At 72.1% G+C, this 57,671-nt stretch carries 48 protein-coding genes (1 of these 48 running past the window's edge); 32 read left to right on the top strand and 16 right to left on the bottom strand.

All coding sequences use genetic code 11. The features are described from left to right. Positions 1-116 precede the first annotated feature (116 nt). Positions 117-731 (bottom strand): HNH endonuclease family protein, encoded by a 615-nt coding sequence (locus SM573_RS27055; RefSeq protein ID WP_474617392.1) that lies wholly within the window; start codon positions 729-731, stop codon positions 117-119. Between the two features lie 221 nt (positions 732-952). Then, positions 953-1,105 carry a hypothetical protein gene (locus SM573_RS27060; protein WP_474614165.1) on the bottom strand — a complete coding sequence of 51 codons (153 nt, stop codon included), beginning with the start codon at positions 1,103-1,105 and terminating at the stop codon, positions 953-955. 245 nt (positions 1,106-1,350) lie between these two features. On the opposite strand from SM573_RS27060, the gene msrB reads away from it, so the two are divergent. The 3 genes from msrB to SM573_RS27075 all read left to right on the top strand — a co-directional run bounded on the left by msrB (position 1,351) and on the right by SM573_RS27075 (position 2,939). Next, positions 1,351-1,818: a peptide-methionine (R)-S-oxide reductase MsrB gene (gene msrB / locus SM573_RS27065; protein ID WP_474617337.1), complete on the top strand. Its 468-nt coding sequence runs from the start codon at positions 1,351-1,353 to the stop codon at positions 1,816-1,818. Beyond that, positions 1,815-2,333 (top strand): peptide-methionine (S)-S-oxide reductase MsrA, encoded by a 519-nt coding sequence (gene msrA, locus SM573_RS27070; protein ID WP_474617338.1) that lies wholly within the window; start codon positions 1,815-1,817, stop codon positions 2,331-2,333. The genes msrB and msrA overlap by 4 nt, the downstream gene beginning before the upstream one ends. Before the next feature lie 153 nt (positions 2,334-2,486). Further along, on the top strand, positions 2,487-2,939 hold the full coding sequence (locus SM573_RS27075) for an iron chaperone (RefSeq protein WP_474617339.1): 453 nt from the start codon (positions 2,487-2,489) through the stop codon (positions 2,937-2,939). A 28-nt stretch (positions 2,940-2,967) separates the two neighbouring features. On the opposite strand, the gene SM573_RS27080 is transcribed toward SM573_RS27075, so the two are convergent. After that, the gene (locus SM573_RS27080) at positions 2,968-3,519 is read right to left on the bottom strand and encodes a DUF5872 domain-containing protein (RefSeq protein ID WP_474614161.1); all 552 of its coding nucleotides are present in this window, start codon (positions 3,517-3,519) and stop codon (positions 2,968-2,970) included. Between the two features lie 215 nt (positions 3,520-3,734). On the opposite strand from SM573_RS27080, the gene SM573_RS27085 reads away from it, so the two are divergent. From SM573_RS27085 to SM573_RS27095, 3 genes are all read left to right on the top strand, one after another. Next, positions 3,735-5,387 (top strand): right-handed parallel beta-helix repeat-containing protein, encoded by a 1,653-nt coding sequence (locus SM573_RS27085; RefSeq protein WP_474617340.1) that lies wholly within the window; start codon positions 3,735-3,737, stop codon positions 5,385-5,387. Positions 5,388-5,492: 105 nt separating this feature from the next. Beyond that, on the top strand, positions 5,493-6,722 hold the full coding sequence (locus SM573_RS27090) for an aminotransferase class V-fold PLP-dependent enzyme (protein WP_474614159.1): 1,230 nt from the start codon (positions 5,493-5,495) through the stop codon (positions 6,720-6,722). A 70-nt stretch (positions 6,723-6,792) separates the two neighbouring features. Beyond that, positions 6,793-7,932: a carboxylate-amine ligase gene (locus SM573_RS27095; RefSeq protein WP_474617341.1), complete on the top strand. Its 1,140-nt coding sequence runs from the start codon at positions 6,793-6,795 to the stop codon at positions 7,930-7,932. An 82-nt stretch (positions 7,933-8,014) separates the two neighbouring features. Here the strand turns inward: SM573_RS27095 and SM573_RS27100 are convergent, their stop codons facing one another. The 3 genes from SM573_RS27100 to SM573_RS27110 all read right to left on the bottom strand — a co-directional run bounded on the left by SM573_RS27100 (position 8,015) and on the right by SM573_RS27110 (position 14,246). Beyond that, positions 8,015-8,605 carry a hypothetical protein gene (locus tag SM573_RS27100; RefSeq protein ID WP_474614157.1) on the bottom strand — a complete coding sequence of 197 codons (591 nt, stop codon included), beginning with the start codon at positions 8,603-8,605 and terminating at the stop codon, positions 8,015-8,017. A 259-nt stretch (positions 8,606-8,864) separates the two neighbouring features. Continuing rightward, positions 8,865-11,471: a M14 family zinc carboxypeptidase gene (locus SM573_RS27105; RefSeq protein WP_474617342.1), complete on the bottom strand. Its 2,607-nt coding sequence runs from the start codon at positions 11,469-11,471 to the stop codon at positions 8,865-8,867. An 87-nt stretch (positions 11,472-11,558) separates the two neighbouring features. Beyond that, a complete protein-coding gene (locus SM573_RS27110; RefSeq protein ID WP_474617343.1) occupies positions 11,559-14,246 on the bottom strand; it encodes a M14 family zinc carboxypeptidase in 2,688 nt (895 codons plus the stop codon). Positions 14,247-14,442: 196 nt separating this feature from the next. Here SM573_RS27110 and SM573_RS27115 point away from each other — a divergent pair, with 196 nt between their 5' ends. The 4 genes from SM573_RS27115 to SM573_RS27130 all read left to right on the top strand — a co-directional run bounded on the left by SM573_RS27115 (position 14,443) and on the right by SM573_RS27130 (position 21,399). Continuing rightward, positions 14,443-15,864: an aminotransferase class I/II-fold pyridoxal phosphate-dependent enzyme gene (locus tag SM573_RS27115; protein WP_474614154.1), complete on the top strand. Its 1,422-nt coding sequence runs from the start codon at positions 14,443-14,445 to the stop codon at positions 15,862-15,864. An 87-nt stretch (positions 15,865-15,951) separates the two neighbouring features. Then, positions 15,952-17,805 carry an AfsR/SARP family transcriptional regulator gene (locus tag SM573_RS27120; protein ID WP_474614153.1) on the top strand — a complete coding sequence of 618 codons (1,854 nt, stop codon included), beginning with the start codon at positions 15,952-15,954 and terminating at the stop codon, positions 17,803-17,805. A 149-nt stretch (positions 17,806-17,954) separates the two neighbouring features. Continuing rightward, positions 17,955-18,476: a sigma-70 family RNA polymerase sigma factor gene (locus SM573_RS27125; RefSeq protein ID WP_474614152.1), complete on the top strand. Its 522-nt coding sequence runs from the start codon at positions 17,955-17,957 to the stop codon at positions 18,474-18,476. A gap of 121 nt (positions 18,477-18,597) precedes the next feature. Then, positions 18,598-21,399, top strand: coding sequence for an AfsR/SARP family transcriptional regulator (locus tag SM573_RS27130; RefSeq protein WP_474617344.1), 2,802 nt, complete (start codon positions 18,598-18,600; stop codon positions 21,397-21,399). 42 nt (positions 21,400-21,441) lie between these two features. On the opposite strand, the gene SM573_RS27135 is transcribed toward SM573_RS27130, so the two are convergent. Then, positions 21,442-24,780 (bottom strand): S8 family serine peptidase, encoded by a 3,339-nt coding sequence (locus tag SM573_RS27135; protein WP_474617345.1) that lies wholly within the window; start codon positions 24,778-24,780, stop codon positions 21,442-21,444. 199 nt (positions 24,781-24,979) lie between these two features. On the opposite strand from SM573_RS27135, the gene SM573_RS27140 reads away from it, so the two are divergent. From SM573_RS27140 to SM573_RS27155, 4 genes are all read left to right on the top strand, one after another. Further along, complete coding sequence (locus tag SM573_RS27140) at positions 24,980-25,585, top strand: D-alanyl-D-alanine carboxypeptidase family protein (RefSeq protein ID WP_474617346.1); 606 nt, start codon at positions 24,980-24,982, stop codon at positions 25,583-25,585. Further along, on the top strand, positions 25,582-27,561 hold the full coding sequence (locus SM573_RS27145; RefSeq protein WP_474617393.1) for a sensor histidine kinase: 1,980 nt from the start codon (positions 25,582-25,584) through the stop codon (positions 27,559-27,561). The genes SM573_RS27140 and SM573_RS27145 overlap by 4 nt, the downstream gene beginning before the upstream one ends. 374 nt (positions 27,562-27,935) lie before the next feature. Next, positions 27,936-29,123, top strand: a complete 1,188-nt coding sequence (gene tuf, locus SM573_RS27150) for an elongation factor Tu (RefSeq protein WP_474617347.1) — start codon at positions 27,936-27,938, stop codon at positions 29,121-29,123. Between the two features lie 127 nt (positions 29,124-29,250). After that, entirely contained in the window at positions 29,251-29,490 is a 240-nt protein-coding gene (locus SM573_RS27155) for a hypothetical protein (RefSeq protein ID WP_474617348.1), read from the top strand. On the opposite strand, the gene SM573_RS27160 is transcribed toward SM573_RS27155, so the two are convergent. Continuing rightward, positions 29,427-30,323, bottom strand: a complete 897-nt coding sequence (locus SM573_RS27160; protein ID WP_474614146.1) for an RNA polymerase sigma-70 factor — start codon at positions 30,321-30,323, stop codon at positions 29,427-29,429. The genes SM573_RS27155 and SM573_RS27160 overlap by 64 nt on opposite strands. A 67-nt stretch (positions 30,324-30,390) precedes the next feature. Continuing rightward, positions 30,391-31,590 (bottom strand): NAD(P)/FAD-dependent oxidoreductase, encoded by a 1,200-nt coding sequence (locus tag SM573_RS27165; RefSeq protein WP_474617349.1) that lies wholly within the window; start codon positions 31,588-31,590, stop codon positions 30,391-30,393. A 379-nt stretch (positions 31,591-31,969) separates the two neighbouring features. Between SM573_RS27165 and helR the strand changes: the two genes are divergently transcribed. Then, a complete protein-coding gene (gene helR / locus SM573_RS27170) occupies positions 31,970-34,123 on the top strand; it encodes an RNA polymerase recycling motor ATPase HelR (protein ID WP_474617350.1) in 2,154 nt (717 codons plus the stop codon). Positions 34,124-34,268: 145 nt separating this feature from the next. On the opposite strand, the gene rox is transcribed toward helR, so the two are convergent. Further along, a complete protein-coding gene (rox, locus tag SM573_RS27175; RefSeq protein WP_474617351.1) occupies positions 34,269-35,696 on the bottom strand; it encodes a rifampin monooxygenase in 1,428 nt (475 codons plus the stop codon). Positions 35,697-35,927: 231 nt separating this feature from the next. On the opposite strand from rox, the gene SM573_RS27180 reads away from it, so the two are divergent. Continuing rightward, positions 35,928-36,314 (top strand): hypothetical protein, encoded by a 387-nt coding sequence (locus SM573_RS27180; RefSeq protein ID WP_474617352.1) that lies wholly within the window; start codon positions 35,928-35,930, stop codon positions 36,312-36,314. 109 nt (positions 36,315-36,423) lie between these two features. On the opposite strand, the gene SM573_RS27185 is transcribed toward SM573_RS27180, so the two are convergent. Further along, positions 36,424-37,188, bottom strand: a complete 765-nt coding sequence (locus tag SM573_RS27185; RefSeq protein WP_474617353.1) for an inositol monophosphatase family protein — start codon at positions 37,186-37,188, stop codon at positions 36,424-36,426. A gap of 114 nt (positions 37,189-37,302) precedes the next feature. Here SM573_RS27185 and SM573_RS27190 point away from each other — a divergent pair, with 114 nt between their 5' ends. Continuing rightward, complete coding sequence (locus SM573_RS27190) at positions 37,303-37,854, top strand: YciI family protein (RefSeq protein WP_474614214.1); 552 nt, start codon at positions 37,303-37,305, stop codon at positions 37,852-37,854. Between the two features lie 32 nt (positions 37,855-37,886). On the opposite strand, the gene SM573_RS27195 is transcribed toward SM573_RS27190, so the two are convergent. Beyond that, on the bottom strand, positions 37,887-38,147 hold the full coding sequence (locus tag SM573_RS27195; protein ID WP_474617354.1) for a hypothetical protein: 261 nt from the start codon (positions 38,145-38,147) through the stop codon (positions 37,887-37,889). Then, positions 38,132-39,409: an MFS transporter gene (locus SM573_RS27200; protein WP_474617355.1), complete on the bottom strand. Its 1,278-nt coding sequence runs from the start codon at positions 39,407-39,409 to the stop codon at positions 38,132-38,134. The genes SM573_RS27195 and SM573_RS27200 overlap by 16 nt, the downstream gene beginning before the upstream one ends. A 129-nt stretch (positions 39,410-39,538) precedes the next feature. Between SM573_RS27200 and SM573_RS27205 the strand changes: the two genes are divergently transcribed. Next, complete coding sequence (locus SM573_RS27205) at positions 39,539-40,489, top strand: LysR family transcriptional regulator (protein ID WP_474617356.1); 951 nt, start codon at positions 39,539-39,541, stop codon at positions 40,487-40,489. 46 nt (positions 40,490-40,535) lie between these two features. Here SM573_RS27205 and SM573_RS27210 read toward each other — a convergent pair whose 3' ends face one another. Then, entirely contained in the window at positions 40,536-41,216 is a 681-nt protein-coding gene (locus tag SM573_RS27210) for an SDR family oxidoreductase (RefSeq protein ID WP_474614137.1), read from the bottom strand. A 56-nt stretch (positions 41,217-41,272) separates the two neighbouring features. On the opposite strand from SM573_RS27210, the gene SM573_RS27215 reads away from it, so the two are divergent. From SM573_RS27215 to SM573_RS27235, 5 genes are all read left to right on the top strand, one after another. Next, on the top strand, positions 41,273-41,644 hold the full coding sequence (locus SM573_RS27215) for a winged helix-turn-helix transcriptional regulator (protein WP_474614136.1): 372 nt from the start codon (positions 41,273-41,275) through the stop codon (positions 41,642-41,644). Between the two features lie 86 nt (positions 41,645-41,730). Continuing rightward, complete coding sequence (locus SM573_RS27220) at positions 41,731-42,165, top strand: nucleoside deaminase (RefSeq protein WP_474614135.1); 435 nt, start codon at positions 41,731-41,733, stop codon at positions 42,163-42,165. 803 nt (positions 42,166-42,968) lie between these two features. After that, positions 42,969-43,418, top strand: coding sequence for a hypothetical protein (locus tag SM573_RS27225; protein WP_474614134.1), 450 nt, complete (start codon positions 42,969-42,971; stop codon positions 43,416-43,418). Positions 43,419-43,976: 558 nt separating this feature from the next. After that, entirely contained in the window at positions 43,977-44,714 is a 738-nt protein-coding gene (locus SM573_RS27230; RefSeq protein WP_474617357.1) for a phosphotransferase family protein, read from the top strand. Positions 44,715-44,724: 10 nt separating this feature from the next. Further along, entirely contained in the window at positions 44,725-45,306 is a 582-nt protein-coding gene (locus tag SM573_RS27235) for a GNAT family N-acetyltransferase (RefSeq protein WP_474617358.1), read from the top strand. Positions 45,307-45,767: 461 nt separating this feature from the next. Here SM573_RS27235 and SM573_RS27240 read toward each other — a convergent pair whose 3' ends face one another. After that, positions 45,768-46,454, bottom strand: coding sequence for a TetR/AcrR family transcriptional regulator (locus tag SM573_RS27240; protein WP_474614131.1), 687 nt, complete (start codon positions 46,452-46,454; stop codon positions 45,768-45,770). A 50-nt stretch (positions 46,455-46,504) separates the two neighbouring features. Here SM573_RS27240 and SM573_RS27245 point away from each other — a divergent pair, with 50 nt between their 5' ends. The 4 genes from SM573_RS27245 to SM573_RS27260 all read left to right on the top strand — a co-directional run bounded on the left by SM573_RS27245 (position 46,505) and on the right by SM573_RS27260 (position 50,658). After that, complete coding sequence (locus SM573_RS27245; RefSeq protein WP_474617359.1) at positions 46,505-47,434, top strand: NADP-dependent oxidoreductase; 930 nt, start codon at positions 46,505-46,507, stop codon at positions 47,432-47,434. A gap of 239 nt (positions 47,435-47,673) precedes the next feature. After that, positions 47,674-47,880, top strand: a complete 207-nt coding sequence (locus SM573_RS27250; RefSeq protein WP_474617394.1) for a LysR family transcriptional regulator — start codon at positions 47,674-47,676, stop codon at positions 47,878-47,880. A 1-nt stretch (position 47,881) separates the two neighbouring features. Next, a complete protein-coding gene (locus SM573_RS27255; RefSeq protein WP_474617360.1) occupies positions 47,882-49,063 on the top strand; it encodes an epoxide hydrolase family protein in 1,182 nt (393 codons plus the stop codon). A gap of 41 nt (positions 49,064-49,104) precedes the next feature. Next, positions 49,105-50,658, top strand: a complete 1,554-nt coding sequence (locus SM573_RS27260) for an MFS transporter (RefSeq protein ID WP_474617361.1) — start codon at positions 49,105-49,107, stop codon at positions 50,656-50,658. 265 nt (positions 50,659-50,923) lie between these two features. On the opposite strand, the gene SM573_RS27265 is transcribed toward SM573_RS27260, so the two are convergent. Then, positions 50,924-51,412, bottom strand: coding sequence for a DUF4231 domain-containing protein (locus SM573_RS27265; protein WP_474617362.1), 489 nt, complete (start codon positions 51,410-51,412; stop codon positions 50,924-50,926). 315 nt (positions 51,413-51,727) lie between these two features. Between SM573_RS27265 and SM573_RS27270 the strand changes: the two genes are divergently transcribed. From SM573_RS27270 to SM573_RS27290, 5 genes are all read left to right on the top strand, one after another. After that, the gene (locus SM573_RS27270; protein ID WP_474617363.1) at positions 51,728-53,710 is read left to right on the top strand and encodes a CocE/NonD family hydrolase; all 1,983 of its coding nucleotides are present in this window, start codon (positions 51,728-51,730) and stop codon (positions 53,708-53,710) included. A gap of 174 nt (positions 53,711-53,884) precedes the next feature. After that, positions 53,885-54,604 carry a GntR family transcriptional regulator gene (locus SM573_RS27275; RefSeq protein ID WP_474617364.1) on the top strand — a complete coding sequence of 240 codons (720 nt, stop codon included), beginning with the start codon at positions 53,885-53,887 and terminating at the stop codon, positions 54,602-54,604. Between the two features lie 17 nt (positions 54,605-54,621). Next, the gene (locus SM573_RS27280; protein WP_474614123.1) at positions 54,622-55,620 is read left to right on the top strand and encodes an ADP-ribosylglycohydrolase family protein; all 999 of its coding nucleotides are present in this window, start codon (positions 54,622-54,624) and stop codon (positions 55,618-55,620) included. A 32-nt stretch (positions 55,621-55,652) separates the two neighbouring features. Further along, positions 55,653-57,167, top strand: a complete 1,515-nt coding sequence (locus SM573_RS27285) for a purine-cytosine permease family protein (RefSeq protein WP_474617365.1) — start codon at positions 55,653-55,655, stop codon at positions 57,165-57,167. Next, positions 57,164-57,671, top strand: partial view of a PfkB family carbohydrate kinase gene (locus tag SM573_RS27290; protein ID WP_474617366.1) — the 5' portion only. 431 nt of this gene lie beyond the right edge of the window; only the first 508 of its 939 coding nucleotides appear in the window; the start codon lies at positions 57,164-57,166; its stop codon lies off the right edge, out of view. The genes SM573_RS27285 and SM573_RS27290 overlap by 4 nt, the downstream gene beginning before the upstream one ends.

Genomic DNA, 57,671 nt, shown 5'->3' on the forward strand with positions numbered 1-57,671 from the left:
AGCGCGCGCCAGGGGGTGAGCCTGGCCGGGGGCGTGCGGCCGGGGACAGCGGGCCGGCAGCGGCGCCCGCCCGGGGGCGGGGCGCGGTGCGGGCCCGCACCGCTCACCGCCCCGGCTCAGGACGAGCAGGTGTTGAGCATGCTCTGCAGCGCCGACTTCTCGGCGCTCTGCAGCTTCAGGCTCCAGGTGTACTTGGTGCGGATCCACATCTTGGCGTACGTGCAGTGGTAGGCGGTGCGGGACGGCTTCCAGCTCGATGGGTCCTGGTCGCCCTTGGCCTGGTTGACGTTGTCGGTCACCGCGATCAGCTGCGGGCCGCTCAGGTCGTTGGCGAACGACTGCCGACGGGCCGTCGTCCAGGCGTTGGCCCCCGAGCGCCAGGCCTCGGCCAGCGGCACGACGTGGTCGATGTCGACGTCGGCGGGGTTGGTCCAGGTCGCCCCGTCGTACGGGCTGTACCAGCTGCCCGAGGTCGGGTAGCAGGAGCCGTCGACGACGACGCCGCTGCCGTCGCGACGCAGCACGGTCTCCCGGGTGTTGCAGCTGCCCGAGACGGTGGTCCAGTGCGGGAACAGGTCGCGGCTGTAGCCGCTCGTGCTGCCCTCGGCGGCGACCGTGAGGCTGTACAGGTTGCTCTGCGCGGTGGCCTTGCTGGGAACGCCGGGCGGGGCGGCCGCGGCCGGTCCGGCGAGGACGGTGGTCGTGGCCACCACGGCGGTGGCGGCGGCGATGGATGCGGCGAGGAGCCGGGTACGGCGTCGCACGGTGCCTCCCGAGGCATTGGGGTACGGGAGATCCACAGTCGACGATCGACGTGATGGCGCCGCGACGGTCACATGGCCGGGGGTCTACGTGTGGTCGACGGTTTCCGGTTGCCAGCGCAGCCAGCGGCGGTCGTGCTGGAAGCCCACCCGCTGGTAGAAGGGCACCGCCCGCTCGGTGGAGTGGACGGTCACGTGCTCCAGGTCCAGCGTGCGGGCCTCAGGTCCAGGAAGGCGGCACGGTCCGTCCCGCGGTAGCCGCGTTCCTCGGTCAGTCGCCGCCAGCGCAGGTCGCCCAGCGCCCCGGCGTCGCCGTGCCTCGCGGCCCGTACCGTCACCCGCATCCCGGCCTCCCCGTGTCGTGCCCGGCCGTCGGCCGGCGAGAAACCTCATGATCATGGCCGTCGCGCTCGGGAGGTGTCCAGCGGGGTACGGCAGGGAGCACCGGGAAAGAAACCGGACAAGCCGCGGCTCACCGCTCGTATCCCCCTGGATGAGCCGGTCGCGGGGCGGGCGCGTAGGCGACCGGCGGTGGGGTACGCGCCGGGGAGCACCGACGCACCGACGGCCCCTGCGGAAGGAGACAACGGTGGCGGAGCAGTATCGGAAGGACCCCGAGGCGATCTCCCGGCTGTCGCCGGAGCAGCGCCGGGTCACCCAGGACGCGGGGACGGAGACGCCCTTCGACAACGCGTACTGGGACAACAAGGAACCGGGCCTCTACGTCGACGTCGTGTCCGGCGAGCCGCTGTTCGCCTCGGTCGACAAGTACGACAGCGGCACCGGTTGGCCGACGTTCACGAAGCCGGTCGAGCCCGGCAACGTGGTCGAGATCCCCGACTCCACGCTCGGCATGGTCCGCACCGAGGTCCGGTCGGCGCACGGGGACAGTCACCTCGGCCACGTCTTCGACGACGGGCCGGTCGAGACGGGCGGACTGCGGTACTGCATGAACTCGGCCTCGCTCCGCTTCATCCCCCGCGGGGACCTCGAACGCGAGGGCTACGGCGAGTACGAGAGGGTGTTCGCCCGTTCGGACGGGGAGCGACGGCGATGACCGGCACGACCGAGAAGGCGATCCTGGCGGGCGGCTGCTTCTGGGGCATGCAGGACCTCATCCGCAAGCGCCCCGGGGTGGTCGCCACCCGGGTCGGCTACACCGGCGGCGACGTGCCGAACGCGACGTACACCAACCACGGCACCCACGCCGAGGCGATCGAGATCATCTTCGACCCGGCCGTGCTGTCGTACCGCGATCTTCTCGAGTTCTTCTTCCAGGTGCACGACCCGACGACGAAGAACCGTCAGGGCAACGACGTGGGGACCAGCTACCGGTCGGCGATCTTCTACCTCGACGACCAGCAGCGGCGGGTGGCCGAGGACACGATCGCCGACGTGGACGCCTCCGGCCTCTGGCCGGGCAAGGTGGTCACCGAGGTCAGCCCCGCCGGCCCCTTCTGGGAGGCCGAGCCGGAGCACCAGGACTACCTGGAGCGGTACCCCGAGGGCTACACGTGCCACTACGTCCGGCCGGACTGGAAGCTCCCCCGCCGCGGGGAGAAATCCGGCTAACCCCTTCGCGGACGCCCGTCCGTGCTCGCGATTCCGTGGTGGTCTCCGTGGTCGGCACGGAGGCGGCCCGCACCCCGGTCGGGAGAGGCTGTGACCACAGCGGTCGCCCGGGACGATCGGGCCGCGGACGACCCACGACCACAGGGAGCGAGCATGACCGGCACCACGAGCACCGTCCACGAGGGGTTCACGGCCGAGGAGCGGGCCGCGATGAAGGAGCACGCCAAGGAGCTGCGGGCGGCGGCGCGGCGCGGCTCCCGGGCGGAGAAGGCGGCGGAGGCGGAGCGTGCCGTGCTCGCGAAGATCGCCGAGATGCGGCCGTCGGACCGGGTCATGGCCGAGCGGGTCCACGCCGTCGTCACGGCGAACGCGCCCGTCCTCGCACCGAAGCTCTGGTACGGGATGCCCGCCTACGCCCTGGACGGCAAGATCGTTTGCTTCTTCCAGAGCGCCGAGAAGTTCAAGGCCCGCTACGCGACGCTCGGGTTCAGCGACCAGGCGAACCTGGACGAGGGCACGATGTGGGCGGCCGGTTTCGCCCTGACCGAGGTGACCGCCGAGGTGGAGGCGCGCATCGCCGCGCTCGTGAAGCGGGCGGTGAGCTGAGGCCGGCAGCGGCTCGGCGGTGGGCCGCTCAGCGGCGGTCCAGTTCCGCCTGCATCCGCTGCAGGAGCGTCTTGCGGGCCTTGCCGCCGCGCTCGCGTCGCAGCGCGGCCCTGAGCTGGTTCGTGTCGAGGCCGCGGACGAGTTTCGCGGCCTCGGCGACGGGCAGCTCGGAGAGCTGCTCCGCCGCCGTCGCGTCCCGGCGGGCCCGCTTGGCCGGGCCGGTGTTGCCCACGTACTGCCGGCCGGTGCGCGACGCCTCCCGCTTCTTGCGGTCGGTCGCGCGCCGCTCCTTCTCCGACAGCTCCTCCCACGCCTGTTTGGGCAGGTAGCGGCTCGTCTCACCGTCGCGGCGCGCCCGGGTCGCACCGGTGCGGGTCTGCCATTCCTCGGCTCCCCACCGCTGCAGGGACTTCTGCCGTGGGTCCTTGGGGCCCTGGTAGCCCCCACCGCGCCGCTGGTACTCCTTGGTGAGCAGCTGCGACTTGCGTGCCGACCACTGCCCCGGCCGGCCGCCCCGGTCGGAGGCCTTGATCTCCTCCTTGATCTGCTCCCGGAGTTCGGGCCTCGTGTACCGCGCCATGACCTGCCGTTACCCGGCAGAGCCCGGAGTGAACACGGCCGCCCCGGCGCGCCGGGTGCCGTGCCCTCGGCGAACTCCCTCGGCCGGCCCCGCCGCCGTCGTACCGTCAGGGCAGGTCCGCCGTCAACCCCGGCGGGCCCGGCGGACGGGCGGCGGAGGGCCGCGAGGGCGACCGGGCCGCCCCACCGGGAAGGGGATGGCAGGTGCCGGGTCCGGTGACGCCGACCGCGTCGGGCGTGCGCCCGTACGCCGTGGCCGGGGCGCCGCTGCTCTGCGACGCCCGCGACCACGGTCTGACCGGGGACGGCACGACCAATGACCAGCCGGCGCTCGCCGCGCTTGTCGATCTGCTCGGCAACGCGTTCGCCGCGGACGGCCGGGCGCGGGTGATCTACTGCCCACCCGGGGTGTACGCCATCCGGGACGCCGGGACGGTGTGGCGCAGCGGGGTCTCGCTGATGGGGGCGGGACCGGGCGCCACCCGCTTCGTCCTCAGCAACGAGGGCAACCGGGCCCAGCCGGTGCCGCTGGCCTTCTACACCGCCCAGTTGCACGGGGCGAGCCCGGACCGGCACCTCGCCTACTGCACGTTCGCCGACTTCGAGATCGACGGGTCGGGGGTGGCGTCGACGGCGTACAGCCCGCTGGCGAAGGGGCTCGGGTTGCAGTACGTGACCGGCGCGGTGTTCCGGAACCTGTTCATCCACCACACCGCGGGCACCGGCTTCGGCTGCGACTTCCTGCAGGACACCCTGGTCGAGGGGGTCCGGGTGCTGGAGTGCGGCCGGCTCGACAACGGCCTGGAGATGGGCGGGGCGGGCATCGGCATCGGCATCGGGGGCTGGGGGCCGATAGAGCGGTTGACCATCGCCAACTGCGTGGCGGTCGGCAACGCGACCAACGGCATCTTCCTGGAGATGCAGCACGCCGACCGCCCCCAGCCGCGGGGCATCCGGATCATCGGCTGTCACGCGGAGAGCAACCGGTTCGGCATCTCCGACTGGGGCGCCGACGGGCTGATCGTCACCGGGTGCACGATGGCCGGGAACCTGGAGGCCGGCTTCCAGGTCTCGGCGAAGGGCACCACCGGCATCCCCGGCAAGGGCGGCCTGCTCACCGACTGCCTCATCGACGGCAACCTGCGCGACGGGGTCAGCATCGGCAACACCCCCGGCCCCTACACCGTCCGGGGCAACCGGATCAGCGGCAACGGCCGCTACGGCTACCACCACCAGGACCTCGGCGGCGGCGATCAGGTCGCCGCCGAGGAGATCGTCATCGAGAGCAACGACATCTGGGGCAACAGCCTCGACGGGATCCGCTTCGACCGGCCGCTGCGCGACGCCGTCATCATCAACAACCGGATCCGCAACAACGGCCGCCAGTGCGCCCCCGCCGCCAGCGGGCACGGCGAGTCGGTGCGCTACACCGAGAACGGGCTGGTCGAGCACGACGCGGCCTGGCCGGCCGACGGGCACCGGGGCAAGGTGCTGCGGGTCGGCCGCCGGTACGCCGTCGTGGCCGCCAACGACGCCAACACGCTCACCCTGGCCCCCATCCGTCCCGGGGTCATCAGCGGCTGGAGCGCCGGGACGCCGCTGCCCGGCACGGCGTACGAGCTGCCGGACGCCCCGGCCGACCGGGCGGGCATCACCATCAACGCCAGCTCCGATTCGGTCACCATCCGCGGCAACCTCATCCGCGACAGCGGCTCACGGACCCAGACCGCCGGGATCTGGATCACCGAGCGGGGCAGCTGCTTCAACTGCCGGGTGGTGGAGAACGACCTGGACGGCAACCGGACGACGATCCGCGCCGACACACCGGCGGTGGGGGGTCACTGGGCGGGCAACCACGGCGACCAGTGACAGCAGGGCCGCCGGGTGGATCACGCCCTGCGCGGCCGGCCAGGAGCGGCCCGGGTCGGGCGGAAAACGGCATCGGGAGGGCGGTGCGCCTCGTACCGTCGAGACATGGCGCAGGGGAGCCCCGACTCGACGACCGGCCCGGACTCCTTCGACCCGTCCGACTGGGACAGCGTCCGGCGGCTGTTCATCCTCGACGACACCCACCACGACCTGTCCACGTTCCTGTACAGCAGCCATCCCGCGCCGGTGCGGGCCGCCATCGCCCGGCACCGCGACGGTCTGGACCGGGACCCCACCGGCTACCTCGGCACGAACGAGGAACTGCTGGAGGGTGCGACGCGTCGGCTCGCCGCCGCGTACCTCGGCGGCGCCCCGGAGCAGATCGCCCTGACCGACTCCACCACCATGGGCCTGGGACTGCTCTACGCCGGCCTGCGGCTCGCCCCCGGCGACGAGGTGCTGACCAGCACGCACGACCATTACGCCACGCACGAGTCGCTGCGCCTGCGCGCGGAACGCGACGGCGTCGAGTTCCGCAAGGTCCGCCTCTACCGTGACCCGGCCATCACCTCCGTCGACGAGGTCGTCACCAACTTCGCGGAGGCGCTGACCGACCGGACCCGGGTCATCGCGATCACCTGGGTGCACTCCGGCACCGGGGTCAAGCTCCCCGTGCGGCAGCTCGCGGAGGTCGTCCGCGACCGCGCCCCGCAGGCCCTGCTCTGCCTCGACGGCGTGCACGGCTTCGCCGCCGAGAAAGCCGCCCCCGACGAGCTGGGCTGCGACTTCCTCGTGTCCAGCTGCCACAAGTGGCTGCTCGGCCCCCGCGGCACCGGGGTCGTCTGGGGCACCGGGCGGGCGTGGCAGCGCGTCACGCCCACCATTCCCACCTTCGACTGGCGCAGCATCGAACACTGGCGCTCCGGCATCGACAGCGCCCCGCCCACCCCACCGGGCTACGCGAACTCCCCCGGCGGCTACCACAGCTTCGAGCACCGGTGGGCCCTGGCCGAGGCGTTCGCGCTGCACCTTCGGATCGGCCCGGACCGGATCCAGTCCCGGACACGGGAGCTGGCCTACCAGCTCAAGGCGGGGCTGGCCGGCATGGCGGGGGTGCAGCTGGTCACCCCCGTCTCGACCGATCTCTCCGCCGGCCTGGTCTGCTGCGAGCTGGCCGGCCTCTCCCCCGGCACGGCGGTGCAGGGCCTCGCCGCCGCCGGAGTGGTGGCCAGCAGCAGCCCCTATAACCCGTCGTACGTGCGCTTCGGCCCCACCATCGCCAACTCCGCCGAGGACGTGGACGCCGCGCTGCGGGCCGTCCGCGGCCTGCTCTGAGCAGCCCTGCCCAGGATCAGTCACGCCCCGCTCCGGCGGGCTCGCCACCGCCCGCAGATCGGATACGACCATGAAGCGCCAGCACGTCACCGCCCCCGCGACACGCACCGGGTCCACCACGCTCACCCTGGGCGTGGAGGAGGAGTTCCTGCTCCTGGACCCGGCGACCGGGGAGAGTCTGCCCGTCGCCGACCGCGTGCGCGAGGCGTTGTCCGGCACCGCCCGCGAGCAGAGCCGGCAGGAGTTCCGGCACAGCATGGTGGAGATGGTCACTCCCGTCTGCACCGACCTCGCGCAGCTCCGCGAGCACCTGGTGGCCCTGCGCCGCGCCGCCGCCGAGGCGGCGGAGGCCGCCGGGGCGCGGCTGGTGGCGGTCGGCGCCACGCCGGTCTGCGAGGCGCACCGTTCGGTGCCGGACGAGCAGCGCTACCACGCCATGTCGCGCCGGTTCGGGCCGGTGGCGCACGACCCGGCGGTGTGCGGCTGCCATGTGCACGTCGGCGTGCCCGACCGGGAGTTGGCCGTGCAGGTGTGCAACCACCTGCGCCCGTGGCTGCCGGTCGTGCAGGCGCTCACCGCGAACTCGCCGCTGCACGACGGCCGCGACACCGGGCACGCGAGCTGGCGCTCGATGCAGCTGGAGCGGTGGCCCAGCATCGGGCCCACCCCGCACTTCGAGTCGGTCGCCGACTACGACGCCACCGTCCGGGAGTTGATCGCCGCCGGGATCATGCTGGACGCCGCGATGGTCTACTGGTACGCCCGGCCGTCCGCCGCCTATCCCACCGTGGAGGTGCGGGTCGGGGACGTCTGCCCCACCGTCGACGACACGCTGCTCGTGGCCGCGCTGGCCCGGGCCCTGGTCGCCACCGTGATCGATGACGTGCACGCCGGGGTGCCCGCACCCCGGATCCGGGGGTGCCTGGTCGCCGCCGCGCACTGGCGGGCCGCTCACGAGGGCGTCGACGGCGAACTCATCGACCTCCGCGGCGGGGGCGCGCGGCCGGCCTGGGACCTCGTCGCGGATCTGCTCGCCACCGTCGCACCCGCCCTGACCCGCCACGGCGACCTGGATCTGGTGCGACGCGAGATCGACCGGGTACACCGCGAGGGCACCGGCGCGACCCGACAGCGCCGGATCATGGCCCGCACCGACGGCGACGTCCGGGCCGTGCTGGATCACCTGACCGCCCAGACCATCGCGATCTGAGCCGGTTCCCGCGGGTCGAGGACGGCCCGGCCGCGACGAGGCGGGCGACCCCGACCGGCGCGGGCGATGGCCTCCGGCCGGGTCAGTCCGGCAGCAGACGCCGGAGGACGCCCTTGCCGGTCGCTCCCATCCGGTACGACTGGACGAGGTACGAGCCGCAGGCGATGTTCGCCCCGGCGAGCACCGGCACCAGGTACTGGGTCAGCCGCTGCCGTCGCTGCCAGACGGCGATCTCGGCCGGCGTCTCCGGCGTCGACAGCGTCGCGTCGCGCACCTCGACCCTGTCACCGCGTCGGTGCGCCTCCTCGGCGAGCCGGCCGATCCTGCTGCCGCAGTAGGCGGCGTACGCGGTGGCCGCGGCGCCGGCCACGGCCAGCCCGGCCTTCACCGCCCCGACGGTCCCGAAGCCCTTCTGCAGCGCCATGCGTCGCCCACCCACTCGGGCCAGCTGCGCGCCGGCGAGCAGGGTGGCGCCGATGCCGAACCACTGGACCGGACCGAATCGGCCCCACGCCGATTCGGCGACGCGGATGCGGTCGATGCCGTCCCGCAGGTCGCTACCCGACTTGTTCACCCCGGCGACGCCCATCACCGTGCCGCCGAACCAGAGGGCGGAGCCGATGTCGTGCACCGCCTGGGCGACGGCGTGGTTGTCCGTGGCGGTCATCTGCATGACGGGCTCCTCGACGGGCGGACGTCGTCCGCGCCTCTCCTCGACGGTTGCTCTGGTCGGATTCAAGCACCGTCACCGCCCGCGCAACGGTGGATTCGCTGACGGTCACCCGCACCGCGGGGGCGTGAGCGCGGATGTCGTCCGCTCGCCGTCCGCGGCCCTGCCACTCGCTCGCGCCCGCCGTCGCCGCGGCCGGCCAGACGGGACCGGGGGCCACGTCCGACGGACGTGGCCCCCGCGTCGGGAACCGCCGGTGCGGCTACCGGTCGCGCAGCGCGTCCGGCTGCACCACGGTCGAGGGTCCGTGGTAGATCGCGTTGAACAGCAGCCGGCTGGGGTCACGGGACCAGGTGCGGAACGTCGGCTCGCTGCCGAACGTCACGATCAGCCCTGCACCGACCCGGTGCTTGACGATGTTGGCCTTGCCGTTGAGGTGCTCGCCGCCGATGAGCCAGCCGCTCTGCAGCTGCTCACCGGACTCTGGGAACGACGACACCACGTCGCCGCCGGTGACCGTGTACGCCTGGTCGTTCTCGCCGAACCAGACCGGGGTGTCCGGGCGCATGCCCCAGGCCACCGGGTCGGCGGTGTCGAAGCGCTGGCTCAGGATGCTGCCGGGCGAGTAGAACTCGTGCTCGTCGGACGGGAGCGCCGGGGTGATGGGCAGGTTCGCGAGCTGCCGCGCCGTCGCCACCGAGTCGCCGATGGCCAGCAGCGTCCCACCGTCCTCGACGAACCGGCGCAGCTCCGCCCAGCCGGACTCGCCGACGCCGTACGCCCACGACCACTGCGCCGGGTAGCGGTCGCGGTTCAGGCCCGAGACGAGGTCGTTGCGGCTGATCCCCGCGGGCAGCACGATGGTGTCGTACTTCGCGTTGAGGTCACCGGTGAAGTCGTCCGCGACCACCTCGGTGAAGCCGAGCCCGTACTGCTCGAACAGCCACTTCATCCAACCGCCCGGGATGTTGTTGACGCCTCGGTAGAGGCCGATCCGGGTGCCGTCCTTGAGCCGCTCGGCCGTGACCCGCGGGGCCTGCCCGACGCCGTGGACCGGCACGCCGGTCTTGCGGGACGCCTCGCGCAGGGCCGCGCGGGCCTCCTCGGTCGGCTCGACGATCAGCGTGCCCGGGGCGTACGTGCGACCGCCCGCGCCGAACTCGGCGCTCGCCCGCAGCGTCCGCGCCCCGGCCTTCTGCAGCGCGGCGATGAACATCGCGGTGCCGTAGGACTCCGGACCGACCAGGTAGGCGCCCCGGACACCGGGCTGGCCCGGGAACGGCGGGGTGGCCGGTCGCACGGTCCGCACCTGGGTGGTCGAGGCGGTGAACGGCTGGGCGACGGTGTCCACCCGCACGCCGAGCAGCATCGGCAGGGTCTGCGCGGTCACGTCGTACGGGCTCTGGGGCGGGCCGCCGGGGTACTCCCGCAGGTCGGGGTAGTGCTGCACCTCCAGCAGCGTCTTGGCGAACCGCCCGTAGGGCTGCGCGTACCGGATGATCCAGGAGCCCGCGTCGTAGCGCTTGCCGTTGGCGGTGAACGCGGCGGTGGCCTGCTCGATCTCGACCTCGCCGGTGCGCAGGACGGTCAGCAGCTCGTAGGTGGCGAACGGGTCGCGCTGGTCGGCCGGGAGGACGTAGCCGTACGGCTTGCCCGCGCCGGGGCTGACCGCGTTGCGCTGCGTGCGGTAGAAGTTGAACAGCCACTCGGCGTGGTACTTGGCCACGTTGCTCAGGCCCGCGAAGACCGTGGTGTCGAGGTAGTCGACGATCTGCGCCAACGACCAGGAGGACTGGTCGTACGGCTCGATGAAGTTGGTGTCCGGCTCCTGCGGCCCGATCGGCCCGCCGTTGCTGCTGGTGTACGTGTAGGCCAGGTCCCGGGCGCTCGCCGCCTCGACGAGGATGCGCGGCGCGCCGTGGTAGGTCATGTACTGCCGCGACGGCGTCCAGTAGTCGTAGGTCGAGCCCCAGGTGACGCCCTTCTTCCCCTCGGCCGTGAGGCTGCGGGACATCTCCATGCCCAGCGCGTTGGTCTGCTGGACGGTGATCGGGTCGATGTTCGGGTCGTTCGGCGACAGGTACGGCGGGATGAAGATCCGGGCGTTGCCGGAGCCCATCTGGTGCAGGTTCTGGACGACCTGCGGCTTCCAGTCGTTCTGCAGGGCGACGCTGAGCTTCGTCTCCGGCTGGGTGAACATGAACCAGTCGCGGTTGTCGTCGTGGCCGATGTACTTCTGGTAGAGGTCGGGGTAGGTACGGGCGTAGCTCGTCCCGGCGGTCTCGTTGAAGTAGTCCCCGACCCACTCGGTGCCGTCGGGGCTCTGCGCGGGGATGACGAGCAGGACGATGTTGTCGAGGATCTCGGTGACCGTGGTCGACTTCTCGTCGGCGAGCCGGTGCAGGATGTTGGGGATGACCTGGGCGGTGCCGACCTCGGTGGAGTGGATCGCGGCCTCCAGCAGGTAGACCGGCTTGCCCTCCGCGGCGAGTTTGCGGGCCTGCGCCTCGGTGAGCCCGCGGGGGTCGGCCAGCCGCCGGTTGATCTGCTTGATCCGGTCGAGCTTGGCCAGGTTGCCCGGCGAACTGACGGTGAGCAGCGGGAAGGGCCTTCCCGTGGCCGTCTTGCCGATCTCCTGGTAGAGCACCTTGTCGGACCGGTCGGCGACGTGCTTGTAGTAGCGGACCAGGTCGGCCCAGCGGGCGAGCCGTCCCTCGGTGCCGAGCGTGAAGCCGAAGAACTGCTCCGGCGTGGTGACGCGTGGTGCGGCGTGGGCGGTGGAGCTGGGGACGAGACCGCTGCTGAGGGGCACGGTCAGGGCAAGGAGGGCGGCCGCGGGTAGCAGACCTCTCCTCATCCAGGTTCGCATGGGGAACCTCCTGGGGTCGGTGTCCGGGGCGCGGGGGTACCCCCGGGTGGTCGCCGCGCGCGGCGACCACCCAAGGGATTCCTCGCGTCAGCGCGGGGCGGGGCGGCCGTCGGGGCCGAACTGCGGTCGCAGCTGCTGGACCGCGGTCGCGTCCACCGGCGCGGCCGGGCCGTGGTAGATCGCGTTGTAGAGCAGGTTGAACTGCGAACGGGGCAGCGTCCGGAAGGTGATCTCGCTGCCGTACGTGACGACCTTCCCCTTGCCGACGGAGAAGGACGCGACGTTGGTGGCGCCGCGGATGTGCTCGGCGCCGCGCAGGTAGCCGCTGGCCAGCACCTCACCCTCGGCGGGGTAGCGCGACACCACCTGCCCGGAGTCGTCGGTGAGCTCCCAGGCCTGGGTGTCGTAGAGCCAGACCGGCCACGACTCGGGCATACCCCACGCGACCGGGTTGTCCGGGTCGAACTCCTGGTGCAGCAGGCTGCCGCCGGTGACGAACTGGTCCTCGTCCTCGGGCAGCGCCGGCTTCATCGGCAGGTCGAGCAGCTGCTGCGCGGTCTGCACGGAGTCGCCGATCGCCAGCAGGGTGCCGCCGTTGCGGACGAACTGCTGGAGCTTGCGCCAGCCCTTCTCCCCCACCCCGTAGGCCCAGGAGTACGCCTCGTCGTACTGCGCCGGGTCGAGGCCCTCCACGATGTCGTCGCGGGACACCCCGGAGGAGACGACGACGGTGTCGTACAGCTCGTTGAGCGACGTGCGCTGGAAGTCCTGGGCGGAGACCACGTCGTAGTTGATGCCGTACTGGTCGAACTGCCACATGTCCCAGCCGCCCGGCATGTTCCCGATGCCGCGCAGCAGACCGACCCGGGTCTTCGGCTTGAGCTGCACGCCGGGGATCCGGGGGCTGCGGTCGACCGCGGTGACCTGGACACCGACCCGGGCCGACGCGCTGGCCAGGACGTGCCGGGCCTGCGGGGTGGCCGGGACGATGTAGGTGCCGGGCGGGTAGTCGGTGCCCTGGGCCCGGAACGCCTCGGCGCCGCGGAACGTCGGGATGTTGGCGTCCTGCAACGCCGAGACGATCTGGATCGTGCCGTACGACTCGGGGCGGACCAGGTAGGCGCCCGTGGCGCGGGGAGCGGGCGGCATCGCCACCTGCGGTGGTTTCACCCCGGTCACCCGCTGCAGCCGCGCCTCGAACGGGTTGCGGATCTCCGCGACGTCGACGCCGAGTTGCAGCGGCAGGCTGGTCGTCGCCTCGGCGTACGGCAGCAGGACGGGGCAGTCGGCGCAGTCGCGGACCTCGGGGTACCGGTCGGTGCCGAGGACCTGGTGCGCCCAGTTGCCGCGTGGCTGGTGCATCCTGATGACGTACGAGCCGGCCGCGTAACGCCGGCCGTCGGCCACGAACGGCGCGGTGGCGCGCTCGATCTCCACCTCCGTCCACTCCAGGCGCTGGAGCATCTCGAAGGTCGCGTACGGGTCACGCTGCTCGGCATCGACGACGAAGGCGAAGGTGCCCGACGGGACGCCCTTGGTCAGGTACTCGTGCGGCACCGCGTACAGGTTGTCGTAGAGCAGCTTCTCGCCGTTGTCCGCGGTGTACTCCATGCCGGCGTAGGTGGCGATCTTCGCGTAGTCGACGATGTCGGCCAGCGTCCAGACGTCGGAGCGGTACGGCTCGATGAGGTTCATCCGGGCCTGCTGCGGGCCGAGCGGTCGGCCGTCGCGGGAGACCTGCGGGTAGGCGTAGTCGGTCACCGACGCGATCTCGGTCAGGTAGATGCCGGAGCCGGTGAAGGGGAAGTACCCTCCGGGCTGCTCCAGGGTCCAGAAGATGTGGTAGTCGAGGCTGCCGACGCCGGTCTTGCCGGCGGCGGCCAGCGCCCGGGCGGCGTGCTGACCGAGCGCCGCGACCGAGGAGCTCATGTTCGCCGGGACGTTCTCGCTGGTGATGCCGCCGTAGGGCGGGACGAAGATGCGGCTGCCGGAGTTGCCCTTCTGGTGCATGATGTGCACGATCGCCGGGCGGTACTTCTTCTCCAGTTCGAGCCGGTAGCGCGCCTCGATCTGGGTGAACATCGTCCAGTCGCGGTTGTCGTCGTGACCGGTGTACTTGTGGTACAGGTCCGGGAAGGTCCGCCGGTAGTCGGTGCCGGCGGTCCGGTTGAAGTGGTCGATGACGAGGTGCTGCCCGTCGGGGTTCTGCGACGGCACCAGGACGATCACCGAGTTGTTCAGGACCTTCTGGGTGAAGTCGGAGTCCTCGGTGGCGAGGCGGTGCACGATGTCGTTGATCGCCTGCCCGTTGCCCACCTCGCTGGAGTGGATGGTCGCCTCGAGGTGGTAGAACGGCACCCCCTCGGCGGCCAGCCGCCGGGCCTCGTCGGGTGTGGTGCGGCGCGGGTCGGCGAGTTTCTGGTTGATTTCGACCAGGCGGTCCAGTCGGCGCAGATTCTTCGGTGAACTGATGATGACGGTCCCGTATTCGTTGCCCATCGTCGTGGGCCCGACGGGCCGGTAGTCGACGCGGTCGGACCGTTCGGCGATCAGTTTCATGTACCGGAGGACGTCGGGATAGGCGGCGAGTTTCCCCTCCGTGCCCATCCGGAAGCCGAAGTGCTGCTCGGGGGTGGGGATCGCGGCGCGGGCGGACGCCGCGGCGTGCGTGAGGCCGGGGCCGGCGACGGCGCCCGGTGCGGTCACGGTGGCTCCGACCAGCGCCAGCAGGGCTGCGCAGGCGCCGTACAGCAACGGTGGACGGGTCTTGAGCATCGGCGAACCTTCCGTCTCGACATCAATCGTCGTAGATGGAGCGTGGCTGAACCGTAACGTCGTACGCCGATCTCCACAGTGGCTGCACTGTTCGCGTTTGTTCGCTTTACCGCCGCCGCCTGAGAAAGCTCAAGAATGCCTCAACTCGGTTGCCGCGGGTTCCGCCCACGGGGTATCAAAAAACATGATCAGCGAGGTGTCGAGGCCGCAAATCGTGCCCACGCCGACGCCGGCCTTGGCCGCGACGACCGACACGCTCGACCCCGCCGCCGACGAGGCCACCGCGCGGCGACCGGAACGCCTGCACGCCAGCGCGCTCGCGCCGATGCTCACCGACCGCTCCGCCCGTGGGATCGCCGACCGCCTCGGCGACCTCATCGGTTCCGGCCGGCTCGCCCAGGGCCTGCCCCTGCCCACCGTGCGCGCGCTGGCCGCCGCCCTGCACGTCGGCCCCACGACGGTCGCCTCCGCCTGGGCGAAGCTGCGCCAGCGCGGGCTGATCCACTGCGACCGGCGGCACGGCAGCTTCGTGCGCGGACCGGGGAGGCTGGCCGGTCGGCGTTTCGCCAGCCTGCCGCCCCCACCACCGGTCCGGCTCGACCTCTCCACGGCCTATCCCGACCCGGCCCTGCTGCCCGACCTGGCCGGCCCGATGGCCGCGGCCGTCGCCGGCACACACTGGCGGACGTACCCGGACGACACCGTGGACGGGCACCTGGCGACGGTGCTGCGCCCGACGTGGCCGTTCGAGGCCGAGGACTTCACCGTCACCAGCGGCGCCCAGGACGCCGTCCACCGGGTCGCGGACGTCGTCCTGCGCCCGCACGACCGGGTGCTGGTCGAGGAGGCCGCCGCCACCTCGCTGCTCGACATCGTCGAGGACCACGGCGCCCAGGCGGTCCCGGTGCGCTGCGACGACGAGGGGCCGCTGCCCGAGGCGCTCGACGCGGCGCTGGCCACCCGGCCCGGAATGCTGCTCCTGCAAACCCGGATGGCCAGCCCGTACGGTCACGCGCTGTCGCGCCGGCGGGCCCGGGCGCTGGCGGCGATGCTCGCCGACCGGGACATCGTCATCCTGGAGCAGGACACCGCCCACGAGCTCGCGCCGACCCCCGACGTGTCGCTCGGCGAACTCCTGCCCGGGCAGACCCTGCTGGTCCGCAGCTGGAACAAGTCGCACGGACCGCACCTGCGGGTCGGGGCGTTGGCCGGGATCGGGCGGGTCGTCTCCCGGGTGCGCGCCCGGCAGAAGGCCACCGGTGGGTGGCCGTCCGTGCTGACCCAGCGCGCGCTCGCGCAGATGCTCACCGACCCGCAGACCCGGGAGACGATCCGCCGGGCACGGGACACCTACCACCAGCGCCGCCACCAGATGGTGCGGGCGCTGCACGCGCACGGTCTGGCCCCCACCGGCGTCGCCGGCCTCTCCGTCTGGGTGCCGGTGCGGCACGCGGCGAGCGCCATCCGGTCGCTGGCCGCCGACGGCATCGGCCTCGCCTCCGGTGCGCCGTTCACGGTGTCCGGCGACGGGCGGTCCCACGTCCGGATCGCCACCACCCTGCGCCACGACGAGCACGCGCGGATCGCCCGCGCCCTCGCCGAGGCCCACCACGGCTGATCCGCCCGGTCCGGGCCGCGTCGACGTCGGTGCCGCCACCCTCGACAGGCTGATCTTCCGCCCGCGGCACGGCGTACCGTTGCCGCTGTGCGGGCGCAGGCGGGCGAGACCATCGGGTTCTCGGTGCTCGGCTCGATCCGGGTCGTCCGCGCCGGCGCCGAGCTGCACCTGGGCGCCCGCCAGCAGCGTCTGGTGCTCGCGTTGCTGCTCGCCCGGGCCGGGTCGCCGGTCTCCCTGGCCGAGCTGGTCGACCTGCTCTGGGACGAGGACGCCCCGCCCAGCGCCGCGAACGTCGTACACCGGCACGTCGGCGCGCTGCGGCGGCTGCTCGAACCCGGCCTGCCCACCCGGTCGGCGGGCCGCCACATCCTCCGCGAGCTGTCCGGCTACCGGCTGCGCGCCGACGAGGAGTCCCTCGACCTGTTGGCGTTCCGGTCGGCGAGCCGGCGGGCGGCCCGGAGCCTGCAGGACGGCGACGCGGAGTCGGCGCTGCGGCACTTTCTCGCCGGGCTGCGGCTGTGGCGCGGCCGGTGCGCCGCAGGCCTGGAACCGGCGTCCCGCGTCCATCCCGCCTTCCTCGCCGTCGAGGCAGAACGCGCCCACGCCGTACGCGACGCCGCCGACGCCGCCGACCGCTGCGGCCGGCTCGGTGCGGTGCTGGCGCCCCTGCGGCAGGCCGCCGAGCAGCACCCGCTGGACGAGTCGTTGCAGAGCCGCCTGCTGCTGGCGCTCGCCGCCGACGGCCGGCAGGCGGAGGCGATCCAGACGTACGCGGCGGTGCGCCACCGGCTCGCCGAGGAGCTGGGTGTCGATCCGGGCGAGGAGCTGCGGGAGGCGTACGACCGGCTGCTGCACCAGCGCACAGTGCGTACCGAACCGGCCGCGCCGCTCCCCCGGCCCGCGCAGCTGCCACCGGATTTGCCCCACTTCAGCGGCCGGGACGACCTCGTCGCCGCGGCCCGGGCGGCGCTCGCGCGCCCGGACGGCCCGGCGGTGCTGGCGATCGACGGTATGCCCGGCATCGGCAAGACCGCCCTCGCCGTCCACCTCGCCCACCGGTTCGCCGCCGCCTACCCGGACGGGCAGCTCTACGTCGACCTGCGCGGATACGGGCGGGAGCCGGCGATGAGCCCGGCCGAGGCGCTGCGTGGCTTCCTCGGCTCGCTCGGCGTGCCGCAGGAGGGCATCCCCGCCGAGCTGCACACCCAGACGGGTCTCTACCGCAGCCGGCTCGCCGGCCGGCGCATGCTGATCGTGCTCGACAACTGCCGCGACGCCGAGCAGATCCGGCACCTGCTGCCGGGCACCCCCGGCTGCCTGGTGATCGCCACCAGCCGCAGCCGGCTGCACACCCTACTGACCACGGCCGGCGCCCACCCGTTGACGCTCTGCCTGCCGAGCGTGGCGCAGGCGCGGGCGGCGCTGCTGCGGATGTTCGACGCCGGTCAGGTCACCGCCGACGCGGCCACGGTCGACGCCATCGTCGCCGGCTGCGGCCGGCTGCCGCTCGCGATGGCGCTGGTGGCCGCCCGGGCCGCGTGCCTGCCGGGGACGACTCCGGCACAGCTCGCGGCCGAGCTGACCCCCGCGCCCGCCAACCTGGACACCTTCGACGGCGACGACCCGCGGACCGGCCTGCGTGCCGCCTTCTCCTGGTCCTACCGGGCGCTCTCAACCCCGGCCGCGCGACTGTTCCGACTGCTGCCGAGCCATCCCGGACCGGACATCACGGCGGCCGGCGCGGCGGAGCTGGCCGGCGTCGCACTGCGGACCGGACGTGCGCTGATCGGCGAGCTGAGCCGCGCGCACCTGGTCAGCGAGGACCTGCCCGGCCGCTACCGCGCCCACGACCTGCTGCTGTCGTACGCCAGGGAACTCGCCGAGGAGCACGACGGTCCCAGCGAGCGGGCCGCTGCCGACCGTCGCCGCCGACGGGCCTGACGGGCGCGCCGGCGGAGGTCACGTCGCGTCCACGGGCGGTGGCGATCGGCGACGGCACTCGATCCGCACTCGCGCGTCAGTCCATTGGCATCGGCCGTCCCTAGGCTCGGACCTCATCCGCCATTGCCTCTGCCTGTGGGGGAAACACCATGCTGCGGGCATCTGACGAAACGACCGGCCGGGCCGAGCGCATGACCGCGCTGCACACCGACCACGCCCGCGCCGTGCTGCGTCTGCTGCTCGTGCTGACCCACGGTCAGCGGCAGACCGCCGAGGACCTGCTCCAGGAGACGATGCTGCGGGCCTGGCGGCACCTCGACTCCGTGCCGACCGAGCCCGACGCCGCCCGCCGGTGGCTCGTCACCGTCGCCCGCCGGCTCGTCATCGACGGCGTGCGGCTGCGGCGGGGCCGCCCGGCCGAGGTCCACCTCGTGGACATGACCTGGATACCCGCCGGTGACGACACCACCGGCAGCGCCCTCGCGTCGCACGCCATCCGGCGCGCGCTCGGTCGGCTCAGCCCGGCGCAGCGCAGCCTGCTCTCCGAGGTGTACCTGGTCGGCCGGTCCGCGGAGGAGGTCGCAGGGCGGCTGGGCGTGCCGATCGGCACGGTCAAGTCCCGGACCCACCACGCGCTGCGCGCCCTGCGCACCGGCCTGCGGGCGGCGTAGCCACGCACCACCCGTCGGGTTGAGTCGCAGCTCACAGTGCCGCCATGCGCGCCCGTCGCGGGGCGCGGGCCCTGCCACGCTCCGGGGCCGTGGCAACTAGCCCCGTACGGATCGGACCACGGTGACCGGCCCGCTCTCGTTCTCCGTCCTCGGGCCGGTGCGGGCGTGGCGCGGCCCGTCGGAGATCGACCTGGGCACCCGGCAGCAGCGGCTGATCGTGGCGTTGCTGCTCGCCCGCGCCGGAGCCGCCACCAGCGTCGCCGAGCTGGTCGACCTGCTCTGGCCCGCCGACCCTCCGCCGAGCGCGGTCAACGTGGTGCACCGGCACATCGGGATGCTCCGGCGGCACTTCGAGCCGGGCCTGCCGACGCGGGCGGCGGGCACGGTGCTGGTCCGTGACGGCGCCGAGTACCGGATGCGCGTCGACGGGGAGTCGCTCGACCTGCTGCGCTTCCGGCGCCTCGTCGCCCGGGCCGCGGCCGCCTCCGGCGAGCCGGCTGTGCAGCTGTACCGGGAGGCGCTTCTGCTGTGGCGCGACCGGTGCGCGTCCGGGCTGCACCCCGACGGTCGACCCCATCCGGAGTTCGTCGCCGTCGACAGCGAGCGGTTCGCGGCCGTGCGCGCCGCGACCGACGCCGCCCTGCGGGCCGGGTGCGTGCCCGTGGTGCTACCGGTGATCCGGCTGGCCGCCCAGCAGGAGCCGCTCGACGAGGCGCTGCAGGCACGGCTGCTGCTCGCGCTCGCCGCGGACGGCCGGCGCGCCGAGGCCCTCGCCGCGTACGCCGACATCGCGCACCGGCTCGCCGACGAACTCGGCATCCGGCCGGGTGCCGAGCTGCGGGCGGCCCGGGACCGGCTGCTCCACGACGACACCCCGACCGGCACCGACCGTTCCGCTGGTGCCGCCCGCGCGGCGCCCGAGGCGCCGCCGGTCCGCGCCGCGCCGCCCGCCCAGTTGCCGGCCGACCACCCCTACTTCACCGGCCGGCGCGACGTGATCGCCGCCGCCGAGCGGCTGCTGGCCGGGGAGCGACCGCCCAGCGCGCTGGTCGTCGACGGCATGCCGGGCGTCGGGAAGACCACCCTCGCGGTGCACCTGGCCCACCAGCTGGCCCCCCGCTACCCCGACGGGCAGTTGCACGCGGACCTGCGCGGCTTCGACTCCGGGGACTCGGTGATGACACCGGCCGAGGTGCTGCGCGGTTTCCTGTGGTCCCTCGGGGTCGCGCCGACCGCCATCCCGGCCGAGCTGCACGCCCAGGCCGGCCTCTACCGCAGCATCCTGGCCGAGCGCCGCATGCTGATCCTGCTGGACAACTGCCGCGACTGGGATCAGATCCGTCACCTGCTGCCCGGCACCGGCGGCAGTCTCGTCATCGCCACCAGCCGCCGCCGGGTCACCGCCGTGGCCGGCACGGCCGGCGCGTTCCCCCTGCACCTCGACCTGCTAACCGACGCCGAGGCGCGCGAGCTGCTCACCCGCCGGCTCGGCGACGCGGCGGCCGCCGAGCCGGCCGCCGTCGACGAGATCATCGCGCGCTGCGGACGGCTCCCGCTGGCCCTGGCGCTGGTCGCCACCCGAAGCGTCGGCCGGCCCGGGCTCAGCCTGCCCGCCGTCGCCGGTGAGCTGGCCGGGGCCGAGGGTCGCCTGGCCGGCTTCGGGGACGCCGACGCCGACCTGGAGGCGATCTTCTCCTGGTCGTACCGGGCGTTGAGCACCGAGGCGGCCCGGCTGTTCCGGCTGTTGCCCCTGCATCCGGCCCGCGAGGTGAGCACGGAGGCGGCGGCGGCCCTGGCCGGTGTGTCCCCGCGGGCCGTCCGCGGCCTGCTCGCCGAACTCGGCGCGCACCTGCTGGTCCAGCCCGGCGAGGGCCGGTGGCGGATGCACGATCTGCTGCACGCCTACGCCGTGGAGCTCGGGGAGGAGCACGACGCCGGAGCCGACCGCGCCGCCGCCGTCCAGCGTGTCCACGACTACTACCAGCTCAGCGCTTACGCGGCGCATCTTCCGTTGCTTCCCCAGGTGCCGTTGCCGCCGCCGCGGCCGTCCCCGCGGGGGGTCACCGGGCGCGCCTTCACCGGCCGGGCCGAGGCGATGGCGTGGTTCGCCGCCGAGCAGCGGGTGCTGACCGACCTCGTCGCGCGGGCGCAGGAGCACGGCCGGCCCGACACGGCCTGGCAGGTCGCGTTGGCCATGCAGAACTACTTCCAGGACACCGCGCAGTTCAAGGCGTGGGCGGTGGCGGTGAGCGCCGGTCTCGCCGCGGCCGGGCACGACCCGGTCGCCCAGGCGCTGTCGCACCGCAGCCTCGCGGGCGCCTGCTACTTCCTGGCCGATCTGGACCGCGGCCTGTCGCACCTGGAGCACGCCCGGGCGCTCTTCGACCGGCTCGGCCGGCGCACCGAGCAGGGCCACGTGGAGAACAACATCGCCGAGATCCGGCTGGACCAGCGGCGCTACCAGGAGGCGATCCGGCACGCCGAGGCGGCGCGGGAACTCTTCCACGCCGAGGGGAACGTGCGGGGGGCGACCAACGCCCTGCTGGTCATCGCCCGCGCGCAGGGCTGGCTCGGGCGGCACGCCGAGGCGCTGGGCATGTTCGTCGAGGCGCGAGGGCAGTTCGAGGCCCTCGGCGACCTGCACGGGTTGGGCACCACCCAGGCCTGGCTGGCGCACACGTACTCGATGATCGACGACCTGCCGCACGCGATGGCGGCCTGGCAGCAGGCGATCGACACCTTCCGCGACGCCCGGGCCCCGCACCACACCGCCGAGGTGTTGGTGTCCATCGGTGACTTCCACTCCGCCAACGGGGACCCGGTGCTGGCCGGGCAGGCGTGGAGCGAGGCCCTGGCCGAACTCGACGGGACGGACTCGCCGATGGCCCGGCGGGTGCGTGACCGGTTGCTCTGGCACCGGTGACCCGGGCGCGGCGCCCGCGGGCGCCGCGCCCGGGGCCCACCGTCAGTAGCGGTAGGCGCGGATGATGGTCTGCTTGACCGTGTTGCCGCTGGTGTCCGTCGCGGCGGACCGCAGTGAGACGAAGCCGGTGCCGGCCGGGTTGTGGACCCAGGCGACGGCCTTCTCACCCGTGCGCAGCACGGGCAGCTTCCGCCAGGTCTTGCCGTCGTCGACGGACGCCTCGACGGTCAACGTCCTGGTCCGGGCCGGAGCCGCCCCGACCTGACGGTCGAGCGAGATCGGGATCGGGAACAGGCGGTTGGCCGGCGCGCGGTTGTCGATGTCGAGCTGCGGGGTGTACCGGATGGCGGTCATCGGCAGCTTCACCAGGTCGCCGTCGCCGACGTGCGCGGACGTGAAGGTCCACTCGGCGTCGACCACCGTCGACAGGGTGAACGCGGGGTCGCTGCGGAACGTCGCGGCCAGCCGGTAGCTGCCCTTCTCCGCGGGCACCTCCCACGTCCAGGGGGCCTGGTTCGCGTCGCCGATCTTGACGCCGTCGCGGTAGAGGTCCACCTGCACGCTGCCGCCGACGACGTGCCGGAAGCCCATGTGCCCGGCGCCGTCGCCGTGCAGCGGTCCCGGCCCGCCGAGGGTGTCACCCCAGTAGCGGGTGGCGAACTGCTGGCCGAAGTTCGGCTCCGGGAAGACCGGCCCGGCCACCGCGTTGGCCCACGTCACCGTGTACGTGCGTCCGGGCTTGAAGCTCGTCCACGGCGACTGGTAGTACGTGTACCCCTGCTGGGCTGAGGTCGACTGCCAGACCGCCTTCTTGTCCTGGTTGTAGTACTCGGTGATGGTGCGCGGCACGTCGTAGGTGAAGCTCGGCGGGGTCTGGCGCCCGTCGTTCGACCGGCTGATCGGCGAGTTGCCCGGGGCGTGCGCGACCGCGAGCCGCGACACCGGCACGTCGGCCACGTCCGCGCTGATCCGGGACCGGACCGTGGCGAAGTCGTCCGCCCGCAGCCTGCGGGTCAGGCCGGTCATCATTTTCTCCGGCTCGTAGAGGTAGACCCGGTAGACGTACGGGCTGTTGTGCAGGCGGCCGTCCTCGGCCACCTGGCCCCACATGCCGTTGACGTAGGAGACGAACCCGGGGGTCCGTCCGGCGCCGATCTGCGCGGTGCGTACCCGGTCGAAGGCGACGTTCATCAGCACGCCGTACGGGTCGTTGCTGCCCCAGATCTGCGGCTGCTGTGTCCGGATCGTCCAACCGGACTCCTGGAAGACCGCAGTGGCATTCGGCTTGGGCACCGACACCGCGATCGGCTTGGCGAGGCGGGCGTCCATGGTGAGCGCCTGGTCCCGGGTGAGGTCGAGGCTGGGGCGCACCAGTGACGTGATCTGCGAGGCGTCCGAACCGAACGTCTCCAGGTAGGTCTGCACGAGGTAGCGGCCCGCGCGGACGCGGTGCGTCGTGACGGTGGGGTCACCGAGCACCAGGAGGGTCTGTCGGTCGAGGTCGGTCAGGACGGTCACCCAGCCCTGCTCGGGCGTGGGCGCGCCGCCGTCCGGCCCGACGAGCTTGAGGGTCAGCTGGCGACGGGCGATGTCGAGGGCCACGGGGGTCTGCACCTGCGTACCGCCGCCGGTGGCGGTCACCTGCCCGCCGACGTAGCGGTCGGGCAGGTCGGCGCCGGCCCGCACGGTCACGCCCACGGTGGCCGTGCCGCCGGCCGGAACCGTCACCGAGGAAGCGGTGAGGGTGAACAGGCCGGCCGGCGCCGGTGCGCCGTCGGCGTCCCTGGCGTCGAGGGAGACGGCCAGGGTGAGAGGGGTGGAGCCGCTGTTCGCGTAGGTGATGGTGCGGGTCTGGGCGGTGGTGGTCCGCTCGAACGCCACGCTGACCGGGCTCGACGTGACGCTCTGGCGGGTCGCCCGCGCGACGTCGAGGAACCCGGCGCCCTGCTCGTAGACACCGATGGTGGCGCTCGGCTGCGCGGCTGCCATGAGGGTGGACTTGATCCGCTCCGGCCCCCAGTCCGGGTGCTGCTGCGCCAGGATGGCGGCGGCGCCGGCGACGTGCGGGGTGGCCATCGAGGTGCCGTTCATGCTGGTGTACTGCGGGTTCTCGGCCGGCCACAGGTCAGAGGTCGAGCTGCGGGCGGCGACGATGCCGACGCCGGGGGCGGTGAGGTCGGGCTTGATGCCGGCGTCACCCGCGCGCGGGCCGCGGCTGGAGAACTCGGCCAGCTCGCCCGTCTTGGTGACCGCGCCGACGGTGAGCGCCTCGTCCACGCTGCCGGGCGAGTCCACGGTGGACTCGCCGCCCGCGCCGTCGTTTCCGGCGGCGACGACGAAGAGGACGCCGTAGCGGCGGGTGAGGTCGGTGACGGCCGCCTCGATCGGGTCGGTCTCCGGGCTGTCGGGGCCGCCGAGGCTCATGTTGGCGACCTTGACGCCCTGCTGCGCCGCCCAGGTCATGCCGGCCAGGATCGCCGACTCGGGGCAGCCCACCTCGGTGCAGACCTTGGCGCTGTAGAGGGTGGCGTCGGGCGCCATGCCCCGGTACCGGCCCTCGGAGGCGGCGGCGGTGCCGGCGATGGTGGAGGCGACGTGGGTGCCATGGCCGACGCGGTCGAGGGTGTCCGGGTCGGCGGTGAAGTTCTCCGCGGCGGCGACCCGGCCGGCCAGGTCGGGGTGGGTCTGGTCCACACCGGTGTCGATCACGCCGACCTTCACCCCGGCGCCGGTCCAGCCGGCCTTCCACGCCTGCGGCGCGCCGGTCAGGGGGACGCTGACGTCGAGGGTGGGGCGGCGCAGCCCGTCGAGCCAGATCTTGTCGAACCCGGCCCGCAGCTGCCGCTCGGTGCCTTTCGCGGTCGACGTGACGGTGTTCCAGAAGGCCACCGCGTCCGCGCGGTTCTCCGCCACGGCGCTCGCCCCGGGCAGCTGCCGGGTGGTCCGGGCGCCGGTGAGGCCGGTCGGGGCGGCGTCGCGGTGCTGGACGATGAGCGGCAGGGTGGCGCGCGTGTCGTCGTAGCCGAAGTCGATCAACGTCGAGATGTCGAAGAGCCGCGCGTCGAGCTTGCCCCGGTTGAGCAGGCCGACGGCGTCGGCGGGGATGACCCGCACGTCCTCGCCGGCGCTGTGGGTGATGAACGGGACGCGTTCGCGTCCCTTGCCCGGCACGACGTCGACGGCGGTGCGGCCGTCGACCGTGCTGACGTGGACGGTGTCGCCGGTGAGCAGGGTGACCGTCCGGGCTGTGGCCGCGACCGGGGGTGTGGTGGCCGGCTTCGCGGCCCGGGGCTGCGCCGCCGCGGGCGTGCCGCCCGGAGCCGCCGCCGAGACGCCCAGCACCAGTAGTGCCAGCGCCGATAACGTGCGAACTGACCGCATCTTTCTCCCTAGTGAACGCGAGAGGTATCCGGGTGCTCCGGACGTGACCGGCAGGTGAAAGTTCACCGAAAGTGACCCGGGTCACAGTGAATTCCCGCATCTCGATCGGGAGGCGAGTACCGGTACCTAGTGGTGGCCCGTCGGCGCTGGGTATCCGCACTCTCGTCCGGCGGCCACCGGGACGAAGATCTTTGGTGGCATGCCTCCGAACGACAGCCGCCGGGCCGGAATCGTGCCCACCGTACGCCGCCGCGACCACGTCTACCGGGCGGCCACCCGGCTCCTGGCCCTCCTGCTCACTCCGGTGGCCGCCCTGCTCGCTCCCGGGCGCGCCCGGCACACGGCGTGCCAGTGGGCGTTGACGCTGCGCTTCCCCGCCGAGGACCTGACCGGCCTCACCGCGGCGGCGCGGGCGGCGTTCGAGGCGGCGCGCGCGCAGGCGTTGTGGCGCGACGGGGAGCTGATCGGTCTCACCTGCGGCTACCGGGACGCCGCCAGGCAGGCGGCGCTGTACGCCGAGGAGGTCCGGCGCATCGGCTCCACGACGGCCGGTCCCCGGTGGACGTTGCCGCCGCACGAGTCGCGCCACGTGGCGGGCGACGCCGTCGACGTGCGCCCCACCGAGGGCGCGCGCTGGCTGGAGCGGCACGGCGCGCGGTACGGCCTGTACCGCAGGTACGACAACGAGTGGTGGCACTTCGAGTACTGCCCGGACGGGCCGCCGGACCGCCTGCCGTACCCCGGTGCGCCCGCCCCGGTGCGGGGCCGGCGGGCGGACAGCGTGGCGCCGGCGTGTCGGTCATGATCTGGAGCATGGTGTCGACGCTGCGGTGGCGGGAGATCCTCGCCGGCCTGGGTGGCTGCCTGTTGCTGGCGGTGGCGACGTCACCCCAGTACGCCGGCGGACCGCCGCCGTTCATCGCGACGCCGGGCCGGGCGGAGTTCCACGCCGACGGGCTGGTCCACGCCCTGGTCCCGATCGTGGCCACCGTGGCGGGTCTGTGCCTGCTGCGCTGGTGGCCGTACCTGCTGTCGGTGGCCGGGCTGCTCACCGTGCTCGATGTGTGGGCGAACCTGACGGGAAGCTACCCGCCGGTGGCGGCCCTCGCGCAGTCCGCCGCGTACCCGCTGGCCCTGGTGGCTGTGCTCGCCTGCGCCCAGGCCCTGCTGTGCGGCGGCGCGCCGGCGGCGGGCGTCGCCCTGGCGGGGCTGGCGACCGGGGCCCGCCTGTTCGGCTCCGCGATGGTCGGCCCCGGTTGGCTCTACCAGGATCCGTCCCGGCCGGCCTGGCACGCCGTCATGACCGCCGTCGCTGTCGCCGCCGTCGTGCCCGTGGTCCGTGAACTCGGGCGGGGCGGCGACCGCGGCGAGGCCGCGGTGCCCGAGCCGGGCCCCTGGGCGTGGCGGCGGCTGCGGTTGGTCATCGCCGCCGGCCTGGCGGTGTGCCTGGCGCTTCCGCTGTCGCTGTTGACCACCGAGCGGCTCGCGGCGCTGCTCGACGTCACCTGGTCGGCCCTGTACCGCCACAGCTACGTCACCGTCGCGGTGACCGGCGCGGTCACGCTCGTGCTGGCGACCGCGCTGGCGGCGCTCGCGGGGCGGTGGTCGCTGGCCGCGGCGCTGTCGGTCGCGACCGCGCAGGTGGCGGTGGCGGCACCGCTGATCCTGGCGTACACCGCGCTCAGCGCCGTGGGTTCGGTGCGGTGGCTGGGCGCGCTCGCGGGGGTGGCGCTCGGCGCCATCGCGCTCGCCGGGCGCTGGCGGGTCGCCGCGGCCGCCACGCTGGCGGCGGGCGCGGCGACGGCGGTCTTCATCGCGTACGCCGCCACCACGGGGCATCCGGAGAAGCTGGCCGACCAGCAGCGCGTCGTTCCGGGGCTCCTCCTACTCGTCCTGGCCACCGCGGCGGGCACCGCGGTCGCCGGGGCGGCCGCGCCGGTGCTCGCGCCCCGTGGCGCGGTCCCGGCCGTGCTCGGTCCCCTCGTCGGCGTGCTGGCGGTGGGTGGGCTCCAGACCGTCCAGGTGACGTACCTGCAGGACGGCCTGCCCGTGTCCTCGTATCTCAACCCGGTGTTCCACCTCACCACCTCGGGGGTGCTGCTCCTCGTGGCGGGGGCCGCGATCGGCGGGCTCGGGGTCGCCCACCATCTCGCCGAGCGGTGGGCGGAACGCAAGCGGGCCGAGCTGATCCGGCAGGAGGCCGCGGCCGCGGAGCGGGAGCGGCTGGCCCGGCCCATCCACGACGGGGTGCTCCAGGTGCTGGCGCTGGTCCAGCGGGAGGGCTCGCAGCTGGGCGGGACCGGCTCGCGGCTGGCGAAGCTGGCCGGGGAGCAGGAGGTCGCGCTGCGGAGCCTGCTCACCGGTGGTGGGGCGGCGGCCCGCCCGGACGGTGACGTCGACCTGCGGGCCGCGCTCACCGCTCTGGCCTCCCCCGTCGTCGAGGTCTCCGCGCCCGCGGAGCCGGTGGTGCTGCCGTCGGGCCCCGCCGCGGAGCTGACGGCGGCGGTGCAGGCGGCCCTCGACAACGTCGGCCGGCACGCCGGCCCGACCGCCCGCGCGTGGGTGCTGCTGGAGGACGAGGGGGACGGCGTGCGGGTGACCGTCCGCGACGACGGTGTCGGCTTCGCGCCGCGGCGGCTGGACGACGCGGCCCGCGCCGGACGCCTCGGGGTGGCCCAGTCGATGCGGGGCCGCATCGCCGACCTGGGCGGCACGACGACGATCCACAGCCAGCCGCAGGAGGGCACGGAGGTGGAGTTCTGGGTGCCGCGCCGGAGGTGACGCGCGGCGGCCGGACACCCCCGGTGACGGCGGCCGGTGCGACCGGGCCCGCGGGCCGGCGCGGGAAGGAATATCGATCGCGCCGCCGGGCGTTCCTGGCTACCGTGATCGCCATGTTCCGCACCGTCGGCTCTGTGCCGCCCGCAGGTGTCCACCTGCCGGGCGCCGCCGACGTGTGCGCGTGGCTGGCTGATACCCGAGGCTGACCCTCCTCCCGCTCCGGCAGAACCCACGGAGGAGGGTGGCCCGACGTTGCGGCGCCGCCCCCGGTCGGGGCACGTCGCGACATGCGGTTCTGGCGCGGTTCGTCGCGGATTGGCACCCGCCCGCGTTCGTCGTCCGCCAGCCTTCTTTCCCACTGTGGAGTCCTCATCATGGCCAAGAGCCAGTTCGTGCGCGCGAAGCCGCACCTCAACATCGGCACGATGGGTCACGTCGACCACGGCAAGACGACCCTGACGGCCGCGATCACCAAGGTCCTCGCCGACCGCGACCCCACCGTCAACCGGTTCGTGTCCTTCGACGGCATCGACCGGGCGCCGGAGGAGGTCGCGCGGGGCATCACCATCAACATCGCCCACGTCGAGTACGAGACCGCGACCCGGCACTACGCCCACGTCGACATGCCCGGTCACGCCGACTTCGTGAAGAACATGATCACCGGGGCGGCGCAGGTCGACGGCGCGATCCTGGTCGTCTCCGCGCTCGACGGGGCGATGCCGCAGACCCGTGAGCACGTGCTCCTCGCGCGGCGGGTCGGGGTGCCCTACCTGGTCGTGGCGATGAACAAGGCCGACGCGGTGGACGACCCGGAGCTGCTGGACCTCGTCGAGCTCGAGGTGCGGGAGCTGGTGTCCGAGTACGGGTTCCCCGGCGACGAGGTGCCCGTCGTCCGCGTCTCCGCCCTGCGGGCGCTGGAGGGCGACCCGCGCTGGGTGTCGTCCGTCGTGGAGCTGCTCGACGCCGTCGACCGGTACGTGCCGGTCCCGCCGCGCGAGCTCGGCGAGCCGTTCCTGATGCCGATCGAGAACGTGCTGACGATCTCGGGGCGCGGCACCGTGGTGACGGGCGCCGTAGAGCGGGGCACGTTGCGGGTCGGCGACGCGGTGGAGGTGGTCGGCCTCGGCCCGACGCTGTCGACGGTCGCCACGGGGCTGGAGACCTTCGGTAAGTCGCTGGAGAACGCCGAGGCCGGGGACAACGCCGCGGTGCTGCTGCGCGGGATCAAGCGCGACCAGGTGCAGCGGGGCCAGGTGGTGGCCCTGCCGGGCAGCGTCACGCCGCACCAGCGGTTCCGGGCGCGGCTCTACGCGCTCACCACGGCCGAGGGTGGACGCCACACGCCGTTCTTCGCGAACTACCGGCCGCAGTTCTACTTCCGCACCACGGACGTGGTGGGGTCGGTGGACCTGGGGGACGTGACGATGGTGGTGCCGGGCGACACCGTCGACCTGTCGGTGGAGCTGGGCAAGCCGATCGCGATGCACGTCGGGCTCGGCTTCGCGGTCCGGGAAGGCGGCCGTACGGTGGCCGCCGGCACGGTCACCGAGCTGCTCGACTGAGCGACCCGGACGGGCCCCTCGCCTCGGCGAGGGGCCCGTTCCCGTGCGGTCGGCGCGGTCCCGCCGGGGGGCCGGGGCGGGGCTACGGTGAGAACGCGGACGCGCGCGGCGTGCACCGGTCCACCGGATGACCTTCGCCGACGGCGTCTGGTGGATGTGGCGGGAGGTGCCCGGTTTCCACCAGCGCTTCACCGGCACGCTGAGCCCGGACGGCGACACCATCGACGCGCGGTGGGAGGCGTCCGGCGACGGCGCCGACTGGCGACTCGACTTCGAGATCACGTACCACCGCCGAGCAGGTGTTCATCGCAGCGTGAGCGGGGTCTCGGACCGAACGTGGGTGAGCTTCTCCGGGTTGCGGACATAGTAGAGGCCGGTGATGCGGCCGTCCTCGACGTGGCACGCCATGATGCCGTCGAGCTCCCCGTCCAGGCGTACGAGCAGCGCCGGGTTGCCGTTGACCGTGGTGGGCGCGGCGGTGACGGTGCCCTTGACGTTGCCGAGGCCGCTGAGGAACATGCGGGCCACCTTCCCGGCGCCGACGATCGGCCGCAACGCGGCCTGCTTGACCCCGCCGCCGTCGCTGACGAGGACGACGTCGGGCGCGAGCACGTCGAGGAGGCCCTGCGGATCCCCGGTGTCGATCGCGCGGTGGAACGACTCCAGGGCCGCCCGGGCCTCGCCCGGGGAGACGGTCTGGCGGGGCCGGCGGGCCTCGACGTGCTGGCGGGCGCGGTGCGCGATCTGGCGGACGGCCGCCGGGGTCTTGTCGACGGCGGCCGCGATCTCCTCGTAGCTGACGTCGAAGGCCTCCCGCAGCACGAACACGGCGCGCTCGGTCGGCGAGAGCGTCTCGAGGACGAGCATCAGCGCCATCGACACACTCTCGGCCAGCTCGACGTCCTCTGCCACGTCCGGCGCGGTGAGCAACGGTTCGGGCAACCAGGGCCCGACGTACGCCTCCTTGCGGCGCTTCATGGTGCGCAGCCGGTTGAGCGCCTGTCGGGTCGTGATGCGGACCAGGTAGGCACGCGCGTCACGGACCTTGCCCAGGTCGACCTTCACCCACCGCAGCCAGGTCTCCTGGAGCACGTCCTCGGCGTCGGCGGCCGAGCCGAGCATCTCGTACGCGACGGTGAAGAGCAGGTTGCGGTGGGCGACGAAGGTATCGGTCGCCGGGTCGGTGGCAGGCTCAGGCATCGTCGGATCCCTCTCGTGCTCGGCCGGGCCGCGCCGACCGGGGCCATGTCACGTAGGTGTGCACGGGTCAGACCGCCCGGTCGGCCGGGGTCAGCGCGTCGCCACGCCCGGCGCGCAGCAGCCGCGGGCGCTGGTCGTCCTTGACCCACCAGGTGCGCGCACCGGGCCGGCGTGCCTCGTACGTCATCTGCCAGAGGATGCCCCGGCAGATGAACTCCTTGACCGTCGCCCCCGGGCGGCCACCGATGTGGAGGCCCTTCGCGGTGTCGTTGCGGTGGGCGAACTGGAAGATGCCGGCGCGACGCCCCAGGCTGACGCACTGGCCGAAGAAGCCCACGTCGACGGGGGCCGGTTGCGCGCCCGCGACCCGGCGCAGCACCGTCTCGGCGGCCTGCGGGCCCAGCTGCATCGCCGCCTGGCAGCTCATCCGGTACGGCAGCCCCGACGGCGCCGCCGAGTCGCCGGCCGCGACGATCCGCGGGTCGTCCACGCTCGTCAGCGTCTCGTCGGTGAGCAGGCGGCCCAGGGCGTCGGTGCGCAACCCGCTGCGGCGGGCCAGGTCCGGCACGCCGAACCCGGCGGTCCAGATCGTGACCGCGCTCGGCAGCTCGCGGCCGTCGGCGAGCCGCACGGCGTCGCGGGTCACGGCCGTCACGGTGCTGTCGGTGCCGTCGATCACGGTGACGCCGAGCCGGGCGAGCCGCGTGGCGACCGAGCGCCGTCCGCGCGGGTGCAGGTACGGGCCGAGCACCCCGCCGCAGACCAGGGTCACCCGCCGGCCGGCCTCCGCCAGCTCCGCGGCGGTCTCGATGCCGGTCGGGCCGGCGCCGACCACGGTCACCGCGGCCGTGGCGGGTGCGGCGTCGAGGACCGGCCGCAGCCGCTGCGCCTCCTCCAGTGTGGCGATGGGGTGGGCGAACTCGGCGGCCCCGGGCACCCGCGGGTCGGCGCTGCCGCTGCCCACCGCGTAGATCAGGTAGTCGTAGCCGAGCGTGCCGCCCGTGGCCAACGTGACGCGGCGCTCGGCCGTGTCGATTCCCGTCGCGGTGTCGACGACCAGCTCGACCCGCTCGGCCAGGACCTTCGGGTATTCCACGACCGCGTCGGCGGACCCGGCCACGTGTTGGTGCAGGCGGATCCGGTCGACGAAGGTCGGGCGTGGGTTGATCAGAGTCACCGTCACGTCGTCGCGCTGGGTGAGACGGTTGGCCGCCATGACACCGGCGTACCCGCCGCCGATCACGACCACCTCGGTGTTCCCGGTCATGGTGTGTCCCTTCCGTTCGGGGTTCGACCGTGAAGGCACCGCGCGGTCGCCGGTTGTGACACAGCATGAGCCAGATCACTCGACCGGCGCAGGGGCGAGTATGTCGACCGGCGCGTGCGGGTGTTTCTGGATTCTTTCTTTCAGAATATCCCCGGCCCTGGGGCACGGTCGACGATTTCTCGTATTCGGAGAACGGGCCGCGTGACCGGCTAGTGTTCCCATCGGCGCCGCCGCCTTGCCATTCCGCGCCCAAGGCACAAAAAATGGCACGCCCCCGTGCCACTTTCAGAATATAGCGCAACGGGGGCCTTGCGGCAAGACCCGGGTGGTGCCGCAGAATCGTCCGCCCAGGCCAGGAACTGCGAAATGGAAGTACGAAATGCGCGTACCCACCACCGCCGTGTTCGACCTCTCCGACCGCCTCTCCCCCAAGGGCGACCCGTCGTTTGTCGCTCGCGACGAGCAGCAGTTCGCGGCCATCGCCGAGCGCCTCGACCAGTTGCGGACCGACCTGTCCGAACGCCTCGACGCCGAGCGCCGGGCGCCCGCCGGGAAGGGGCGGCGGGCGTCGGATCGGGACATGGAGGTCCGCCGGTTGACCGCGCGCCTGCGTACGCTGCGCCGGTTCGGCGTCGACCTGTGCATCGGGCGCATGGTCGGTGCGGACAACCCCGAGCCCGTGTACGTCGGCCGTCGGGGCCTCACCGACAGCGCGGGCCGTCAGCTGTTGCTCGACTGGCGTTCGCCCGCGGCCGCGCCGTTCTTCGGCGCGACCCACGCCAATCCGATGGGGCTGGCGAGCCGTCGCAGGTATCGCTGGACCCGCGGCCGGATCAGCGACTACTGGGACGAGGTGTTCGCGATGGAGGGGTTCGAGGGGCATGTCGCGCTGGACGACCAGTCGGCCTTCATCGCCAGCCTGGGCAGCAGCCGCTCGACGCGGATGCGGGACGTCCTCGCCACCATCCAGGCCGACCAGGACGCCATCATCCGCGCGGGGTCCCGCGGCGCTCTGGTCGTGGACGGGGGTCCGGGCACGGGGAAGACGGTCGTCGCCCTGCACCGCACCGCCTACCTGCTCTATTCCGACCCTCGCCTCGGTCACCGCCGCGGCGGGGTGCTGTTCGTGGGGCCGCACCAGCCCTATCTGGCCTACGTCGCCGACGTCCTTCCCAGCCTCGGCGAGGAGGACGTGCAGACCTGCACGCTGCGGGACCTCGTCCCGGAGGGGGCCTCGGCGACGGTCGAGACCGACCCGGAGGTGGCGCGCCTGAAGGCGTCCGCGGACGTGGTGTCGATCGTCGACGCGGCCGTGCGGTTCTACGAGGAGCCGCCGGCCGCGGGGATGACGGTCACCGCCGGCGAGGCCGACATCTGGCTGAGCGCCGACGACTGGGCCGAGGCGTTCGAGGCGCCGGGGCCGGGCATTCCGCACAACGAGGCACGGGACGAGGTCTGGGAGGAGTTGCTCACCATCCTGGTGCAGAAGTACGACGGGGACGAGCCGGAGGAGCTGGTCCGCCGGGCGCTGCTGCGCAACCGGGAGCTGTGGACCACGTTCAACCGGGCGTGGCCGCTGCTCGACGCGGCCGACCTCGTGGGGGACCTGTGGTCGGTGCCGGCCTACCTGCGCAGGTGCGCTCCCGGGCTGGGCCGGGAGGACGTACGGACGCTGCAGCGCGCGGAGCCACGGGCCTGGACGGTGTCCGACCTGCCGTTCCTGGACGCGGCGCGGCAGCGGCTCGGCGACCCGGAGGCCTCCCGCCGGAGGCGGAGGCACGAGGCCACGGTCGCCGCCGTGCGCGAGCGCATGGCGACGGTCGTCGACGACCTGATCGAGGCCGACGCCTACGACGACGGCGAGGGTGTGTTCACCATGCTGCGGGGGCAGGACATGCGGGAGTCCCTGGTCGACGAGACCGAGCCGTCCGACGCCGATCCGGACCGGCTCGCCGGGCCGTTCGCGCACATCGTCGTGGACGAGGCGCAGGAGCTGACCGACGCGGAGTGGCAGATGTTGCTGCTGCGCTGCCCGTCGCGGAGCTTCACCATCGTCGGTGACCGGGCCCAGGCGCGGCACGGTTTCACGCAGTCGTGGGAGGACCGCCTCCGGCGGGTCGGGATCGAGCAGGTGAGCATGGCGTCGCTGAGCATCAACTACCGGACGCCGGCGGAGGTCATGGCGGAGGCGGAGCCGGTCATCCGGGCGGTGCTGCCGGACGCCAACGTGCCGACCTCCATCCGTGGCAGTGGCCTGCCGGTCGTGCGCGGGAAGGCCGCCGACCTGCACCCGATCCTCGACACGTGGCTCGCCACGCACGCCGACGGCGTCGCCTGCGTAATCGGCGATCCGTCGTTCCGTACGACGTCGCGGGTCCGGTCGCTGACGCCGGAGCTGTCCAAGGGGCTCGAGTTCGACCTGGTGGTCCTCGTCGGTGCGGAGGCGTTCGGTGAGGGCGTCGAGGGGGCGGTGGACCGGTATGTCGCGATGACGCGGGCGACCCAGCAACTCGTCATCCTCACGAGCGCGTGACACCCGGGGTGGGGCTCAGCTCGGCGTGACGGCCGGGAACCCGTCGGTCAGGGCGGCCACGGCGCACCGGATCCGGGCGGCGGCCGAGGCGATACGGGAACGCGGGCGGCGGAGGGCGAACAGCCTCCGCCGCCCGCCCACGGCCTCAGCCGACCGGGGCGCCGAACCACCGGGGCAGCTGCTGTCGCAGACTGTGCTGGTCGTCGCCGACCCAGGCCACGTGCCCGTCCGGCCGCAGCAGCACGGCCGGCGCGTCCAGCTCCTCGCTGACGTCGACGACGTGGTCGACCCGGTCCGCCCACCCGTCGACGGAGAGCCGGCCGGTCTGGTCCAGCAGCAGCCCGCGTCCGCCGCGCATCAGCTCGTAGAGCCGGCCCCGCTTCAGTGGCACGTCCCGCAGCCGCCGGCCGAGCAGGTCGTGGCCCTCGCCGAAGTCGTACCGGACGCCGATCGCGGTGATCTTCTCGATCAGATGCCGGTTCACGTCCGGGAAGTCCATCAGCTCCGAGAGCAGCCGGCGCACCGCCCGGGCGCCCGGTTCGGTGGACATCAACTGCATCTGCGCGCGGGTGTTGTCCAGCACGTCGGCGGCCACCGGGTGCCGTTCGGCGTGGTAGCTGTCCAGCAGCCCGTCCGGCGCCCAGCCGTTGACCTCGGCGGCCAGTTTCCAGCCGAGGTTGAACGCGTCCTGGACACCGAGGTTGAGCCCCTGCCCGCCGGTCGGCGGGTGGATGTGGGCCGCGTCGCCGGCCAGCAGCACCCGCCCGACCCGGTACCGCTCGGCCAGGCGGGTGGCGTCACCGAACCGGGACAGCCAGCGCGGCGAGTGCACGCCGAAGTCGGTGCCCGCGTACGCCCGGAGCTGCCGCTTGACCTCCTCGAGGGTCGGCGGGACCGATCGGTCCTCGGCGATCCCCTCGGCCGGCACCACGACCCGGTACTCCCCGTTACCGACGGGCCCGACGCCGAACCGCGTGTGGGTCTTGCGGACCTCGGCCACCACGGCGGCCACCGTCTCCGGCGCCTCGGCCACCTCCATGTGACCCAACAGCGTCTCCACCGTGGCGGGCTCCCCTGGGAACGCCACACCGACCAGCTTGCGCACCGTGCTGCGCCCGCCGTCGCAACCGACGAGGTACCGCGCGCGCAACCGTGTGCCGTCGGCCAGCTCGGTTGTCACCCCGGCGTCGTCCTGGCTCAAGCCGACCAGCTCGCGACCCCGGCGGATCTCGGCGCCGAGTTCGGCGGCCCGCTCCTCCAACAGCCGGTCGATGGTGGTCTGCGGGATCCCGAGGATGTACCCGTGCGCGGTGTCCAGCAGGTCGGGCGAGGGCGTGGTGATGCCGGCGAACAACCCCCCGACCGGATACCGCCGGCCCAGCGTCAGGAACCGCTCCAGCAGACCGCGCTGGTCCATCACCTCGATGCTGCGCACGTGCAGGCCCAGCGCGCGCACCTGCCGCGTCGGCTCCCCCGCCTTCTCCAGCACGAGCACCCGCACGCCGTGCAGCCGCAACTCGCTCGCCAACATCAGACCGGTCGGGCCACCCCCGACAACAATCACGTCGAACATCGAATCCCCCCATTGGACAACGCATTTTCGGCCCCGCCACCGCCACGGTTTCGCGGCATACGCGAACGCCTGATTTCCCCGGCTGACGGCTTCGGTCCGGAATTCTGCGCCACCACCCGGGTCTTGCGGCAAGACCCCCGGTGCGATATACGTTAAGAGTGGCAGGAACACATTCCCTGCCTTTTCTGTTGGGCGAGGCCGAGACCGCGATCAGGAGCCAGGTGAAGGCGCGTGCAGGCGTGGATTGACGGCACGGCCACCGCGGTGGCCGACAGCGCGGCACTCGATGCGATCCTCGCCCGCGAACCGGTCACGGGCGTGACCCTCGCCAGCGACGACGGCCGACGGACCCTGCACCTCAACTTCTACGAGGATCGGTCCGACCTGTACTGGGAGGCCGAGGACGACCTCCTGCTCGGCTGGGGTCCGGTGCCGCCCGGCGCCCCGGCCGGCCACATCGTCGGCGACGCCGCTTACGCGTACGACAACCCGTGGTTCGCCCTTCCCGACGGCGCCGAGCCCTTCGAACTCACGAAGGCCCAGGCCTGCCAGGCGGCCCAGGAATTCCTGCGCACCGGCGGGCGCCCGCTGAGCGTCCAGTGGGTCGTCAAACCCTAGGGCTCCCTGGTCGCGGCGCCACCTCCGGCCGTTCGCGCTGCGGCTCGACTCCTCGCCGGGCTGCTCTTCCGGCTCCTCGCCGGAATGCCCTGCTCGGCTCCCCCGCCGGTCACGGGCGCGCCGGGTAGTGGAGCGTGGCGAGCAACCGACCGTGCAGGTTGGCGTTGGAGTACAGGCCACCGCCCCGATCGCCCGCACGGCCTCCGGTCGGATCGGTGAAGCGGCCGCCCGCTTCCTCGACGAGAAGGATCCACGGCGCGTGATCCCAGATGTGGTAGCGCTCGACCAGGAAGGCATCGATCTCACCACGGACAAGCTCGACGAGCGGGAGGGGACTCGCCGGCACGGGGGCCGCACCTTGTGGGAGACGGGCCCGGGACGCGTCGTCCAGCGCATCGAGCCGCGCGCCGGCCAACGTCGACGTCGTGCTGACCGCGAGGCGCTTCGATTCGGCTCCCGCTCGGGGCCAGGACGACTCGTACGAGCCAGCGCCGCGGGTGGCCCACCAGCAGCGTCCCAGCGCAGGTGCGGTGACGACGGCGAGCTCGGTGGTCCCGGCAACCTGCAGCGCGAGGTGGATCCGCCAGTTCGGGTCGCGCCGGCTGAAGAACGACGTGCCGTCGATCGGGTCGACGATCCAGACGCGATCGGATCCACCGCGTCGACCGAGTTCCTCGCCGAGGAGCGCGTCTGTGGGCCTCGCCGCGGACAACGTGTCGCGCAGCAACCGCTCGACCGCCCGGTCGGCCTCCGTGACCGGCGTGCCGTCGGCCTTCAGCGTTGCCGAAACACCGGACTCGAAGTGCGCGAGCGCGAGCTCCGCCGCCAGGTCCGACGTGTCGAACGCGAGCTGAAGGTCGTCGACGCTGGCCACGAGGAGGACGCTAACAGCCGGAAGCGGGGAGATGTCGTCCACGCCCTGCCGCTGGTCGCGTGCCCCGGAAGGTGCGTTGCGGATCGGCCTCAGCCGATGGGCGACACTGAGACCATGCAGTTCCTCTGCTACCACCGCGACCGGCCCGACTCACTGAGCTTACGGATGGACCTGGCAGAGGAGCACTGGTCCTACATGGACCGGTACACGGAACAGATGATCGCCCGCGGGCCCACCTTCGACGGCGATGGCGACATCCCCACCGGCAGTCTCCACATCGTCGACCTGCCGGACGCCGCGGCCGCCCGGGCGTTCGCCTTCGACGAGCCCAACTACCAGGCCGGCGTGTACCGGGACGTGCTGCTGCGCCGGTGGCGCAACCTGCTCGGACGCACCATGTGGGACTTTCCCGGCGGCCGGAGCGGCGGCAACCGGTACCTGGTGCTCGGCCTCGGCTCAGGGGAACCCGGGGACCTCGCCGTGCCGACCGACCGGGACGACCTGATCGCGTACGGGCCGCTGCTCTCCGACGACGGCGCCACGTGGCTGGGTACGGCGGTGTTGCTGAGGGCAGCGGACCCGCACGCCGCTCGCGCCGTGCTCAGCCCGGATCGGTATGCCGACATCGAGGTCCACGACTGGCGGTTCGGCGGGCGGCCGTCCTGAGCCCGCGACGTCCGGCACGGCGAACGGGCTGGTCAGGACAGGTCATCCCGCAGCCGGTCCCGGGCCTGCTCGACCAGCTCGTCGTAGTGCCGCAGGAACGGCTCGACCAGCTCCGCCTCCAGTAGGCAGGTGAGATTCCACAACGCCCGCTGCTCCGCCTGATCCTCGACCAGGTCGGCGAAGCCGTTGGTCGCCTCGTCGGTGCGGTACAGCCACTCGAACAGGACCAGCGCCTCGTCGGGAGTGAGCCGTCCGCGACGAGGGAGTGGCTCCTCCGTCAGCAGCGCGTCCACGTCGATCCTGAGGGGGCGACCGATCCCGACGTTCCAGTGTCACGTTCGGATACGGGTGCGGAATCCTGGCGGCGGGGTAGCAGCAGCGGGCTGGCGAGGATCAGCAGTCCCGCGACCGTGATGGCCGTGCGTGGACTGGTGGCGGCGGCGAGCAGTCCGCCGAGCGCACCGAGGATGGCGATGGCCGCGCTGCTGCCGATCGACCAGGCCGCCAGGGTACGGGCGACGCGGTCTTCGGGAGTGTGTTGGAGCCGGTAGGTGGCCAGCACCGGGTTGTAGAGGCTCATGCTGATGATGATCGCGAGTTCGACAACGATCACCGTGGCGAGACCCGTGGGGCCGGGCTGGACGAAGGCGAGGCCGATCAGCCAGACCACGCGCAGCGTGCCGGCGATACGCAGGATCTGGTGTTGGCCGTACCTGGCCACGACACGGCGGGCAAGGCGTGAGCCGATGAGCCCGCCGAGGCAGGGGGCGGCGAAGGCGAGGCCGTACTGCCAGGGCGGGAATCCGAGCTCGCGGAGCAGCAGCACGGCCAGCAGCGGCTCCGTGGCCATGATCAGTCCGTTGACGAGCAGCTGGTTGAGGTAGAGCGCCCGCAGGCCGGGATGGGTCAGCAGGTGCCGCCAGCCGTCGAGCAGGTCGCCGGCGCGGGCTCGGCGTTCGTCGGTTCGCCGCGACGGTTCGTCCCGGCCCCGAATGGCCGTGACTCCCAGCGCGGAGAGCAGGTAGCTGAGCGCGTCGGCCACCACGGTGGTGACCGGCCCGAACAGGCCGATCGCCGCGCCGCCCAGGGGCGGCCCGACGGCGATGGAACTCCACGTCGTCGACTCGAACCGCGCGTTGGCGACGAGCAGGTCATCCGGCCGGACGAGGGCCTTGAGGTAGGCGCCGCTGGCGGCATTGAAGGCGATCTTCGATGCGGCGACCACGGCGGACACCACCAGCAGTTGGGTGAAACGGAGCAGGCCGACGGCGTAGGCGACCGGGATCGTCATCATGACCAGGAACCTGGCCAGGTCCATCGTGATCATCACCGGCCGCTTGCGGTGGAACTCCACCCACGGCCCGAGCGGCAAGGCGATCAGCGCCCCCACCGCCGGCCCCACCGCGGACAGCGCGGACACCTGAGCGGGGCTGGCGTCCAGCACCAGCACGGCGATCAGGGGCAGCGCGCCGAACCCGAGCCCGGAGCCGTAGGCGCTGACCGCGTAGGACGCCCACAACCACCCGAACTGCCGGCCCAGGGATCGTCTGGTCATCAAGCCCACCTTCCGCCTCGTACAACTCGCCGTTGGCCGGTGGGATCAAAGCAAGGTCGGGGATGGCGGATCAAACAACCGAAACGGCGGGGAGCCACAACCAACCGTTGTGTGCGTAGGATCTCGTTCGTGGATCTCAACGCCGTCCGTACCTTCGTCGCCGCCGCGGACGCCGGCCGGTTCCAGGACGCCGCCGCCACGCTGTCGATCACCCAGCAGGCCGTGTCCAAGCGCATCGCCGCGCTGGAGAAGGAATTAGAGGTACGGCTGTTCGCCCGGACGGCCCGCGGCGCCCAGCTCACTGTCGACGGCCAGGCCTTCCTACCCCACGCCCGAGAACTGCTCCGGGTAGCCGAGCGCGCCGACGCGTCCGTACGCCCTGGTCGTCGTGCTCTCCGCGTCGACGTTCACAGTCGGCGGACCGCGCCGGCGGTGCTCCTGCAGGGCTTCCACCGCACGCATCCGCGGATCGAGCTGGATGTCGTGACCCTCGACGCCGACGTACACGCCGCGACCGCCGCTGTCGAGGCGGGGACGATCGACGCCACCTTCCACGCCGTCCCCGTCCCCGCGCGTCACCTGCCAGCCACGATCAGGACAGCCCGCGTGATCGACGAGCACCACGAGCTCCTCGTCGGGCCACGCCACGCGCTCGCCAACGCCCGCGCCGTCACGCCCGCACAGCTCGCCGAACACCGCATCTGGATGCCCGGCATGGCCGCCGGCACCGAATGGGCCAGCTACTACGACGAACTCGCCGCCGCGTTCGGTCTCACCATCGACCGGGTCGGGCCGGTCTTCGGAAACGAGGTACTGCTGGCCGAGATCGCCGACTCCGCGGAACTGGCGACGCTGGCCGGCGAACGCACGCGATACCTGTGGCCGGACAGCTACGACCTGCGGCGCATACCGGTGCGCGACCCGGCACCGGTCTACCCGATGTCACTGATCTGGCGCGACGACAACCCGCATCCCGCGCTCGGCAGACTTCGCGACTTCCTCAGCTCCAGGCGGTTGGACACACCCGACGAGAAGGTGTGGATGCCGAGGTGGGGAGAGCAGCCGGGCTCAAGGTCGTAGGCCGGCGAGTGGGGTGGGCGGCCGGTTTGGCCAGGTGGCGTGGGGATCAGCGGTGCCGGGTGCCGCCGTCGACATGGATCGTCTCGCCGGTGACCCATCCCGCACCCAAGAGCCACAGGGCGGTGTCGGTGACGTCCTCGAGCGTCCCGACCCTGCCGGCCAGGGCGCCCGCGGCGGCGCTGGCGTACAAGGCACGGCGACGCTCGTCCGGAAGCCGGTCCCAGGTGCCGGAGTCGGTGATCCCGGGCGCGAGGGCGTTGACTCGCAGCGGCGCGAGCTCGACGGCCAGGTGCGTGACCAGCGCGGCCAGTGCGGCGTTCGCGGTGCCTTTGACGACGGTGCCGGGCTTGGGCTGCCAGCCCACGATGCCGGAGAAGAACAGGAACGATCCGCCGGCGGGCATCCGTGGGGCGAAGTGCTTGGCCAGCAGCAGCGGGCCGACGACCTTGGCGGAGAACGCGGCCTGGATCTTGTCGTGTTCGAGGTCGGGCACCGGCACGTCATGGTGAGCCGACGCGGTGGAGATCACGTGGTCGAAGGCGCCGAGGGACTCCGCGGCCCGCGCGATGGTGGTCTCCTCGGTGACGTCGATCTGCACCTCGGGGCCGGACCGTGTGGCGACGACGACGTCAGCGCCGGCCAGTCCGGCGCGCCGGACGATCTCGGCGCCGATACCGCGGGCCCCGCCGACGACCAGGATTCGCTTGCCTGTCAGGTTCTCGCTCATGACCGCGACGGTATAGATTCTATACCGGTATCTTCAACGCTACCGAGAGGATCTCCATGGGCAAGGCGTACAACGTCATGGCGGCGACCTGCCCGAGTCGCACGGTGCTGCACCGCATCGGGGCGCGGTGGACGGTGTTCGTCGTCAACGCACTGGAGGACGGACCGATGCGGTTCACCGAGCTCAAGGCGCACATCCGCGGGATCACCCCCAAGGCCCTCACCGAGACGCTTCGCGCCATGGAGGCCGACGGCCTGATCGCCCGTACCGACCTGGGCGGCAACCCGCCGCACGTCGAATACGCCCTGACCGAGCTCGGCCGTTCCCTGCTGGTTCCGCTGCGTGCCGTACGACAGTGGGCCGAGACGCACGTCCCGGACATCCTCGCTGCGCGCGAACGAGCCGGCGTCGCGGGGGCCTCAGGCTGAGATCCTCCCCGAAGTCGCCCCCGGACCGTCCTACGGCTGACCACACCGCACCGACCGCGCTGGCCACACACCGGAAGGAAGACATCATGATCACCCCCGCCGACGAGCAGCTCCTGCGACGCGCCATCGCCATCGCAGCGCACGCCATCACCCTGGGCGACGCGCCCTACGGCTCCCTGTTAGCCGATGCGCACGGCACGATCCTCGTCGAAGCGCACAACACCGTACGGCGCGACAACGACATCAGCGCCCACCCGGAACTGAAGCTCGCCCGCTGGGCGGCCCGCGAACTCGACGCGGACACGGCAGCACGCACCACCATGTACACGAGCTGCCAGCCGTGCGGCATGTGCACGGGAGGCATCATCCGCTCCGGGCTCGGCCGGGTCGTCTACGCACTGGCCACCGAGCAGCTCGTCGAACTCAACCCGGCCTCCGGCGCATGGCCGACCGTGGCGCAGGACGGCCCGGCGCTGTTCGACGAGGCACGCGTTCCGATCGACGCCTACTACCGCGCCTGACGAACGACGATGCCGCGACCAGCCCGGGAACGGACTGAACAGTTCGTGACCGGTTCGGCTCGACCCGGCAACCGCCTGCCACCCCAACCGATTGTGCTCGGGTGAGGCATTCATGTCGGCATCGCGCGTGCTGTACGGCGGCCGGCAGCCCAGCCGGAGCAGGGAGCCGCCGGCGGCGCCGATTCGCGGTGGCCAGCGCCAACCACAGCAGCCGCACGTCGAACGCGGTGGGCCAAGCGAGCAGATCTGATGTGGCCATCGCTGAGACCGCCGGTCGCGCGGGCGCGGCGGCGGACGGCGCCTCGGGCCATGCCGAGTCGTCGGGCGTTCTCCCGGATGTCGCGCCCCTCGCCGAGTAGGGCCTGCACCTGCTCGTAGCCGGATCGGGATCGGGTTCGGGGTGGCGGCTGCCCTGCTCTGCCCTGCCGGCAAGGGGTCGACCGAGAGTTGGTGCAGGTCCGACGTGATAGCGGGTCACAACAACGCAGACACCGTCCACCGCGTGGCGCGTCGTCCGCGCTCCCCACGACATGTCCACTCGCGAGTGCGGCGGCGAGCGCCTCGCCGGTGGCGGTACCGCCGGCGCCCGGATCGGCCAGCGGTGGTTAGCACTTCGAGGCCGGCAGGCCCGCGCCTGCGGTGCGCGGTTGGCGGAGTGGTTGATGGGCGAGGAACGGCCACCAAGGTGAGTGGCCGTGGCAGCAACACGCTCCACTACTGGGCACGATTCATTGACCGATGTGCATTGGTGTGAAAGACTCCAGAAGTCCACAGAGCGGGGGAGGATCTGTAGCATGTCTCGAATGCGTGGAATTCGCCGTGCGCTAGTCCAGGCGACTGCGGCAATCGCCGCAGCCACAATGATTTCCGTAGCGGCACCAAGCCCTGCATCAGCCGGTACCTGTGGTACACCGTACTGCGGCGGCGTTGTCCGACTAAACAGCTCGATTGGTAATGGGATTGCCATCACCAACTGCTGGACCTCGGGAGGGTTCGCTTACGGCGACAGCCATCCCTGTATGTCGAACGGCTGGAATATCAATAAGTACAACGCCGGCATGTACCTCTTCTCCGGTACGTCGGCAAGCTACAGGTACTACTACGATGTCGATGGCTTCCGGGTATTTCGCGGTTGCACCGTGAACGGCTACTGGGACGGCGGAAGCGCTTTTTCGTACTACGGCGGCAGTACGAGCATGTGGGTCAGGATCACCGGCACGGCAGAAGCTGTCATCGTCAGCTCGTCTTGCTAGGTCGTGTTGCATAACTGAGGCTCCCGGTCCCGGTATCGGGGCGCGTTACGGCAGACATGAGGGCCTCGGGGCTCGGTGTGGACGTCGCAGTCCCCACCGAGCCCCGAGGCCCCAGCCGTCTCACATCGGCCTTCGATGCCGTCGCCTTTCCCTTCCGCGAAGACGGAGAAGGTGCCAGCGCAGGGCCGCGTCGAGGACGTCCAACAGGTGGTCGCCCTGTGCGTTCTCGAGCGCGCTGTGGCGCCGAAGGCGGAGCCGGAGGTCGTCCTCAAGGTTGTCGTGCAGGCGGAGGTGGGGTTCTTCTCACCGATGCGGGTGTCTCGACCACGCCCGGACGGCAATGTCGGAGTGTCGGGGACCTATGCCGACGGAGGCGAACTGCCCCCGGCCCGGTTGATCGACAGGCCAGGTCGTGGGCGCATTGGTGCACGTCGGACGTGCGGAGCCGGCCGGTGTAGGCGGAGTCGACCACAAGACCGGGTGGCGAGAGGGTCACCTGCGCAGTCGCTCGCAATAAAGCCGGTGACGTCGGTGGCCGCCTCCGCGACACTGGCCGACATGGACGAGGTCGAGGTCGTTGTCGCCCATAACGAGCGCGCGACCGTACGCGTCGGCGACGTGTTCCTGAAAATCGACGCTGATCAGCGTCGCGCCGCTGTTGAGGTCGAGGCGATGGCACTGGCGCCGATCCCAACGCCGGAGATCCTGTGGCGCGAGCCACCCGTGCTCGCTCTCGCCGCTCTCCCCGGGACGGCACTCGGGCGCCTCGGCGAGCCGTCGACCGCGTCGCCGGCGGCGTGGGCCGCGGCCGGTGCCGCCACACGGATGTTGCACGACGCGCCGCTGCCGCCATGGCCCAGTCCCCGCCTCGACGAGCTGGCGTCGCGCCTCGACGGTGAATGCCGGTGGCTCATCACGAACGATGTCCTCCCCGCTGACCTGGTCACCCGCAACCGCCGCGTTGCCGAGGCCGCACTGCGGCCGTGGAGTCCCGTGTTCATGCACGGGGACCTGCAGATCAGCCACGTGTTCGTCGACGGCGACGAGATCACCGGCGTCATCGACTGGTCCGAGGCGGGCCAAGGCGACGCCCTCTACGACCTGGCCATCCTGACGCTCGGACAGGAGGAGCGCCTCGATGACGTCCTCGTCGGCTACGGCATCGACGTCGACCTCGACGTCATCCGCGCGTGGTGGTCACTGCGGAGCCTGCTGGCGATCCGCTGGCTGACCGAACACGGCTTCGACCCGGCCGCCACGGGCTGCGAGATCGACGTGCTGAAAGCCCGGATCTGAGGCTCCGCGCATGACCCGCATACCGCTACCCACCCCCACCCTGCACACCGCTCGCCTTCGGCTGCGTCCCTTCACCGACGCGGACGCCGACGACCTCTTCGCGCTACACAGCAACACCTACGTGCTGCGCTACTGGGACGCACCGCCGTGGACCGACCGCGTACGTGCCGAGCGGTTCATCACGGCGTGCCGGCAGATGGCAGAGGCGGGCACCGGGGCACGGGTGGCCGTGGACCGCGCCTCCGACGGCAGGTTCATCGGCTGGTGCAGCGTGAACCGGTGGAACCCGGACTACCGCAGCGCAGCCCTGGGCTACTGCTACGACGCTGCGGCGTGGGGCCACGGCTACGCGACGGAGACCGCGCGCGCCATGCTGCGGTGGGCATTCGACACGTTGGACCTCAATCGCGTCCAGGCCGAGACCGATACACGTAACGTGGCATCCGCCCGTGTGCTGGAGAAGCTCGGGTTCGTGCGTGAGGGGACACTGCGGGATGACTGCGTCGTGAACGGCGAGGTCTCCGACTCGTGGGTCTACGGGCTCATCAGGCGAGAGTGGCGGGCGTCGCCCGAGCCGGCACCCGCCCGCTGAGTCCCTGCTCGCCCGGGATGTGGCCCAGCCTCCGATTGCTCCGGAACACCGTCCAGACGCAGGAACCCGGTGGTCTGCGGCGACACCTTCCCGCAGTCGTTCTTCGACCACTTCCCCGCCGTCCTCGGCGAGTGGATCTCACCGGACGGTCCGTACAACGAGCACCTCGCCCGCGACCACGGTGGCATGTATCTCGCGCTGGGCGCCGCCGGCGCATACGGCCTGATCTGCCTCTCCCCGATCGGATATCGACTGCTGGGTATCGCCTGGACCGTCTTCGGGATTCTGCACTTCGCGTATCACGTCACCCACCTTGGGCATCTGTCCGCGAAGGATGCCGTCAGCCAGGTAGTGGTCCTCGTCGTCGCTGTGCTCCTCGGGGTCGCGCTCCTGATCCCCGGCCGAACCCGCCGACGTGAGGAAATGGCAACCGCTGAGGCAGGCACCCAGTGGGAGCTGCCTCAGCCGGCGGGCGAGTCGCTCACGTCGCCGAACTCCTCCGGACCAGCCTGCTCGGCTGCGGTGTTCCGATGCCGGGGCGCCAGCCGCGGCGCGGGCGGGAGCGGCGAGGCATCCGGGGAGGCGTGGAATGCGGAGATGGCGAGCGCGGCGAACCGCCGGGCGGCGGCGAGCTGGGCGGCCGGGGAGTTGGCGTGGATACCCCTGTTGGCCATGAGCACGAGGATGACGTCGTCCAAGACAAAATCGGGACGCAGACGGCCAGCTTCCTTGGCACGGCGGGCTAGTTCGTCGATCGCTCTGAGCGCGTATTCACGACGCTCGTCGAAATCCACAGCTTTGGGAAACGTCGAGGTGAGAGCTGCGGTAAATCCTCGATCGAGGGCGTGCAACTCACACATCTTCTCAATGACTAGACAGAAACCGTGCCACGGATCCGGATCGGCGAGGCCCTCGTCGACGACGGCCCGGCACGTGTACATCTGCTCCGCGAAGGCCTCGGTGACCAGCATCTCCTTCGTCGGGAACCGGCGGTACACGGTGGCGGGTGCAACCCCGGCGCGCCGGGCTACCTCCCGCATCGGCACGTCCAGGCCGTCAACGGCGAAGACCGCCCGGGCGGCCTCGAGGATCCGCTCGCGGTTGTCCAGCGCGTCGGAGCGGAGGGTGCGAGACAAACGATCGGTCACTGCTCTCACTTTAGCGAGGTGGACAGCGGCGCGCGTTAGCGTCCGTGTCCATGAGGGCGCTGCAATTTTCCAAGTATGGTCCCCCGAGTGTGCTGGAGGTCTCGGAGGCACCGGAACCGCACGCCGGTCCGGGCCAGGTCCGGGTGACAGTTCGGGCCTCGGGTGTCAATCCGGCCGACACATACGTTCGCGCCGGCCGATTCCAGGAATGGTTTCCGCTCCGCCTGCCGCACGTGCCCGGAGTCGACGCGGCCGGCGTGGTGGATGAGGTCGGCGACGGAGTGACCACGGTTCGGGTAGGCGATGAGGTTTTCGGGATCACCGACTACGCCACGATGGGCGGAGCGAACGCCGAATACGCCGTCCTGGCCGCGTGGGCACCGAAACCGGCGACCCTGAGCTGGGAGCAGGCCGGCGGCGCGGCCGCCAACATCGAGACGGCCACGCGCGTGCTCGACCGGCTGGGCGTCAAGGACGGCACGACGCTGTTGATCGAGGGCGCAGCCGGCGGAGTCGGCACGACCGCCATCCAACTCGCGGTCGCGCGCGGCGCGACGGTCATCGGCACGGCCAGTGACCGCAACCACGCGTTCGTCGCCTCGCTCGGGGCGATCCCGACCACCTACGGCCCCGGGCTGGCCGAGCGGGTCGACGGGCTGATGCCCGGCCGAGTGGATGTCGCACTCGACTGCGCCGGCTCTGGTTCGCTGCCCCACCTGGTCGCCCTGGTAGGTAGCCCGGACGCGGTGGTGACCATCGCCGACGTCAACGCCGCGGCGTACGGCGTGCACCTGTCGCGCGGCTCTGGGCCCGGCGCGGACACGCCGTCGCTCGACGGAATCGCCGCCGCCGGCGACCTCGCCGAGCGGGGCCGCTTCACGGTGCCGGTCGCTGCCGTGTTCTCCCTGGAGGAGGCGGCCGCCGCCCACGAGTTGAGCGAGTCGCGACACACGCGAGGAAAGATCGTGCTGAGGCCGTAACGCGGCGAAGGAGCGGATCGCCGGCCGGGGCCCGCTGCTCCAGGTTGCCCGCATCGGCGGCCAGGAGGATCTCCACGGCCTCGGTTCGGCGTCATCCGGCCGGTTGACCCCATCTTGTACGCCGCAGCCCGCCCCTGAACACCACGACCACCCGACCGGTCGCAGCGGTCACCCGCGGACGGTAGCCGATCGTCGGCTTCGCGCCCCGCAGACAAGCGCGGCGCTGGCACTGGGTGGTCATGCTGTTCCGTCAGCTCGGGTCCTTCGTTGCGCTCGCCGGGGAGCAGCGCTTCGCCCGGGCCGCGGCCGCCTGCTACGTGTCACCACCGGCACTGTCGGAGGCGATCCGGAAGCCGTCTCCACGGCAGCATGGTCTCGTGAAGCCTGCGCAGGCAGCCGTCACGCTGGCGTGTCCGCGCGGGGTGGAAGCGAAACCGAGGGAGTGACATGACCGCCGTCCGGGAGTTCCGGATCGACATTCCACAGGCCGCGCTCGACGACCTGGTCGACCGGCTGCGCCGTACCCGATGGCCAGCGGAGCTGCCCGGCGTCGGTTGGAGCCGCGGCGTGCCGCTCAGCTATCTGCGTGACCTGGTGGCGCACTGGCTGCACGCGTACGACTGGCGGATGTGGGAGGCGAAGCTCAACGAGTTCCCGCATTACACCACCGAGATCGAGGGTCAGCTGCTGCACTTCGCGCACGTCCGGTCGCCGGTACCCGACGCGCTACCGCTGATCCTCACCCACGGGTGGCCCGGCTCGATCGTCGAGTTCCTCCGCGTCGTCGGTCCGCTGACCGATCCGGCCCGGCACGGTGGCGACCCGGCGGACGCGTTCCACGTGGTGGCGCCATCGCTGCCCGGCTTCGGCTTCTCCACCCCGCTGTCCGGGCCGGGCTGGAACCACGACCGTATCGCCCGGGCTTGGATCACCCTGATGGACCGGCTCGGCTACGAGCGCTACGGCGCACAGGGCAGCGACACGGGCTTCCTCGTCTCGCCCCGGCTCGGCCAGCTCGCTCCGGACCGGGTCGTCGGGGTGCACATCCACGGCGGGCTGGAGATACCCCGCGCCGACCAGCTCGCCACGGTGACGCTGACCGCGGCGGAACAGGTTCGGCTGGCCGCCGCCGAGCAGCTTCGGCGGCACGCCGGCGGCTATGCCGAGATCCAGGCCACCCGGCCACAGACGCTGGGGTACGCGCTGACCGACTCACCGGTCGGCCAGCTCGCGTGGATCCTGGACAAGGTGCGGGACTGGACCGACCCGGCACACGCGGTGCCGGACGAGGCGATAGACCGGGACCTCCTACTGACCGACGTGTCGCTCTACTGGCTGACCGGCACCGCAGCGAGCTCGGCCCAGCTCTATTACGAGGTACGCGCCCAGCCGCCCCGGCCGGCGGCCTCCTCCGGGGTGCCCACCGGGATCGCGGTCTTCCCCCACGATCCGGCGCTCCGCCGGCTAGCCGAACGGGAACACAACCTCGTCCACTGGGCGGAGTACGACCGCGGGGGCCACTTCGCCGCGCTGGAGGTCCCGGACGTTCTCGTCGCCGACATCCGGACCTTCTTCCGTCCACTGCGCCGGCCGGGCCCCGGCCGGCGCAGTGATGACGCGCGCGACTGACCCTTGAGCTCAACTTCGCTTCAGGTTCTAGCTTGCGAAGCATGGTGACTGAGAACTCCGCCAACCGAGCCGGGCCGAGGGAGTGGATCGGCCTGGCTGTCCTGGTTCTGCCGACGCTGCTCTTGTCCATCGACGTGTCCGTACTTCATCTGGCGGTTCCGATGCTGAGCGCGGACCTGCGACCGAGCAGTACCGAGTTACTGTGGATCAACGACAGCTACGGCTTCCTGATCGCCGGTTTCCTGCTCACCATGGGGGCGCTCGGCGACCGCTACGGACGCAAGCGGCTGCTACTCGTCGGGGCGGCGGCCTTCGGCGCCGCGTCGACGCTTGCCGCCTACGCGCCCACCGCCGAACTGCTGATCCTGGCACGGGCGCTGCTCGGCATCGCCGGCGCGACGCTGATGCCGTCGACGCTCTCGCTGATCCGCACCATGTTCCACGATTCGGCACAGCGCACGGTGGCGATCAGCGTCTGGATGACTGGCTTCACCGGCGGCATGCTGGCCGGTCCGCTGATCGGTGGCCTGTTACTGGAGCACTACTGGTGGGGGTCGGTGTTCCTGCTGGCTGTGCCGGTGATGGCCGTCCTGCTGCTCGTCGGGCCCCGGCTGCTGCCGGAACACCGGGACCAGGCCACGGGACGGATCGACCTGGCCAGCGTGCTCATCTCGCTCGCCGGCATCCTCGCACTGGTCTACGGGTTCAAGCAGCTCGCCGCCGAAGGGGTCAGCGGTCGGCCAGCACTGGGCGCGCTGGCCGGTCTCGCCCTGATCGTGGTGTTCGTATGGCGGCAGCGAACCCTGGCCGAACCGCTGCTCGACCTCGGCCTCTTCGCCGACCGGCGGTTCAGTGTGTCGTTGGGCACCTTGATGCTCGTCATCCTCGTCGGGCCCGGCCTGGGGCTGCTGAGCGCCCAATACCTCCAGCTGGTGCTCGGGCTGACACCGCTGCGCGCCGGGCTGTGGATGCTGCCGCAGACGGTGGCGGTCGTCGTCGGGCTCCTGATGGCACCGGCGTTGGCCCGCCGCCTCCGCCCCGCTACCGTCGCGGCGGCCGGGCTGGTGATCTCGGCCGGTGGTTTGTGGCTGGTCACACTCGCTGACACCGACTCCGGGCCGGGCACCCTGGCCGCAGGGCTCGCAGTGTTCTTCCTCGGCGCCTCACCGCTGCTGGTCCTCGGCACCGACCTCGTCGTCGGGGCCGCGCCGCCGGCGCAGGCCGGCGCGGCCTCGGCGGTGTCGGAGACTGCTCAGGAACTTGGCGGAGCCCTCGGTCTGGCCGTGTTCGGCAGCATCGCGAACGTGGTGTACCGGCAGCACCTCAGTGTTCCTCCGGGGACGCCACCGGAGGTCGCCGAATCGGCTCGGGACACTCTCGGCGCGGCGGTGGATGTGACGGCCCACCTGCCCGACGGCCTGGCCGAGACGATCCTCACCACGGCGAAGGACGCGTTCACCAGTGGTCTGCATACCGCCGCCGCGGGCGGCAGCGTGCTACTCCTGCTGGCGGCCGTCCTGTCTGCCACCCTGCTCGGCAGGGCGACACCGTCCACCGCAGAGCGGCCGGCGGAGCCGGTCACCCAGCAGGCGTAGGCAACCACGGTGAGCCCAGCGGCGACGGCAGAACCGTTGCGGCGAGGTGGCCGGAAGCTGGAGGCGGGCACCGAGGCCCGGTACCGGCACGAGGGTGTGAGGGGAACCCGGCCGACCAGCCGCCGGCTGGTACAGCCCTCACCTGCGGTGCGGGGTCGCCTCCCGGGACGGCCGGCGGTGCGCTGTCATAGCCGAGATGAGCGCATGGATCCCGGCATGGTGCGGGGCCCGCTGGACCTGCGTCCAGGGACTCGACCTGGGGAGACTAGGTCGCAGATGGTGCCGCAGGTAGGGGCGCGACCGGAACGGGCGTCGTGACTATCCGGGTCGCCCAGGAGTCATGAGCCGCCAATGCGATCTCGGTGATGCGTTCCGAGAAGAGCCGAGCCCGCGCCTCGTCGGATGAGGCGCTCGCCAGGGCGTAGTGGCCGGCATTCTGCTCGTAGAGAAAGCGCTCGGCATGGAGTTGATTCTGTATCGACCGAGCGAGCGCCCAGTGCTCCTGGGCCTTTGTTGCCGCCAGCAGAGTCGTGGCCAGGGCAGTACCGCCACTGATGGCGGCAATCAACCACTTCGGAGCGGCGGGCACCGCCGCAAGCACGGTGGCGGTGACTGCCAGGGTCACACTCAGGTAGACCAGGAGCATCGAGGTGATCTTGTTGACCCTGGCGCGTCGGCGCCAGTTGCTCTGGAGGTGCTCCCAGCGCCCCTGCGCCCGATCTTGGAGAGCCTGCAACTCGTTCGTATTCGGCATTCACTCATCCTCGCGCACACCGGCCAGGGCGCCGGCACGCCACGGTCGCCGACGGTTCGTCGCCGCGGTGCAGCCGGTGCCCGGCGACCGAGCACCCGGTCCGGCCGAAGGCATCACCTGCGGCCTCGGTCGTGCCGCAACCCTGGCGGCAGCACCGGTCCACCGCCTCGGCGACCGCCGCATGCCGCACCGCACCCTCATTCGCTAGAGAGCGTGGTGGACGCGGGCACCGGCCGCGGGCACGACGGCGTCGGAGACGGCCGCCGTCTCGGCAGATGCCTATGCGTCGCGACCCGGACTTCCGGCATCTGCCTGATGACGATCAATCAGCCGTTTCGTAGCGTGCGGTGGTGGTCGCGCCAGCGCGCCAGAAGGCGTCGCCCGCAGGGCCCGATGAGGAGGGAAGTCTTGAGGACGATCATTCCGGTCGGCGCGGTGCTGGCGGTGCTGGCCGTGACGGCGCCGGCTGTCGCCGCCGAGCGGGCCGAGACGCCGACGGTCACCGTTGCGGACGGCGTCACCCAACCGGTGTTCGGCTATGCCGATGCGATCCGCGAACGGGTCTGGGTGGACACCGACCTCGACAGTGACCGGGACGGCGTCAAGGACGTCATCCGTGTCGACGTCATCCGCCCAGCCGCCACCGCGCACGGCCTGAAGGCGCCCGTCATCATCGACAACAGTCCGTACTACACGACGCTGGGGCGCGGCAACGAGTCCGAACTCAAGGCGGACACCGATGGGGACGGTCTTCTCGACCGCTGGCCACTGTTCTACGACAACTACTTCGTGCCCCGCGGCTATGCGATCGCGCTCGTCGACATGGTCGGCACGGCCGGCTCCACCGGCTGCCCGACGATCCAGGGTGCGAACGAGAACGCCACCGGGCCAGCCGTGGTCGACTGGCTCAACGGCCGCCGGACCGCGCGCGACTCCCACGGCGATCCGGTGGTGGTCGACTGGCACAACGGCAAGTCCGGGATGATCGGAAAGTCGTACGACGGCTCTCTGGCGATGGCCGCGGCGGTGTCCGGCGTCGACGGCCTGTCCACCGTCGTGCCCATCGCCGGCCCCTACAACTACTACGACTACACCCGCGGCAACGGCATCGTCACGCGTGGCAACAACTACCTGGGATCGCTCGCCCGCACCATCACGGCTGACGACCCGACCCGTCAATCCCGATGCGCGCCTATCTGGAACGAGATCGCCGCCACCGACGGCGACGAGCACGGCGACTACACGCCGTTCTGGGACGAGCGGAACTACCTGGACGACGCCGCGAAGATCACGGCCAGCGTGTTCCTTGTGCACGGCATCCAGGACGACAACGTCCGCGCCGACCACTTCAGTAAGTTCTGGCACGCGCTGAAGACGTACGACGTCCCGCGCAAGCTGTGGGTCGGCCGCGTCGGGCACATCGACCCGTTCGAGTTCCGCCGGGAGGTATGGGTCGACACGCTGCACCGCTGGTTCGACTACTGGCTCCAGGGCATCGACAACGGGATCATGGCGGAGCCGCGAGTCGATGTGGAACCGTCCATCGGTGTCTGGGAACAGCACGCGGACTGGCCGATCCCCGGCACCGGAAACGTCAACATGTGGCTGCGTCCCGGAGCCGAGAGCGCCGGCCAACTCGCGCTCACCCCGGCCAAGGGCGCTCCGACGACCCGGTCGTTCGCCGACAACCCGAGCCAGACCGAAGCCGCGATGATCAGCAATCCGAGCCAGGCGAACGGCAACCGCCTGGCCTTCCTGTCCCCGCCGCTGAGCGAGGACCTGCGCATCTCCGGCACCCCCGTCATCAAGCTCACCGCGTCGTCGAGCCTCGATGCCGCCTACTTCGGTGCGATCCTCGTCGAGTACGGGCCGAGCACGCAGAACAGCCGATCCGGCGACGGTGTCCTGCAGACGACGCTGCCCGAGGAGTGCTATGGCGAATCGAGCCCATCCGACGACGGGTGCTACCGGCCCATCGCCTACCGCCCGACCGACGTCACGCAGTGGCGGGTGACCAAGGGGATCCGCGACGGGCAGAACCGGGAGTCAATCGCGGCCGCCGAGCCCATGACGCCCGGCCAGATGTACGAGATCAGCATTCCCCTACTGCCCGAGGAGTACGTCTTCACCGCCGGAAACCGGATCGGCGTCATCATCGTCGGCAGCTACCGCAACTACTCCGCCGAGACGCTCGCATCGCGGCCGACCATCACCCTCAACACCAAGGTCAGTCACCTCTCGCTGCCGGTGCTCGGCGGCCAGCAGGCCGCCCGTCGCGCCGGGATCCCGCTTCGCTGATGATCCACTGACGTCCGGCGACAGCCAGCACGGGGCGCCCTCGCCCGAGGGTGCCCCGTGCCGCGTCTGTCGGGGTGGGCCGTTCTCGCGGAATCAGGTCAGGAGTCAGGTCAGGTTCACCCGCCTGCCGCGGCCACTGGCTGAACGCGCGAGCCAGGTGTAGCCTCCCTGAACATGTTTGGACAGGTTCTGAGGCTCAAGCACGAGCGGGTCGCTGAGCAGCTCGCCCGGGAGATCCGCGCTGGCCGACTGGCCCTGGGCACCCAGCTGCCCGGCGAGCACGCCCTCGCGACCCGGTTCGATGTGAGCCGGAACACTGTCCGCCAGGCCCTCGCCGACCTGATCCGGCAGGGGCTGATCGAGACCCGCTCCGGCAAGGGCTCGTTCGTGACCTTCGACGGTCGGACGATCGACGACCGGTTGGGCTGGTCCCGGGCCCTGGCCGAGCAGGGCGTCCCCACCACCGTACGCATTCTGCGTCTCGAGGTGGCCCACGAGCCCGAGCTGGCGGAGCGGTTCGATCTGCCCTCGGCCGAAGTGGTCGCGGTCGACCGGCTCCGGGCGCTCGAACAGGGCCCGGCGATCTCGATCGAGCGAAGCCGCATTCCGGCCGTCGGCCCGCTGCGCGACCTGCCCGAGCACGGTCTCACCGGCTCCCTGTACGCGGCGCTGCGCTCGGCCAACCTCACGCCCGCGCACGGTGAGGAGTGGGTGGACCTGTGCCGGGTGACGCAGTCGGACGCGGAGCTGCTCGGCTGCGCTTCCGGCGACCAGTATCTGCGCACCCAGCGGCTGAGTCGGGACGCACGGGGCGAATTCGTGGAGTACGTGGAGAGCCTGCTGCATCCGGAGCGATTCCGGCTGCACCTGCGCTTCGGGGAGGCGCCGGAATGAACGCCTCGAATCCGGCAGTGGGGATCGAATCGCGGGCGGTCGGGGCCCTGACCGGGCTCGCCGTCGGCGATGCGCTCGGCATGCCGACCCAGTCCATGCCACGGGAACGGATCGTCGCCCGCTACCGCCGGTTGGCCGGCTTCGAGCCGGGCCCCGCGGACCAGCCGATCGCGCCCGGAATGCCCGCCGGCACGGTGACCGACGACACCGAGCAGGCGCTGCTCCTCGCGCAGCTGCTCCTCGACGGCCGGGGGCACGTCGACGGGCACGATCTCGCCCGGGCACTGCTCGCCTGGGAGGACGACATGCGCCGACGCGGCTCGCTGGACCTGCTCGGCCCGTCGACCCGGGCCGCGGTCGCCGCCGTCGCCGCCGGCCGTCCCCTCGAGGAGGCCGGCCGGTTCGGGACGACGAACGGGGCGGCGATGCGCGTCGCTCCGGTGGGCATCGCCGTACCGGCAACCGATCTGGACCGGCTCGTCGATCACGTCGTCGAGGCGAGTTGGGTCACCCACAACACCGGCGTCGCCCTGGCCGGCGCCGCCGCGGTCGCCGCCGCCGTCAGCGCCGGCCTGGACGGCGCGGACACCGCGACCGCGACGGCGACCGCCGTGCGGGCTGCGCAGCTCGCCGCGGAACGGGGCAACTGGATCGCGGCGGCGGACATCGCCGCGCGCATCGGCTGGGCCACCGACCTGGTCGCGGGACGCACGCCAGAGGAGGCGGCCGACCTGATCTACCGGCTTGTCGGGACGAGCGTGGCGACGCAGGAGTCGGTTCCGGCGGCTTTCGCGGTGCTCGCCGTTCACCCCGACGACCCGTGGCAGGCATGCCTGCTCGCGGCGGGCCTGGGCGGTGACACCGACACGATCGCCGCCATGGTGGGTGCCATCGCCGGCGCCGGCCACGGAGTCGCATCCTTCCCGGACACCGCACGCGAAACGATCACAAACGCCAACCATCTTCCACTGGCAGAACTGGCGACACGACTACTCGCCCTTCGTCAGCCCCGCTGACGGCCGGCACCGCAGGGAAAGGCAGGACGACGATGTCCACGACGGACCTGGCCGGCACGATCCCGGCCGACACCAACCGGGTCGGCGCCATCGAGACCAGAGGCATCGAACCGGTCCCCTCCACCGACCGCACGGGCGGGCCGGGCCAGCTCTTCTGGGTCTGGTTCGCCGCCAACATCTCGATCCTCGGGCTCCCGCTCGGCGCCACCCTGGTCGCGCTGCGCGGCATGAACATCTGGCAGGCCCTGCTGGTGGCCGCGATCGGTTCCTTCGGTTCGTTCGCCCTCGTCGGCCTGATCAGCGTGGCCGGGAAGTGGGGCGGCGCGCCCAGCATGACGCTGTCCCGGGCGATCTTCGGACCGCGCGGCAACCACGGGCCGACGGTGATCTCGTGGCTGTCCCGGGTCGGCTGGGAGACGGTCAACACGACGACCGCCGCGTACGCGCTGCTGGCACTGCTGGACATCGCGTTCGGGCTCACGGCGAACCCGGTGCTCACGGTGATCAGCCTGCTGGCCTTCGTGGCGCTCACCCTGGTCGTCTCCGGGCTGGGGCACGCCACGCTGGTCTGGATCCAGCAGTGGGCGACGTACGTCTTCGGCGCGTTGAACATCATCGTCGCCGCGTTCCTGATCACCCGGGTGAACTGGCACGCCGTCCTCGACGCCCCGGCCGCGCCGCTGAGCGTCGTCATCGCCGGCATCGGCGTGATCGCCGCCGGCACCGGCATCGGCTGGGCGAACGCCGGCGCCGACATGGCCCGCTACCAGCACCGGGGCGTGCCGGGCGGGCGCATCGTCGCCGCAGCCTCGGCGGGCGCCGGAATCCCGCTGTTCCTGCTCATCGGGTTGGGTGGTCTGCTCTCGGCGGGCGACGGCACCCTCGCCTCCGCCAGCGACCCCGTCTCGGCGATCCAGCTGATGCTGCCGTCCTGGATGGCGGTGCCGTACCTGCTCGCCGCGTTCGGCGGCCTGCTGCTGTCGAACAACCTCTCGGTCTACTCCGCCGGGCTGACCATGATCACCCTCGGCATCCGAACCCGCCGCGTGGTGGCCGTGGGCCTGGACATCGTGCTCACCCTGGCCGGTGGCATCTACTTCATGCTGATCGCCGGGGACTTCTACGGGCCGTTCATCACCTTCATCTCGCTGCTCGCCGTACCGATCACCGCGTGGGTGGCGGTGTTCCTGGCCGACATGCTCTTCCGCCGCCACTACGACCCGCGCGGGCTGATGGACACCACCCGCACCAGCGTCTACTGGTACCAGGGCGGGTTCCGCTGGGTCGCCGTGCTGCCGTGGCTGGCCGGCACCGTCGTCGGTCTGCTCTTCCTGACCGCCTCGACGTCGGCGGACGACGTCTGGTTCAGCGGACCGCTCGCGGACTCCTGGCTGGGCACCAACGGTCTCGGATGGGTCGCGGCCTTCCTCGTCGCCGGCGTCCTGTACCTGCTGCTGGGCACCAGGAGCGCCCGGCACGGCGGCACGGCCGGGCGGATCCGGTCCGAGGACGAGGCCGCCGATCAGGCCGCGGGAGCCCAGCGGTGACCCCGCGTCCGCCCCGGCTGGTGCACACCGGCAACGTCGTCGTCGACGTGGTGATGTACCTGCCGCGGCTACCCGAAGTCGGCGGAGACGTCCTCGCCTCCGGCAGCCGGATCACCGCGGGGGGCGGGCTCAACGTCATGGTGAGCGCCGCACGCCAGGGGCTACCCGTGGCGTACGCCGGAATGCACGGCACGGGGCCGTTCGGGGACCTGGCCCGCGAACAACTGGCCCAGGCCGGCATCGAGCTGGTGCAGCCGGCCCTGCCGGACGCGGACACCGGGTTCAGCGTCGCCCTGATCGACCCGACCGGAGAACGCACCTTCGCCACGAGCGTCGGCGCGGAGGCGCGGCTCGGACCGGCGGACCTGGCGCGGGTCGACCTGCGACCCGGGGACGTCGTGTACGTCTCCGGGTACAGCTTGGCCTACCCGTCCAACGGCACGGCGCTGGCGGCCTGGCTACCGACGATCCCCCCGGAGGTCACCGTCGTCGTCGACCCGGGTC

The organism is Micromonospora xinjiangensis (assembly GCF_056150165.1).

Excerpts from the sequence above, each read along its gene's own strand:
- SM573_RS27135 (WP_474617345.1), bottom strand. The coding sequence starts at position 24,780 with ATGCGGTCAGTTCGCACGTTATCGGCGCTGGCACTACTGGTGCTGGGC.
- SM573_RS27080 (WP_474614161.1), bottom strand. The coding sequence starts at position 3,519 with ATGGCGCGGTACACGAGGCCCGAACTCCGGGAGCAGATCAAGGAGGAG.
- SM573_RS27235 (WP_474617358.1), top strand. The coding sequence starts at position 44,725 with ATGACCCGCATACCGCTACCCACCCCCACCCTGCACACCGCTCGCCTT.
- helR (WP_474617350.1), top strand. The coding sequence starts at position 31,970 with ATGCGCGTACCCACCACCGCCGTGTTCGACCTCTCCGACCGCCTCTCC.
- SM573_RS27250 (WP_474617394.1), top strand. The coding sequence starts at position 47,674 with ATGCTGTTCCGTCAGCTCGGGTCCTTCGTTGCGCTCGCCGGGGAGCAG.
- SM573_RS27105 (WP_474617342.1), bottom strand. The coding sequence starts at position 11,471 with ATGCGAACCTGGATGAGGAGAGGTCTGCTACCCGCGGCCGCCCTCCTT.
- SM573_RS27145 (WP_474617393.1), top strand. The coding sequence starts at position 25,582 with ATGATCTGGAGCATGGTGTCGACGCTGCGGTGGCGGGAGATCCTCGCC.
- SM573_RS27090 (WP_474614159.1), top strand. The coding sequence starts at position 5,493 with ATGGCGCAGGGGAGCCCCGACTCGACGACCGGCCCGGACTCCTTCGAC.
- SM573_RS27140 (WP_474617346.1), top strand. The coding sequence starts at position 24,980 with ATGCCTCCGAACGACAGCCGCCGGGCCGGAATCGTGCCCACCGTACGC.
- rox (WP_474617351.1), bottom strand. The coding sequence starts at position 35,696 with ATGTTCGACGTGATTGTTGTCGGGGGTGGCCCGACCGGTCTGATGTTG.
- SM573_RS27100 (WP_474614157.1), bottom strand. The coding sequence starts at position 8,605 with ATGCAGATGACCGCCACGGACAACCACGCCGTCGCCCAGGCGGTGCAC.
- tuf (WP_474617347.1), top strand. The coding sequence starts at position 27,936 with ATGGCCAAGAGCCAGTTCGTGCGCGCGAAGCCGCACCTCAACATCGGC.
- SM573_RS27265 (WP_474617362.1), bottom strand. The coding sequence starts at position 51,412 with ATGCCGAATACGAACGAGTTGCAGGCTCTCCAAGATCGGGCGCAGGGG.
- SM573_RS27160 (WP_474614146.1), bottom strand. The coding sequence starts at position 30,323 with ATGCCTGAGCCTGCCACCGACCCGGCGACCGATACCTTCGTCGCCCAC.
- SM573_RS27220 (WP_474614135.1), top strand. The coding sequence starts at position 41,731 with ATGATCACCCCCGCCGACGAGCAGCTCCTGCGACGCGCCATCGCCATC.
- SM573_RS27215 (WP_474614136.1), top strand. The coding sequence starts at position 41,273 with ATGGGCAAGGCGTACAACGTCATGGCGGCGACCTGCCCGAGTCGCACG.
- SM573_RS27165 (WP_474617349.1), bottom strand. The coding sequence starts at position 31,590 with ATGACCGGGAACACCGAGGTGGTCGTGATCGGCGGCGGGTACGCCGGT.
- SM573_RS27110 (WP_474617343.1), bottom strand. The coding sequence starts at position 14,246 with ATGCTCAAGACCCGTCCACCGTTGCTGTACGGCGCCTGCGCAGCCCTG.
- SM573_RS27210 (WP_474614137.1), bottom strand. The coding sequence starts at position 41,216 with ATGAGCGAGAACCTGACAGGCAAGCGAATCCTGGTCGTCGGCGGGGCC.
- SM573_RS27060 (WP_474614165.1), bottom strand. The coding sequence starts at position 1,105 with ATGCGGGTGACGGTACGGGCCGCGAGGCACGGCGACGCCGGGGCGCTG.
- SM573_RS27075 (WP_474617339.1), top strand. The coding sequence starts at position 2,487 with ATGACCGGCACCACGAGCACCGTCCACGAGGGGTTCACGGCCGAGGAG.
- SM573_RS27255 (WP_474617360.1), top strand. The coding sequence starts at position 47,882 with ATGACCGCCGTCCGGGAGTTCCGGATCGACATTCCACAGGCCGCGCTC.
- SM573_RS27285 (WP_474617365.1), top strand. The coding sequence starts at position 55,653 with ATGTCCACGACGGACCTGGCCGGCACGATCCCGGCCGACACCAACCGG.
- SM573_RS27260 (WP_474617361.1), top strand. The coding sequence starts at position 49,105 with ATGGTGACTGAGAACTCCGCCAACCGAGCCGGGCCGAGGGAGTGGATC.
- SM573_RS27275 (WP_474617364.1), top strand. The coding sequence starts at position 53,885 with ATGTTTGGACAGGTTCTGAGGCTCAAGCACGAGCGGGTCGCTGAGCAG.
- SM573_RS27125 (WP_474614152.1), top strand. The coding sequence starts at position 17,955 with ATGCTGCGGGCATCTGACGAAACGACCGGCCGGGCCGAGCGCATGACC.
- SM573_RS27225 (WP_474614134.1), top strand. The coding sequence starts at position 42,969 with ATGCGTGGAATTCGCCGTGCGCTAGTCCAGGCGACTGCGGCAATCGCC.
- msrA (WP_474617338.1), top strand. The coding sequence starts at position 1,815 with ATGACCGGCACGACCGAGAAGGCGATCCTGGCGGGCGGCTGCTTCTGG.
- SM573_RS27270 (WP_474617363.1), top strand. The coding sequence starts at position 51,728 with ATGACGATCAATCAGCCGTTTCGTAGCGTGCGGTGGTGGTCGCGCCAG.
- SM573_RS27200 (WP_474617355.1), bottom strand. The coding sequence starts at position 39,409 with ATGACCAGACGATCCCTGGGCCGGCAGTTCGGGTGGTTGTGGGCGTCC.
- SM573_RS27155 (WP_474617348.1), top strand. The coding sequence starts at position 29,251 with ATGACCTTCGCCGACGGCGTCTGGTGGATGTGGCGGGAGGTGCCCGGT.
- SM573_RS27245 (WP_474617359.1), top strand. The coding sequence starts at position 46,505 with ATGAGGGCGCTGCAATTTTCCAAGTATGGTCCCCCGAGTGTGCTGGAG.
- SM573_RS27095 (WP_474617341.1), top strand. The coding sequence starts at position 6,793 with ATGAAGCGCCAGCACGTCACCGCCCCCGCGACACGCACCGGGTCCACC.
- SM573_RS27190 (WP_474614214.1), top strand. The coding sequence starts at position 37,303 with ATGCAGTTCCTCTGCTACCACCGCGACCGGCCCGACTCACTGAGCTTA.
- SM573_RS27230 (WP_474617357.1), top strand. The coding sequence starts at position 43,977 with ATGGACGAGGTCGAGGTCGTTGTCGCCCATAACGAGCGCGCGACCGTA.